Annotated in this window: 48 protein-coding genes (2 of these 48 cut by a window edge); 14 read left to right on the forward strand and 34 right to left on the reverse strand. The window is 62.6% G+C overall.

The genetic code is table 11. The features are described 5' to 3' along the window. The 5 genes from VJZ71_12525 to VJZ71_12545 all read left to right on the forward strand — a co-directional run. Window positions 1-184: the final stretch of a prepilin-type N-terminal cleavage/methylation domain-containing protein gene (locus tag VJZ71_12525; protein ID HKQ48887.1), read on the forward strand. It extends 521 nt beyond the left edge of the window; only the last 184 of its 705 coding nucleotides appear in the window; its start codon lies beyond the left edge, outside the window; it ends in the stop codon at window positions 182-184. A gap of 77 nt (window positions 185-261) precedes the next feature. Beyond that, complete coding sequence (locus tag VJZ71_12530) at window positions 262-861, forward strand: hypothetical protein (GenBank protein HKQ48888.1); 600 nt, start codon at window positions 262-264, stop codon at window positions 859-861. 3 nt (window positions 862-864) lie between these two features. Further along, window positions 865-1,590 carry a hypothetical protein gene (locus tag VJZ71_12535; protein HKQ48889.1) on the forward strand — a complete coding sequence of 242 codons (726 nt, stop codon included), beginning with the start codon at window positions 865-867 and terminating at the stop codon, window positions 1,588-1,590. Window positions 1,591-1,627: 37 nt separating this feature from the next. Continuing rightward, window positions 1,628-2,494 (forward strand): hypothetical protein, encoded by an 867-nt coding sequence (locus VJZ71_12540; protein HKQ48890.1) that lies wholly within the window; start codon window positions 1,628-1,630, stop codon window positions 2,492-2,494. Between the two features lie 136 nt (window positions 2,495-2,630). After that, complete coding sequence (locus VJZ71_12545; GenBank protein ID HKQ48891.1) at window positions 2,631-5,174, forward strand: alpha-amylase family glycosyl hydrolase; 2,544 nt, start codon at window positions 2,631-2,633, stop codon at window positions 5,172-5,174. Between the two features lie 44 nt (window positions 5,175-5,218). On the opposite strand, the gene VJZ71_12550 is transcribed toward VJZ71_12545, so the two are convergent. The 18 genes from VJZ71_12550 to VJZ71_12635 form a co-directional block, all read right to left on the reverse strand. After that, window positions 5,219-5,638: a secondary thiamine-phosphate synthase enzyme YjbQ gene (locus VJZ71_12550; protein HKQ48892.1), complete on the reverse strand. Its 420-nt coding sequence runs from the start codon at window positions 5,636-5,638 to the stop codon at window positions 5,219-5,221. A gap of 175 nt (window positions 5,639-5,813) precedes the next feature. Further along, window positions 5,814-7,478, reverse strand: coding sequence for a S8 family serine peptidase (locus VJZ71_12555; GenBank protein ID HKQ48893.1), 1,665 nt, complete (start codon window positions 7,476-7,478; stop codon window positions 5,814-5,816). Window positions 7,479-7,589: 111 nt separating this feature from the next. After that, window positions 7,590-9,539: a tetratricopeptide repeat protein gene (locus tag VJZ71_12560; GenBank protein HKQ48894.1), complete on the reverse strand. Its 1,950-nt coding sequence runs from the start codon at window positions 9,537-9,539 to the stop codon at window positions 7,590-7,592. A gap of 73 nt (window positions 9,540-9,612) precedes the next feature. Then, window positions 9,613-10,263, reverse strand: a complete 651-nt coding sequence (locus tag VJZ71_12565; protein HKQ48895.1) for an O-methyltransferase — start codon at window positions 10,261-10,263, stop codon at window positions 9,613-9,615. Window positions 10,264-10,296: 33 nt separating this feature from the next. Beyond that, the gene (locus VJZ71_12570) at window positions 10,297-10,830 is read right to left on the reverse strand and encodes an NADH-quinone oxidoreductase subunit C (GenBank protein ID HKQ48896.1); all 534 of its coding nucleotides are present in this window, start codon (window positions 10,828-10,830) and stop codon (window positions 10,297-10,299) included. 2 nt (window positions 10,831-10,832) lie between these two features. After that, on the reverse strand, window positions 10,833-11,432 hold the full coding sequence (nuoB, locus tag VJZ71_12575; protein ID HKQ48897.1) for an NADH-quinone oxidoreductase subunit NuoB: 600 nt from the start codon (window positions 11,430-11,432) through the stop codon (window positions 10,833-10,835). A gap of 36 nt (window positions 11,433-11,468) precedes the next feature. Then, complete coding sequence (locus tag VJZ71_12580) at window positions 11,469-11,864, reverse strand: NADH-quinone oxidoreductase subunit A (protein HKQ48898.1); 396 nt, start codon at window positions 11,862-11,864, stop codon at window positions 11,469-11,471. Window positions 11,865-11,905: 41 nt separating this feature from the next. Further along, entirely contained in the window at window positions 11,906-12,226 is a 321-nt protein-coding gene (locus VJZ71_12585) for a hypothetical protein (GenBank protein HKQ48899.1), read from the reverse strand. An 82-nt stretch (window positions 12,227-12,308) separates the two neighbouring features. Further along, a complete protein-coding gene (infC, locus tag VJZ71_12590; GenBank protein ID HKQ48900.1) occupies window positions 12,309-12,953 on the reverse strand; it encodes a translation initiation factor IF-3 in 645 nt (214 codons plus the stop codon). 96 nt (window positions 12,954-13,049) lie between these two features. After that, window positions 13,050-15,239: a threonine--tRNA ligase gene (gene thrS, locus VJZ71_12595; protein ID HKQ48901.1), complete on the reverse strand. Its 2,190-nt coding sequence runs from the start codon at window positions 15,237-15,239 to the stop codon at window positions 13,050-13,052. A 376-nt stretch (window positions 15,240-15,615) separates the two neighbouring features. Beyond that, a complete protein-coding gene (locus tag VJZ71_12600; GenBank protein HKQ48902.1) occupies window positions 15,616-16,683 on the reverse strand; it encodes a prepilin-type N-terminal cleavage/methylation domain-containing protein in 1,068 nt (355 codons plus the stop codon). Window positions 16,684-16,694: 11 nt separating this feature from the next. Beyond that, a complete protein-coding gene (locus tag VJZ71_12605; protein ID HKQ48903.1) occupies window positions 16,695-17,138 on the reverse strand; it encodes a hypothetical protein in 444 nt (147 codons plus the stop codon). Between the two features lie 256 nt (window positions 17,139-17,394). Beyond that, window positions 17,395-18,165: a peptidoglycan recognition family protein gene (locus VJZ71_12610; protein HKQ48904.1), complete on the reverse strand. Its 771-nt coding sequence runs from the start codon at window positions 18,163-18,165 to the stop codon at window positions 17,395-17,397. A 194-nt stretch (window positions 18,166-18,359) separates the two neighbouring features. Continuing rightward, a complete protein-coding gene (locus tag VJZ71_12615; GenBank protein HKQ48905.1) occupies window positions 18,360-18,695 on the reverse strand; it encodes an STAS domain-containing protein in 336 nt (111 codons plus the stop codon). 13 nt (window positions 18,696-18,708) lie between these two features. After that, window positions 18,709-19,560: a transglutaminase family protein gene (locus VJZ71_12620; protein HKQ48906.1), complete on the reverse strand. Its 852-nt coding sequence runs from the start codon at window positions 19,558-19,560 to the stop codon at window positions 18,709-18,711. Between the two features lie 8 nt (window positions 19,561-19,568). Beyond that, window positions 19,569-20,549, reverse strand: a complete 981-nt coding sequence (locus VJZ71_12625) for an alpha-E domain-containing protein (GenBank protein ID HKQ48907.1) — start codon at window positions 20,547-20,549, stop codon at window positions 19,569-19,571. 60 nt (window positions 20,550-20,609) lie between these two features. Continuing rightward, complete coding sequence (locus tag VJZ71_12630; GenBank protein ID HKQ48908.1) at window positions 20,610-22,064, reverse strand: circularly permuted type 2 ATP-grasp protein; 1,455 nt, start codon at window positions 22,062-22,064, stop codon at window positions 20,610-20,612. 103 nt (window positions 22,065-22,167) lie between these two features. After that, entirely contained in the window at window positions 22,168-23,001 is an 834-nt protein-coding gene (locus tag VJZ71_12635) for a HAMP domain-containing sensor histidine kinase (GenBank protein ID HKQ48909.1), read from the reverse strand. A gap of 320 nt (window positions 23,002-23,321) precedes the next feature. Here VJZ71_12635 and VJZ71_12640 point away from each other — a divergent pair, with 320 nt between their 5' ends. The 4 genes from VJZ71_12640 to VJZ71_12655 all read left to right on the forward strand — a co-directional run bounded on the left by VJZ71_12640 (window position 23,322) and on the right by VJZ71_12655 (window position 27,591). Further along, a complete protein-coding gene (locus VJZ71_12640; protein HKQ48910.1) occupies window positions 23,322-24,389 on the forward strand; it encodes a right-handed parallel beta-helix repeat-containing protein in 1,068 nt (355 codons plus the stop codon). A gap of 33 nt (window positions 24,390-24,422) precedes the next feature. Further along, the gene (locus VJZ71_12645) at window positions 24,423-25,634 is read left to right on the forward strand and encodes a right-handed parallel beta-helix repeat-containing protein (protein HKQ48911.1); all 1,212 of its coding nucleotides are present in this window, start codon (window positions 24,423-24,425) and stop codon (window positions 25,632-25,634) included. A 58-nt stretch (window positions 25,635-25,692) separates the two neighbouring features. Next, window positions 25,693-26,784 (forward strand): right-handed parallel beta-helix repeat-containing protein, encoded by a 1,092-nt coding sequence (locus VJZ71_12650; protein ID HKQ48912.1) that lies wholly within the window; start codon window positions 25,693-25,695, stop codon window positions 26,782-26,784. Window positions 26,785-26,874: 90 nt separating this feature from the next. Next, complete coding sequence (locus tag VJZ71_12655; GenBank protein ID HKQ48913.1) at window positions 26,875-27,591, forward strand: hypothetical protein; 717 nt, start codon at window positions 26,875-26,877, stop codon at window positions 27,589-27,591. Window positions 27,592-27,631: 40 nt separating this feature from the next. Here VJZ71_12655 and VJZ71_12660 read toward each other — a convergent pair whose 3' ends face one another. From VJZ71_12660 to VJZ71_12710, 11 genes are all read right to left on the reverse strand, one after another. Next, complete coding sequence (locus VJZ71_12660; protein HKQ48914.1) at window positions 27,632-28,375, reverse strand: alpha/beta hydrolase; 744 nt, start codon at window positions 28,373-28,375, stop codon at window positions 27,632-27,634. A gap of 144 nt (window positions 28,376-28,519) precedes the next feature. Beyond that, window positions 28,520-29,119 carry a hypothetical protein gene (locus tag VJZ71_12665; protein ID HKQ48915.1) on the reverse strand — a complete coding sequence of 200 codons (600 nt, stop codon included), beginning with the start codon at window positions 29,117-29,119 and terminating at the stop codon, window positions 28,520-28,522. Between the two features lie 27 nt (window positions 29,120-29,146). Continuing rightward, window positions 29,147-29,860 (reverse strand): ion channel, encoded by a 714-nt coding sequence (locus VJZ71_12670; protein ID HKQ48916.1) that lies wholly within the window; start codon window positions 29,858-29,860, stop codon window positions 29,147-29,149. A gap of 98 nt (window positions 29,861-29,958) precedes the next feature. Further along, complete coding sequence (locus VJZ71_12675) at window positions 29,959-32,253, reverse strand: hypothetical protein (GenBank protein HKQ48917.1); 2,295 nt, start codon at window positions 32,251-32,253, stop codon at window positions 29,959-29,961. A 63-nt stretch (window positions 32,254-32,316) separates the two neighbouring features. Next, the gene (locus VJZ71_12680; GenBank protein HKQ48918.1) at window positions 32,317-33,111 is read right to left on the reverse strand and encodes an LssY C-terminal domain-containing protein; all 795 of its coding nucleotides are present in this window, start codon (window positions 33,109-33,111) and stop codon (window positions 32,317-32,319) included. Window positions 33,112-33,132: 21 nt separating this feature from the next. Continuing rightward, window positions 33,133-34,146 carry a HupE/UreJ family protein gene (locus tag VJZ71_12685; GenBank protein HKQ48919.1) on the reverse strand — a complete coding sequence of 338 codons (1,014 nt, stop codon included), beginning with the start codon at window positions 34,144-34,146 and terminating at the stop codon, window positions 33,133-33,135. Then, window positions 34,143-35,066 carry a peptidylprolyl isomerase gene (locus VJZ71_12690; protein ID HKQ48920.1) on the reverse strand — a complete coding sequence of 308 codons (924 nt, stop codon included), beginning with the start codon at window positions 35,064-35,066 and terminating at the stop codon, window positions 34,143-34,145. Before VJZ71_12690 ends, VJZ71_12685 begins: the two co-directional genes overlap by 4 nt. Before the next feature lie 109 nt (window positions 35,067-35,175). Beyond that, on the reverse strand, window positions 35,176-37,488 hold the full coding sequence (locus tag VJZ71_12695; protein HKQ48921.1) for a DUF3604 domain-containing protein: 2,313 nt from the start codon (window positions 37,486-37,488) through the stop codon (window positions 35,176-35,178). A 94-nt stretch (window positions 37,489-37,582) separates the two neighbouring features. Further along, window positions 37,583-40,093 carry an arylsulfatase gene (locus VJZ71_12700; GenBank protein ID HKQ48922.1) on the reverse strand — a complete coding sequence of 837 codons (2,511 nt, stop codon included), beginning with the start codon at window positions 40,091-40,093 and terminating at the stop codon, window positions 37,583-37,585. A 164-nt stretch (window positions 40,094-40,257) separates the two neighbouring features. Then, window positions 40,258-40,596 (reverse strand): STAS domain-containing protein, encoded by a 339-nt coding sequence (locus VJZ71_12705; protein HKQ48923.1) that lies wholly within the window; start codon window positions 40,594-40,596, stop codon window positions 40,258-40,260. Window positions 40,597-40,606: 10 nt separating this feature from the next. Further along, window positions 40,607-41,017, reverse strand: a complete 411-nt coding sequence (locus VJZ71_12710; GenBank protein HKQ48924.1) for a helix-hairpin-helix domain-containing protein — start codon at window positions 41,015-41,017, stop codon at window positions 40,607-40,609. Between the two features lie 483 nt (window positions 41,018-41,500). Between VJZ71_12710 and VJZ71_12715 the strand changes: the two genes are divergently transcribed. Further along, complete coding sequence (locus VJZ71_12715) at window positions 41,501-43,024, forward strand: glycosyltransferase (GenBank protein HKQ48925.1); 1,524 nt, start codon at window positions 41,501-41,503, stop codon at window positions 43,022-43,024. 89 nt (window positions 43,025-43,113) lie between these two features. Here VJZ71_12715 and glmM read toward each other — a convergent pair whose 3' ends face one another. Together glmM and VJZ71_12725 are read right to left on the reverse strand one after the other, a co-directional pair. Continuing rightward, the gene (gene glmM / locus VJZ71_12720; GenBank protein ID HKQ48926.1) at window positions 43,114-44,451 is read right to left on the reverse strand and encodes a phosphoglucosamine mutase; all 1,338 of its coding nucleotides are present in this window, start codon (window positions 44,449-44,451) and stop codon (window positions 43,114-43,116) included. Between the two features lie 106 nt (window positions 44,452-44,557). Further along, window positions 44,558-44,830, reverse strand: a complete 273-nt coding sequence (locus VJZ71_12725) for a hypothetical protein (GenBank protein HKQ48927.1) — start codon at window positions 44,828-44,830, stop codon at window positions 44,558-44,560. Between the two features lie 206 nt (window positions 44,831-45,036). On the opposite strand from VJZ71_12725, the gene VJZ71_12730 reads away from it, so the two are divergent. After that, the gene (locus tag VJZ71_12730; protein ID HKQ48928.1) at window positions 45,037-46,803 is read left to right on the forward strand and encodes a tetratricopeptide repeat protein; all 1,767 of its coding nucleotides are present in this window, start codon (window positions 45,037-45,039) and stop codon (window positions 46,801-46,803) included. A gap of 65 nt (window positions 46,804-46,868) precedes the next feature. Here VJZ71_12730 and VJZ71_12735 read toward each other — a convergent pair whose 3' ends face one another. Both VJZ71_12735 and VJZ71_12740 read right to left on the reverse strand, forming a co-directional pair. Further along, complete coding sequence (locus VJZ71_12735; protein ID HKQ48929.1) at window positions 46,869-47,849, reverse strand: bifunctional methionine sulfoxide reductase B/A protein; 981 nt, start codon at window positions 47,847-47,849, stop codon at window positions 46,869-46,871. 339 nt (window positions 47,850-48,188) lie between these two features. Beyond that, on the reverse strand, window positions 48,189-52,079 hold the full coding sequence (locus VJZ71_12740) for a putative metal-binding motif-containing protein (protein ID HKQ48930.1): 3,891 nt from the start codon (window positions 52,077-52,079) through the stop codon (window positions 48,189-48,191). Between the two features lie 262 nt (window positions 52,080-52,341). Between VJZ71_12740 and VJZ71_12745 the strand changes: the two genes are divergently transcribed. Then, complete coding sequence (locus VJZ71_12745) at window positions 52,342-52,917, forward strand: sigma-70 family RNA polymerase sigma factor (protein ID HKQ48931.1); 576 nt, start codon at window positions 52,342-52,344, stop codon at window positions 52,915-52,917. 4 nt (window positions 52,918-52,921) lie between these two features. Continuing rightward, the gene (locus tag VJZ71_12750; GenBank protein ID HKQ48932.1) at window positions 52,922-55,504 is read left to right on the forward strand and encodes a protein kinase; all 2,583 of its coding nucleotides are present in this window, start codon (window positions 52,922-52,924) and stop codon (window positions 55,502-55,504) included. Window positions 55,505-55,533: 29 nt separating this feature from the next. On the opposite strand, the gene pepD is transcribed toward VJZ71_12750, so the two are convergent. Then, entirely contained in the window at window positions 55,534-57,033 is a 1,500-nt protein-coding gene (gene pepD / locus VJZ71_12755; protein HKQ48933.1) for a beta-Ala-His dipeptidase, read from the reverse strand. Between the two features lie 182 nt (window positions 57,034-57,215). On the opposite strand from pepD, the gene VJZ71_12760 reads away from it, so the two are divergent. Further along, window positions 57,216-57,671: the start of a SagB/ThcOx family dehydrogenase gene (locus tag VJZ71_12760; GenBank protein ID HKQ48934.1), read on the forward strand. Its footprint extends 1,146 nt past the window's final position; 456 of the gene's 1,602 nt are visible here — the first part of the coding sequence; its start codon is at window positions 57,216-57,218; the stop codon falls past the right edge of the window.

Below are 57,671 nucleotides of genomic sequence, written 5' to 3' on the forward strand. Positions count from 1 at the left end.
ACGGACGTTTGCGGCGCGGGAGGTTGATCTCGAGCGCCATCTGAAACGGGCCAACTACGGATTCCTGGATGGGCACGCGGAGCCGCAGCGATTCGAGGACACCTATACGCTCAACGTCCAGGCGAGTCAGTTTCCGAATCTCGTTTGGACGCACAACAAGTATGACCCCGCCGTGGGATGGTAAAGGGGCATTCGATACTACTGAGATGAGGTTTACGAAAGTGTTTTGAACTCAAGCGAAACCGAAACGGAGGGTTTCTGATGCGAAGCTTCTTTTGTAGGGGAATCACGCCAATCATTCTCGCTGCTTTGTTTACTCTGCCGGCACAGGCCGGCGTCAAAGGCGGCGACGTCAACATCGGCATCGATCCGGACAGCGGCCAACTCGTGGCGCTGTGGGGCGGAGAACTTGTACAATTGCCGGAGATCAACGGCCCCCTGTTCGGGTTTGGTATCGACGAGCCCGGATTCTTTACGATTACGGATTCGGTGGTGGGCCTCGTTCCACCGGAGGCGGGCGCCAATCTGGTCCTGGATGTCATTACGTTTGATGACGCTTTGAAAGGTTGGCGACCCGGATTCGCCGGTTTCTTTGACGATCCCGGCGAGACGTGGGACATCGGTTCCGTGCCTTTCGACGATCATCCGTTCTGGCACATCGACTCCAATGACCCCGGCTTCGTTCCGCCGCCCGGTCAGACCGCGTGGAACGCCACGTTTCGAATCCTCGACACCGGCTCCACGGGTTACCTGCCCTCGGAGGCGCTGACCGTGACGTTTACGCCGGAGCCGACGAGTTTGGCGATTTTGCTGGTCATTTCCGCGTTATCGCGGCGCGTCTCGCCGCGGAAGGGACGGTGAGAAATGCGAGCCCGAAATCCCGTTTATACGACGGTTGCCGCCATCCTCGTCGCCTTGTGCCCTGCTGCCGCGCGGGCTCAGCACAGCGGCGACGTCTTCGTCGGTCGCACCGCCGCCGGGCAACTCAAGCTCGGCGGCTTCATTCCCGACCTCAACGTCATCGTCTTGCCGCCGGTCAACGAGCTTTTCAACGGTTGGAGCGATAACAACCCCGGCTTTGATCGCGTCATCACCGACGATGTGCCTAATGATCTGCTGACTTTACAATCCGGGGTACAGGTGCGAATCGAGGTCATTCAGGTCGATCCGGCCTTTCAGGCCATCAGCCCGAGCTTCGTCGTCATCGATGACCCCGGAGAACGAATTCTCCTGGGTAATAACAATCTCCACATCCATCTTACGTGGCTCATTAATTCGGATGAGCCGGACTTCGACCCGCTCAAGGTCCTGTGGCGCGCGACGTTCAAGCTGGTCGACACCGGCTCGACCGGCTACACGGCGTCGGTCCCGTTCACGTTCTACTTCGCGAACGTCGATTGCACGCGCGGCGATTGCGACGGCAGCGGGATCATCGACGGGGGCGACGTCCAGAAATTCGTCGATACCGTCCTCAACCCGGCGGGAGCCGCCGAACTGGATCGCTGCCGTGCGGATACAAACAGGGACGGTCTGGCCACGCCCGATGACGCCACGTCTTTCGTCGAATTGCTGCTCGCGCAACCGTCATAATAGTCGCATCATGACCGCGATTTGCAGGAAAGGCAGGATGGCCGCGGGGTGGCGCGGCGCCCTTTCGCTGGTCGAATTGATCATCACCATCGCGATCATCGCACTGCTGATCGCCGTTCTGCTGCCCGCCATGAGCCAGGCGCGTGAGCATGGCCGCCTGACGCTTTGTCTCTCGAACCTGCGCGGTCAGGGCATGGCGCTGCAGGCCTATACCGCGGATTACCAAGGGTCGATGCCGCCGCGCCTGGTGTGGAGTTACTTCAACTCCACGGGGCTCCTGATCAACGAAATCCTGGCGAACGACAACAACGAACCGTTTTCCCCGGCGACGGACGACACCGGCTGGCGGCATCCGGTCGGGATTTGGCGGTGTCCGGAGGTCGGCGACGACTGGGCCCGCCGGGCTCATTCGGGGTTTCTGCACTACGCGCCGAATCGATGGCTGTTCAACACCCTTACGGCCTACGATGAAGAGACCGGCTATTGGACGGCCTCGGACGCGCCGCAGGGCTGGGACGAATACGGCGGCGATGCGTGGCGAAAGCTGGAGCACATCCGCCGGGCCAGCGAGATCGTCGCCCTCGCGGACAACGTGAATTACTACCACCCACCGCACAATCAGCGCGAAGGCCGAGAGAGCATGGGCTACTCGTGGGAAATCGTCAGCGACGAGGCCGTGGACGACACGGGCACGTCGCTGCGCGCCAGCCATCGCCGGCTGGTCAAGCGGCCGTGCGTCTTCGTCGATGGACACGCGGAGCCGCTGCCCGCAAGCCGATCGTATTGGCAGGACGCGCTGCACACCTATACGCCCAAGCGGTATCCGGGCTTTTCGGTGGATCTCTACCAGCGCGAAGTGGAGCGTTTCATGTGGTTTGTCAGGCTCGAGGATAGCGGGTCGTAAATGCCTGACTCACCGGGCCTGTTTCTGTTATAATCCAATGGGTTGATCGCTGCCTTGAGCCGCATTGGGGGACGAGCGGCACGTACTATCACAAAGAACAGCGACTCGCACGCCTGTTTTAGCCAAGGGAAAAAAAGTGACCCAGAAGATAAACGTTTTACTAATCAGTGCGGTGATCTCCGGATCGCTTTTCGCCCCCGCCGTTGCCGGCCCACCGTCGCCGCGGCCCTTCGAAGACGAGATCATCTACCAGTTCATGCCCATCGCCTGGCGCGACTCCAACAACGACGCCCAGCGCTTCGGCGACTTCGACGGCATGACCGCGTCGCTCGATTATCTGGAATCGCTCGGCGTGACGATGGTGTGGATGACGCCGATCTTTCCCTCGCCCGCGTACCACGGCTACCAGCATGGTCCGGCCGACCAGCTCAACCCCTGGTTTGGCACGGAGGCGCAGTTCCTCAACTTCGTCAACCAGGCCCACGCCCGCGGGATCAAGGTCTTCATCGACAATGTTGTTTACGGCATCAGCCAGACCTCGACGTGGTATCAGAGCGCCTACAACAACCCGGCGAGCCCCTACGACGCGTGGCTGGCTTTCACCAACGCCGCCAACACGTCCTATCTGGGCAGCGTCTATACGACATGGAACGGTTCGTCCGTCGGGTTTATCCACTGGGACCACAACAACGCGAATCCCACGGCGCTCGTGACGGGCTGGGCCCAGCACTGGCTCGATCCCAACAACGACGGCGATCCCTCCGACGGCATCGACGGTTATCGTCTCGATCACGTCTGGTACGAATACGGCAGCGGCCCGAACGGCTGGGGCTACAACATCGACGATTTCTGGGTGCCCTGGAAGACGGCTTTGCAGACGGTCAACCCGAACGTTCTAACCTTCGCCGAGCAGGCCGATTGGGGCATCACCGGCTCGACGCTGATGGCCGCCTTCGACGCCACCATGACCAAGCCGTGGGAGTTCGCCGTTCGCGACGCGCTGACGAGCGAGACGACGGGCAGCTTGTATAGCCAGACCGCCGCGACGCTTTCGCAGCTTCCCGCGGGCAAGACTTTTCTCGGCATCATCGGCGATCACGACGTCGACCGGTTGACGTCCATCCTCGGCGGCAGCCTCACCAAGGCGAAGGCCGCGGCGGCGATCCTGCTGACCAGTCCCTTCCCGCCGATGATCTACTTCGGCGATGAGATCGGCATGCGCGGCACCAAGGGCAACTGGGGCACGGACGCCAACGATATCCCCATGCGCGAGCCGTTCAAGTGGAACGCGGTCGCGGGGCCGCCGATGAGTAATTATTTCGTGCTCAACGCGTCGGCGTACAACGCCCGCGTCTCGCAGAACAACGACGGCCGCTCGGTCGAGGAGCAGGACGGCGTCGCCGGTTCGCTGCTCGAGGCGTATAAGCAGCTTATCGTCCTGCGCAAAACGCACCCGGCCCTCCGCTACGGCCAGTACGTCCCCATCACCAACAGCAGCACCCGGCACTGGGGATTCCTGCGCTACGCCGAGGGCGAAGAGACGCTCTTCGTCGTCATCCGCGTGCGCACTGGCAGCGGCAGTTCGACCTTTAACCTGTCCAACACGACAATCCCCGGCGGTTCAACGACGCCGGTCGATCAGATCACCGGAGCGCCGCTCGCCCCCATCACCGATGCGAACAAGTCGGCCTACAACATCTCCATGCTCGCTTACGATTACAAGATACTCCAAGTCAACCTTGCGCCCGTCGCCCCGCCGCCCAACGAGATTGACGGCGTCGATGTGCCCGAGAGCCTCGGCGGCGTCAGCCTGCAGGCGACGCAAAACAACGCGACGGCGCTCGGTGACAACCTCTCCGAACTCAATCAGCTTTTTGTGCGACCCACGTCAACGGGCCTGCGCGTCGGGATCACCGGCAATCTCACGACCGACGGAACCGGTCTGTGCCTGTTCATCGACTGTAAGCCCGGCGGTCAGAACGTGCTCAACTTCTCCGGTTACGCGCCGCCGCCGGGCGGCCCGCACCTGCTGACCGGCACGCAACTCGACGCGGGTTTCGAGCCCGACGAGATGATTTTCACGAATACGGCGGGCGGAACGATCTACGTCGATCAATTCACGCTTTTGCCCGGTGGGATCACCAAACTTTACAAGGGCAACGGCACGCTGGGCGACGGCGACGGTCTCTTGAACGGCGGGTCCAACGCCAACGGCATGCAGGCGGCGATGAACAATTCGAATACGGGCGGCGTGACGGGCAGCAGCGTCGCGAACGCCGCAACGGCAATGCACGGGTTTGATTTCCTGATTCCCTACGCCGACATCGGCGTGGCGGGGCTGAACGGCGGGAATGTGAGGATCGCCGCGTTCATCCTTCGCACCAACGGCGACGTGACGAACCAGTGGCTGCCGGGACTGGGCGGCGGGTACGGCAACCTCGGCGTCTCGCCGGATTTATCGACGATCCCGCAAAGCCAATTCGTGTCGGTCGCGCTGACCCTCCCCGGCGACATCGACGCCGACGAGGACGTCGACCTTCTCGATGCCGAGGCGCTCGTCAACGTGCTCCTCGATCAACCCTCCGATCCCGCGCACCCGACTCGCTCAGACCTGAACCGCGACAATTCCGTCGACGCCCTCGACATTGCCGGGATGACGGAAGCGATGATGTTGAATTAAGTGCGGGCGAATGTGACGCAGGTAGACAAGGTTCTTGCCCAGCTTTATTCCCCAATAATCTTTACCAACACCCGCTTCTTCCGCCGGCCGTCGAACTCGCCGTAGAAGATCTGCTCCCACGGGCCGAAGTCCAGCTTCCCGCCGGTCACCGCCACCACAACCTCGCGGCCCATGATCGTTCGCTTCAAGTGCGCGTCGGCGTTGTCCTCGCCGGTGTCGTTGTGGCGGTACTGGCTGACGGGCTCATGCGGGGCGAGGCCCTCCAGCCAGCGCTCGAAGTCGGCGTGCAGACCGCGCTCGTCGTCGTTAATGAAGACGCTGGCCGAGATGTGCATGGCGTTGACGAGGCACAGCCCTTCGCGGATGCCGCTCTCCTTGAGGGCCGCTTCGACCTGCGGCGTGACGTTGACGTAGGCCCGACGGGTCGTGATCTCGAGCCAGAGTTCTTTGCGGAAATGTTTCATGGATATTGCGGATTGTCCGTGACTTCACATGACTCCGCAAATCCTCGGCCTCGGGATGAATCAGAACCAGGCACGCGAGTGCCTGCAAGGGGGTGCTTGAACCCAGAGCAATCACTGACTCGCGCGGCGGCGTGTGCTTACCCGGCCTTGCGGCCGGGGTGCTGATGGGCATTCGCTACAGCCCCAGCAGATCGTTCACAAAGATCGGCACATCCGCCGCGTCGGGCAGGCCGTCGGCATTGATGTCCGAGCGGCGAAGCTCGTCCAGATCCTGATTGATACCCATCAGGCTGTCCACGAAGTGCTGGACGTCGTTGCCGTCCGCCAGGCCGTCGCCGTCGATGTCGCTATGGATAAACTGAATCGCCGCGTCCACGTCGATGATCCCGTACCCTTGGACATATTCAAAATCGAAATAAAATGTGGCCAGGAATATGTCGGAAGTGTGAAACAGCGCGCGGCGGACCTTGTCGGCGGTCCAATCCGGGTGGGCCTGGAGAATCAGGGCGACGCCACCGGCGACCAAGGGCGTGGAGAGGGACGTGCCATTCACGCCGACGATGCTGGTATTGTTGGAGGACGTGACCGTCATCGTCGACACGCCGCGAGCCACGACCTCCGGCTTGACACGGCCGTCAGCGCTGGGGCCATCCGACGTGAACCATGCCGATGTGCCGGCGGAATCGACGGCGCCGCAGGTGATCACTTCATACGCGTCGGACGGCGCAATCAGGTGCGACGTGCCCTGGTCGGCATCGTGACCCTCGTTTCCCGCCGCGGTGCAGCAGACCATACCGTTGGCGGTGGCGATATTTACAGCGACCGTCGTCACGGCGGTCTGGCCATCCAGATCCGCCTGCGTATACCAGTCGATGTAGCCAAGGGAACTGGTGGCCATGTCCGCGCCGTTGAGTTCGAGCCATTCCAGCCCAGCGACGTAGTTATCCTCCTCCGCGGGGACCTCCTGGCTGATGTCTTCCGTCTTGGCCAGCAAGAACTCGGCGTCGTACGCCGCGCCGACGAGCACGTTGGGATGAAATGCGCCCAACACGCCGAGGATGTACGTGCCATGGTCAGACTGGCCTCCCGGATCGCCGCCTTCCTGCGCCGTGTTGCCGTCGCTATCAACGAAATCATACTCCGCGATGATCTGCACGGGGTGCGCGCCGCCGGTCGATTGATTGAAGGCCGTGTGCGTGCGATTGAAGCCGGTGTCGAGGATGCCGACGACGACGCCCGCGCCGGTATAGCCCGCGTCGTGCGCGCCGACGACGTTAATTTGCGCGAGCTGATTGTACGAGTTGTTGTACCACGAAGGATCGCCGCGCGGGGCGGTCTCCGACACGGGTGTCTCGGGCATCGGCCGCCGACGAGCGGCGCGGGCGACCGGTTGAATCCGCCGGACGAACGACAACCTTTCCAACTGAGCGATTTGCCCGGGCGTAGCATCGGCGCTGACACCGTTCAGCCAGCGGCTTTCGTGGCGAATCTTCGCTCCCGTCGCGCGAACCGCGTCCACGTATGAGCGGACAGGGGCAAGATCGCGCGCATCCACCAGGCCGGCGGCCGTCCGCCGCAGTTGGCGCCGGTGTTGGGTCCGCGCCGGCAGTTCGACGGCCCTCTGGGCAAGCCTCTCCTGCCGGTCGGTCTCGTTGCGGACATTCTTGTCCGTGAAGAAAACCCAGACGCGTAGCAACTCTTCCGGCCGCTCGACGAGACGGATTTGAAGCACGGGAGATACGACCGGCGCCAGCCTGGGCTGATAGTCAATCGGCCGTGGGGCCTCGGAAAAGCCAAACGATAGGGAAACGCCAAGAACGGCAAAGGTCGTCGCAATCATCGATCTAGGTTCCTCTCCCCCGCGGCCGGCTGGCCATGGCCTGCGGAAACTGGCGGGCTCTCCTAATTATACCCCGACCCCCTGCGTTGTTGGAAGCCCCTGTGACAGTTTCTAAAAAGGACGCGTCGAGGGTTGAGAGGCCGCATCCAGCTTCTTAAGAACGATGTCCAGCCGCCGCCGTGCATCCTTGTGATCCGGGCGGAGTTTCAGGGCTTCCAGATACTGGCCCGCGGCCTCGGCCGGTCGCCCGCGATTTTCCAGGAGGGTGGCGAGGTTGTAGCGGGCGTTGAAGTAGTTCGGATTCAGTCGCAGCGCGGCATTGAACTCTTTGACCGCCTCGTCGAACTGGCCGATTTGCGTCAGTGCGGCGGCGAGGTTGTTGTGCCATCCGGCCTCATTCGGCCTCAAATTCAACGCGCGGCGATAATGCTCGACGGATTCCCCGAGGCGCCCGACAGCGTTCAGCGCCAGGGCCAGGTTGTAGCGCGCCTCGGCATAATCAGAGTCGATCCGCAGCGCGGCCTGAAAATGCTCCATCGCCTCTTCATAATCGCGCCGCCCGGCGATGAGCTGGCCGAGATTGTTATGCGCCTTTGCAAAATCAGGAAACAGCAGTAGCGCTTCGCGATATTGGGCGATGGCCTCATCCGTCCGCGAGACCGCCGCCAGGGCGACACCGTAGGAGAAGTGGATCGTTGCATTGGGCCCGCCGATTTGAAGCGCAGTTTCAAAAACCGGTATTGCATCGCGAGGTTTCCCGTCGGCCACGAGTGCATTGCCCATATTGTTGTAGGCGCGGACGTTTAGCGGTCTTTGGAAAACCACGTCGGTCCACATCTTGAAAGAACTGGCGTATAGCTTGTTGCGGTGGTGTGTAACACTGGCAAGAACAATCGCGATGGCGACAAGTAGGGCGGTTGTCGCGCCCTCATATCGAAGGAACCGATGCGCCACAGCGACCATGAACAGTAGAACAATCGCAGCGAGCGGCAAATACATGCGATGTTCAAAGGCCGCGTCCTGGATGGGCACGAAGCTCGATGTCGGCGCGAGGATCAGAAAGAACGCCGCGCCAAGGAAGCCCAGCGCCGGCCGCCGAATCCACGCCCAGATTGTCGCGGCGAGGAGGAGGACGATCCCCGCAAGCGGCAGCGCGGCGTCCCCGAATTTCTTCGTAATCGGCCAAGCGTAGTCGAGGCATAGCGGGTGCGGCCAGATTGCCAGCCGCAGATAGTGCAAGATTACCCCCGCCTGGGTCAGCGCATATTCGACGGGCGTCGATCGCGTCACACCGAACCCGACGGTCACATGCGCTTCCGGCGACGTCTCAACTATGCCGCGCAGTACCCCGGTCACTGCGAGAATTGACCATGTCGCTGCCAGCGCCAGGTGCACCCCCCAGCGGCGGCGAAAGACGTCGCGCCAATTGCCGGCGAAAAACGCGCGATCGTAAAGCAACACGACGACCGGCGCGGAGACCATGACGGCCTTGCTGCACATCCCGAGCGCGCAGGCAATGACACTCAAGGCGAACCATCTCCGCCAATTCGTTTCCGCACCGCGCGCAAACCAGTAAAGCGTGAGCAGGTAAAACAGCCCCATCATGGATTCGCTGCGCTGAATGACGTAAGTGACAGCCTGCGTGTGCAGGGGATGGACCGCCCATACGAGGGCAGCGGCGAAAGCGAGGGGGAGGGCTCCGGCACTCAGCCGGTGTGCGTCAATTCGGCCCAGCGTCCGCCGCACCACGCCGAATAGCATCAGCGCCGCGAGTACGTGGATGACGAGGTTGAGCGCGTGGTAACTCCATGGCTTCACGCCGCTGATCGCGTAATTGACCGCCAGCGACAGATCGACGATCGGTCGCGGGCCGGAAAGGATTGGTCCGATCGGCCACAGTTGATGAATCCGCCGGTTCTCGACGATCGCCCGCGTGTCATCGAGGAGGAAGACGCCCCAGAAGCTATTGGCATATGCCGCCAGAACGACAACGACCAGCGCGACGATGCACGCGGAAATTCGCGGCTTGGTTTGGACGGACAATTTCTTCGTCTGGGGCATCTCGCCGCGCATTATCACGGCCCGCGGCACCGGTGGCGAACCAATATGCACATCGACGGAGGAAGGTGCCGGCTTACCGCTTTACGCCTACCCAAAGCCCGTCGCCCAGCGGCACGATCACGCTCACCAAACGGTTTTCCCGGGCCATCACCTCGTTGAACGCGCGGACCGCCGGCGCCTCGCGGTCGGTCGGATGTTCATCAAACAGTTGACCGAACGCAAAGGCGTTATCCGCCATGATGAGCCCGCCGGGGCGGACAATGCGCAGACACTCCCGCAAGTAATCGCCGTAGCTGGCCTTGTCGGCATCGAGAAACGCCGCATCCGCCGAATCGGTCGCAAAGCGCGGGAGCACCTCCATCCCCGCGCCGCGGTGAAGTTCGATGCGCTCGGCGACATCCGACCGCTTGAACCACGCATCGGCAAAGTCCGCGTGCTTTGGATCGAGTTCGATCGTCCGAACGCGGCCCTCCGTCGGAAGCGCCCTGGCCATGCTGATCGCCGAGTAACCGGCGAGCGTGCCCACTTCGAAGACCTCTCTCGCCTTGTTGAGCCGCAGCAGGATCTGCATGAACGCGGCCTGCTCCGGACAGATCGAAATCTCCGGAATCCCCGCCGCCGCGGCTTCACGCTTCAGGCTCGTAAGAAGATCATCCTCTTGAATTGTTCGCTCAGCGATGTAGCGGAAGTGGTCAGCGGTGACGAGCGTGGAGGTCGTGGACATAACACGTAGGGCGGGTTCCACCCGCCAATCACACTATGCGCTGTCCCGGTGCAGGACCGGATAATTCTCGCGCTCGCCCTTTCCGCGAAGGGGATAGTCCTTGCGGAGTGGAAACGCCTCGAACGCGTCCCAAGTGAGAATTCGGCGCAGGTCCGGATGGCCCTCGAACACGACGCCGTACATGTCGAAGACCTCGCGCTCCATCCACTCCGCCCCCGGCCAGATCGACGTGACCGTCGGGACCGCCGGCCTGGGGTCGTTCGCGAAACACTTCACCCACAGCCGATGATTGTGCGTGAGCGACAGCAGCGAATAAATCACGCCGTAGCGATCAGTCGCCTCAGGGAAGTTCAGGTAATCGACGCATGTCAGGTCGCAGAGTTGCTCAAACCGCGTCCGCGCTTCCTCGCGGAGCAGCCGCATCACCTCGATCAACCGCTCTGGCTCGACGCGTACGTACATCTGATCGCCCGGCTGATCGCCGCGCATCACCAGTGGTTGCGCCGCGTAGACCTGTCCGCCGAATTGCGAATTGAGAATCGCCGCAATTTCCTGAGGGCTCGCCATGGCTACTTCGCACCCGCCTCCACGACTTCCGGCACGCGCACCTGAATCATCGGCTCGGCGACCAGCTTGAGCCCACGGCCGCGCTCGGAGCTCGTTTTGATCCCGTCCCGTTCCACAATGCGCTGGATCGCCATGATCCCCTCGATCAGCGTCTCCGGTCGCGGCGGGCAGCCGGGCACATACACATCGACCGGCAGGAATTGGTCGATCCCCTGCACGACCGCGTACGTATCGAAAACGCCGCCGGTCGAGGCGCAGGCCCCCATCGAGATCACCCACTTCGGCTCGGTCATCTGGAGATAGATGCGTTGCAGGACGGGCATCATTTTGATCGCGACGCGACCGGCGCAGATGAGGAGGTCGCACTGGCGCGGGCTGAAGCGCATGACCTCGGCCCCGAAGCGGGCGATGTCGTAGCGGCTGGCCCCCGTGGCCATCAGCTCGATGCCGCAGCAGGCCGTGGCAAACGGCATCGGCCAGAGCGAGTTCTTGCGCGCCCAGTTGACGCCCTTTTCGCGGAAGAAGTTGACGAGGGCGTCCAAACGAGTGGTGAGGACATCCTCGCCGGTCATGGTGTGCGGATCGTATTCGTGTTTGGCCATTCTCGGTGGATTGTAGCAAATAGAACGGGCCTGGTGCTAATCGTACCGAAACACGCCCTTGCCCCACGCATATACGTATCCCACGAGCAGGATCGCGAAGAAGATGACCATTTCGTAGAAGAGGAAGGTCAGTTCGGCCGGGGCGGCGGCGGTCCTGGCTTTGGAGAAGAGTATCGCCCACGGGTACATGAAGACCAGCTCCACGTCGAAGAGCAGGAACAGCATCGCCACCATGTAAAAACGGACGTTGAATCGCCGCCGGGCGTCGCCGACGACTTCCATGCCCGATTCGTACGTTGCGTCCTTGCGCGGACCGCTCCGTTTGGCCTTCGGCAGTAATTGTGTGATGAGGATGATCGACGTGGCGATGACCATGACGAGCAGGATAAGCACGCCGATGGGACCGTAACCGGGAGCCGTCGCCAGTAGCATGAAAGTGGTCAGTGGCTAGTGGACAGTGGTCAGTGCCGGACCTACTTGCCGGCTTTCACTTCGACGAACCGCGCGACGCTGCCGAGGTCGCGGATCACGTCGCTCGTCGCCAGGATGCTGCACGCGTCGCCCGCCTTGGGCTGCACGAGCCGCGGGGCCTTCGAGCGGACCTCCCACGGCCGGCCGCCGCGGCGTCGCGGATCGACCGCGTCCGCCAGAAGCTTCTTCCTCCGCACGCGGGCGCGCTTGTTGATCGGGTCCTTGGCGAAGATCCGCGAGAGCGTCTTGGCCGCCGCCTCGTTCGAGGGGCTTTTTGTCACTTTGATGCTCACCTTGCTGCCGGGCTTGATGTCAACGGGCATGGGTAATCACTCCTGTCAACTGATTTCGAGCAGAGCAGCATACCGCCACCGCCGCCAAATGCAAGATAAGCAAGGCAATCCATCACGCCGGCTGCGGCGGCGTCAGCGGCGTGGCCGTGGGCGTTTCAGCCGGCGTGCCCGGCCCCGAAATATCCTTCTTGACGGGCGCCGCGCCTCCCTTCTTCGCCGGCGCAGCGGCGGGCTTCGGCTTGGGCTTGCCGGCGGACGGCAATTTCGTCGGCACCAGGATCATGGTCATGCGCTTGCCCAGCATCTTCGCCGGTCGCTCGACCTTGGCGATGTCCGCCAGGGCCGTGATGATCTCGTTGAAGCTCTCGTTGCCCAGGTCCTGGTGAAAGCGCTCGCGGCCGCGGAAGATCATCGTGAACTGGACGCGATCCCCGTGCGCCAGGAACTGCCGCGCGTGTTCCATCTTGATCTGTCGATCGTGCGGATCCGTCTTGGGGCGGATGCGCACTTCCTTCATCTTCTGTTCGTGGTGCTTCTGCTTGAGCTTCTTGGACTGCAGGTATTTGTGCTTCCCGTAGTCCATGATCTTGCACACGGGAGGCCGCTCGTTGGGCGAGACCTCGACCAGGTCCAACCCGACCTCGCGGGCCATCCTGAGCGCCTCGTCCGTCGGCACCACGCCGCGCTGTCCGCCGGTGTCGTCGATCAGACGGATCGGGGACAAGCGAATCTGTTCATTGCATCGTAAGTTCGTAATGGGTAATCACCTTCCTTTCGAATCAAGAATGGCGAATAGCGAATAGCGAATTCCAGAGCAACGCTGCCCCGGCTCCTTTTCGCTATTCGCCATTCGCTATTCACTATTTTCCCGATGGGCCGGGATGTTCTCCTTCAACAACTTCTCGATAAATCGCTCCAGCGGCATCGTTTCCGATGCGCCGCCGTCGCGCGGGTTCACATTGACACTGTTCGACGCGGCCTCCTGCTCGCCAACGACCGCGATGTACGGAGGCTTCATCTGCCGCGCTTTGTGCTTCTTCGGACCGATCTTTTCCGCCGAGTCATCCAGCTCCGCCCGCAGTCCCGCCGCCTTGAGCGTCTCGCAGACCTTCTTCCCAAACTCGGCGCTCTTCTCGCTGATCGTCGCCACTACCACCTGCACCGGCGCGAGCCACGTTGGAAACGCCCCCTCGAAATGCTCGATGAGGATGCCCACGAACCGCTCCATGCTCCCGAACGGCGCGCGGTGCACCATGATCGGCTGGTGCGGGCGATTGTCCCGGCCGATGTACTCCAGCCCGAAACGCTTCGGCATGTTGTAATCTGCCTGCACCGTCCCCAGTTGCCACTCCCGCCCGATGCAGTCCTGCACGATGAAGTCGATCTTCGGCCCGTAGAACGCCGCCTCGCCGACCTCCTCGGTCGCGGTCATGCCGCTGGACTTCGCCGCCGCGCGGACCGCCGCCTCGGCCTCGGCCCAGGCCTGTGGGTTCTTGATGAATTTCGGGTCCGCCGGGTCGTGCAACCCGATCCGCACGCGATAGTCCTTCAGCGTCAGCGTGTCCAGCACGTAGCGCGTCAACCTCAGGCAGCTCGACAATTCTTCCTGGAGCTGCTCCGGCGTGCAGAAGATGTGCGCATCGTCCTGCGTGAACCCGCGGACCCGCGTCATTCCCGACACCTCGCCCGACTGCTCGAAGCGATAGACCGTGCCGAACTCCGCCAGCCGCACTGGCAGGTCGCGATAGCTCCGCTGCTCGCTCGCGTAGATGCGGATGTGCATCGGGCAGTTCATCGGTTTGAGCAGGAAGCCGTCCGATTCGTGCAGCAATTCGCGAACGAGTTGCAGGTTGTCCTCCGTGTGGGCGGCATCGGGCACGAACCGCTTCGCATCGCCGCTGGCGTCGGCCCCCGTCAGGCGCTTCCACAGGGCGGCGTCGATGGTCTTCAGTTCTTCAAGTCGCCTCGCGACCGCCGCCGGGTAGGGCTGGCCCGCCGGCGCCTCGTGGACCGCAATCCAAAGCTCGTTGAGGATTCGCGCAGAGTCCGATTCGTACAAAGGCGGAAACTGGGCGTCGCGGTAATACGGAAAGTGGCCGCTCGTGCGATACAGATCGAGCCGCCCGATGTGCGGCGTAAACACGGGCTGATATCCCGCCTCGACGAGCTTGCCGCGGAGGTGCTCTTCCAGCAACAGGCGGACTGTCGCGCCCTTCGGCTTCCATAGGACCATGCCGCTGCCGACCATCGGGTCAATCGTGAACAGGTTCAGCTCGTGCCCGAGCTTGCGATGATCGCGTTTCTTCGCCTCTTCCAGCCGCGTCAGATGCGCTTGCAGGTCCTTCTTATTGTGAAACGCCGTGCCGTACACACGCTGAAGTTGCTGCTTCGAGGCATCGCCATGCAGGAACGCCCCGGACACATTGAGCACCTTGAACGCCGCGATCCGCCCCGTCCGCGGCACGTGCGTCCCCATGCACAAATCTTCCCAATACTTGCCCGGCTCCGGACCGGTCACGTAGAAGCTCAGCTTGTCGCCCTTGGCTCGCTCGGCGTTCTCCACCTTGTACGGGTTGCCCTCGCGGCGGACCTTGGCCAGCCCCTCGTCGCGGCTCATCTCGTACCGCGTGAACGGCCGATCCTCCTGCACGATCTTGGCCATCTCCGCCTCGATCGCCGGGAAGTCTTCCGGCGTCAGGCGCTTGTCCAGGTCGATGTCGTAGTAATACCCGTCCTCGACCGGCGGGCCGTACACCAGCTTCGTCTGGGGAAAGAGCTTGCAGATCGCCTCCGCCATCACGTGCGCCGTGCTATGGCGCAGGATCGTAAGCGACGCCTCATCCTTGTCCGTCAATATGGACAGCCGGCAGTCGCCGGAAAGCGGCATCGCCAGATCGAGCGTAACCGCGCCAGCGCCGAAATCGGCCTTAGCCCCCAGCGCCGCCTTGGCCAGCCCCGGCCCGATCGCCGCGGCGACATCCGCCGCCGTGGAGCCCGGCGACATCTCGCGAACCGACCCATCTGGTAGAGTTACGCGAATCATTTGTAGCGGCCCCCGCCCCTGTGACTGATGAACGGCGTCCGCGACGAACCGTCGCGGCCGGCGCCCGTGCCGGCCGAGGAATACCCGGTGCGTCGGGCGCTCAATCCGTTATGCGTCCGGCACGGGGGCCGGACGCTACGCGGCGCGGAATCTCCGCGGCTGCCGGGCACCCGGTCATGCCAAGCTGGGGCCATCACGATGGTAGAGTTATGAACAAGAAGGCTCGTCTCGCAGGGGGCTCAGGCAAACGTCTATGAGACCCCCTTTACTCCCGAAATCATACCTTAGCCGGCCGCAATGGGTCAAGTCAGGGTAATTAACGACTCCGCCAGCCTGACTGCTGGGATACCCGTAATGCCGCCTCTGAGAATCGGCGTTACGACCCGATCCGAAACGTATCGGTGATGTTCCAATGGGCACGCACGTCTGGAAATAGCGCTGCGGGGCCGAGCATCGTCCCTTGTGGCAGCCACAAGTGCGGATTGGCCGCCTGCAAGTCGCCCAGCGTCTCCGCGTGACCATCGTGGAAGACAAAGTTCCCTTTGTAGGCGTCGGCCTTGGCCCCCACCGCGACACTCGCAGAGGTTGAATGACGAAAGCCGAAGGATCGGCCATCGATTTTGCCGGGGTAACCGTTCATGGGAGCCCGTGCCCGGTCCCACGATCGTGTGAAAGTGCTATAGGGGCCCACGTCGGAGAAGGCCCCACCCCAACTCGCGTTCGGGCTCAGGTCGTAGTCCGGCAGCGTTATCCCTTCCGAGGAGTTTGCAGTCGAATAGCGCGAACCGTCTCCGCAGAAGATCTTGTTGGCCGGAACGCCGATCCGACTCACGACTGGCTTCCAGTCGCTCGGCAATCTTTCCTCGTGTGTGTTGTTGTACCAGGATGTGCCCGGCGCTTGATCACCGGGAAAGCCTGCCTCCGCTCCGTCGCCGGCTCTTATGAACAGCTGATATCTCGCCGTATTATAACTAACCATGCGATTCGTCCCCGCGTTGGGGCCGGAGAAATGATTTGAAAGGAAGTTGTTGGACCGACAAAGAAATGCCGGGTTTGTGCGGATGTCGTTGAATCGCTGCGCCATCGCGAGTGACGACCCATCCGATTCGGCCAGCGAAATCCCCAGCATCGAGGCCATCGGTCCCATGAAATCCCAACGCTGGACCGCCGGCCCCCCCCCTGTTGTCGCTAATTGGGCACCCGAGCCGCCCGGCGCACCAATGATCCAGTCTTCATTGTCCACCCCGTACGCCGCGCTTGCCTGGGCCAGCGGCTTCGTCGCCGCGAGGCACGCCACGCGCTGACCGCTCCGCCGCGCGCCCGACAGCGCGGGCAGCAACAGCGAGATGAGCAGGGAGATAATGGAGATGACGACGAGCAGTTCGATCAGCGTGAACGCCGCCCGCCCGCCAGTCCTACGATTTCGAATTCGTCGCGCGTGCATAGGGGTCATCCTCACTTGCCCGCCTCGTTTCTCGCCGCCTCCATCAACTCTTCCGGGGGCGGCGGGTTATGGCCGACCACTTCGCGGCCGCAGTCCGGACAAAACGTCTTCTCGTCCGACTCCGGATCCACCCGCTTCTTGAGCAAGACGAACGTCGGCTCCAGCTTGGCTTTCCATTCGTCGTTGGGTCCCTTCGTCCAATAGCACGTCTCCGCCGGGTACGCCGCCTTCTTCCCGCACTTGTCGCACTCCAGCGGCGTGTACTCGCCGATCTGGAGCGTGTGCTCGAAGACCGCACCGCACTCCCCACAGATGAACGCCCGATCGGCGGCGATGTCCTCCACCGTCTCGCCGCCCATCGTGATCCACGCGACCGCACCGGCCGCGATAAACACCACCACCGCCACGATCAGCTTGATCTGCTGGCGCCGAACATCGGGATCACTCGATAGCACGCACTCGCTCCGACGGGTCCCGTGGGGCGCCCGGTTGACGATCAAGGACGGACCGACCACTGTCGGCCTCACGCTGCCCCGCCATTGCGCCTGTATCCATCAACCAATAGTTTCCCCCAGCGAGCCGCCCCGTTCAAGTCCAAAGTACGGTTAATTCTAGGCTAAGACCCGGCCAGGCAGCGTACCCCCCCAGGGACATGGCCGGAGGTCGTGCCATCGGAGACGATTTTGACGATTGGGGCGGCAGACCCGGGGCCTATTCCGCCAGCTCCATCTCCTCCTGGGCCTCGGCGGCATCGGCCGAACGGATCGACATCTGCCGAAGGACCGGGCCAAGGGAGAAGTTGCGGCCGGGGCAGGCGGTTTTGTGAGTTATGCCGCCGTGGGTGAGGATTTTCGACTGTGGAATCCCGCATTGCTGGGTGAGGAATGAGGCGAGCCGGGCCAACGCGGCGACCTGTTTGCGGCTGGGGCCGTGGGCATCGAGGTCCCCGATCAGGCATATTCCGATTCCGTGTTCGTTGTAATGATTGCCCGGCGTCTTGCAGTGCGCCCCATGCATCTGGCGGACCCAGCGATTTCCGACAAAGACCTGACCGTCCGGGTAGCCCCCGCCGTTTCCGATCACGAAATGGTAGCCCAGCTCATCCCAGCCCCGCCCGCGCATGTGCCACTCGCGCATCCCTTGCGGCGTTGACCGGTCGCTGCCTGAGTGGTGGACGACGACGCAATCCCAGCGATTGGTGATCCCGCCGCGCGGCATCCACGCGGCGTCGCCGGTGGACGCGGCCTGGCGCTTTGCCACCGGGCGCGGCGGGGGAGGCTGCAAGGGTCGTAGCGGATCAGGCCGCCCGCCGACATAGGGCTCAAAGTCGGCGACGCGGACCTCTTTCTGAGGCGCACAACCCACTGACAAGAATACGAGCGTCAGGCTGCCGGCGACGATACCCCGCGCACCCCGGCAGTGCGCGGCGCCCACCGAGCGGCCATGGTCAAACCGATTGATCGTGCGGGACCGGCGATTCACGTTCTTGCCTACTCCATTAAGCAGGGTCGGGGGACCGCGCGGCGGTCCGCTGCGAGTTCGCGCACCTCAACAGCATAATATCGGAACGGTCCGGCGGCCATGTGAGTTCAAAGTTGAATCGCCCCTGCCCCGTCGGATGGAGAGAAGGGCCCCAGGTATATGGTTCTTGGACCGTAAGACACCGGGAGTCGCGATCAGTGAAGGGCTTCGGCGACGGAGGGGACGATGGTAAAGACGCCGTCAAGGCGGGCGAGGCGGAAGACGTCGGCGATGGTGGGCTGAGGGGCGGCAATGCGCAGGGGGCATTTCTGGGCGCGGAGCTTGACGTCAAGCTTAAGCAGGGCGCCGATGCCGGCGCTGGACATCATGGAGACGTCGCTCATATCGAGAACCAGGACCGAGGGCTTGGCGGAGGCGGCCTTGAACGCCTGCTCTTCGAACTCGCCGACTTCGGCGTAGGTGATGTGACCGGAAACTTTGAGGATTGCAGCGGGGCCTTCTTTCACGATCTGGCAGGTGAAGTCGTTCACGCTTCGAATCTCCTTATGCGCGGGCAACGTCGACGTGGACGTCGAGCGATTGATTGGCGATGCCCTTGAAGACACCCCGATTGGGGGGCACGTCCTTGTAGTCGCGGCCGATGGCGACGCGGATATGGCGTTCGCCTACCGCGCAGTTGTTCGAAGGATCGAAGCCCATCCAGCCGACGCCGGGAATGAAGGCCTCGGCCCAGGCGTGGGTAGCCGCGCCGGCGGCGGGCTCAGCATCGCCTTCGCGATGGAAAAGGTAGCCACTGACATAGCGGGCGGGGATGCCCAGTCCGCGGGCCAATGCGATGAAGACGTGGGCAAAGTCCTGACAGACGCCGCTCTTTTTTTCCAGACATTCGTCAATGGGTGAATCGACGCGGGTCGCGCCGCGGTCGTAGCGGATGGCGGCGTGGAGGGCTTCTCGCGTCTTGTTAAGCACGGTGAGCGGGTCGGATTCACGGCGGAGGCCGGCGCGTTCGGCGAAGGCGCTGAGCGGGTCAGACGGTTTGGCGAAGTAGCTGGGGTGCAGCCAGTCCCAATGCTCGGCGCTGCCGGCGAGGGCGTCGAGTTGGTTCCATGCGCTCGCCTCCCCGGCCGGAGGGGATGCGCCGTTGGCGTACGTCTCCACCAGGGCGACGGCCGTGACTTCGAGATGGTCATGGACCGAGGGGATGTCGAAGTGCTGGACGACGTTGCCGAGATAGTCGGTGTAGGAATGGGTGCGGGCGGCGGGCGACGTCTTCAAGTTGAATTCGTGACAGCGCTGGGAGGCCTCCGAGCGCGGCTTCATCCGCACTTCCATCACGCTCTCGCGGATGGGCTGGTCGTAACGGAAGGCGGTGGTGTGGTGGATTTTGTAAAGCATAGTGATGTTCAGGCTTCTACGAGTTCTCCCTGCAAGACCGAGTCAACGGTATAGCTGATGTACTGGTTGTAGACGGCGTCGTGGACGGAGGCGCCGGTTTTTACAACCGTGTTCAAATACGTTCCGAGGTCGCCCGCCAAAACTTCATCGATAGTGCCGTAGGCAAGGTCGGCGTTCAGGCGGCCGGCGAGACGGCAGGCAGGGGCAATATGCGCCGTGCCCGTCCAACCGGCGATGCCGGTAATGGCCTTGTCAATCTGGCGGGCGCAAAAGCGGACCGCGTGGGGAAACTCGACGTTGAGCAGGAGGAAGTCGAGGATGCGCCGCGGCTGCAATTCGACGGTGTGCACGCGGCAGTAGGCTTCGTAAGCCGAACACATGCGGAGGAGGCCAGCCCAGGCGACGAAATCGGAGGGCGTGGCCTCGCGATCGTCACCAGCGCCGCGCATGCCGAAATGTGAGTCGAGCAGCCAGGCGAGCACGATGGCGCGCTCCAGGTAGCGGCCGAGGCGGATGAACTGCCAGCCTTCGCCATGGTTGAGCGCCGAATCCGAGAGACCGGCGACGAGCTGCGCGCCGCGTTGCACGCCGCGGAAGAAGGCGTGGGGACCGGCGGCCCAGAGGCGATCGGTGTTCATGTCGCGCATCGACAGGTATAGGTTGTTCAGCTCTTCCCACATCTCGGTGGGAATCTGTTCGCGGATCTGGCGGGCGTTCTCGCGGGCCTGCGAAATGCAGGAGACGATGGAGCAGGGGCTGTTAGGGTCGAAGGCGAGGGCGTTGGTGACGGCGCGGGCGTCGGCGCTGATCTCGGCGGGCATTTCGAAGCGGAGGCTGTTGAGCAGGCAGATCCAGCCGAGCGAGGCGGTGTGCGGGGCGACGTCGAGGGCGATGTGAAGCTGCACGTCGAGGACGCGGGCCATGTGCTCGGCGCGCTCGAGGTAGCGGGACATCCAGTAGAGCGAATCAGCTACGCGCGAAAGCATCATCAGCAATGGCTCCGCTTAATTGAAAAAGGCGGGCAGGGACGCCCGCCCCACTTATTGTTGTTAATCATGGAGCACCCACGTGTCTTTGCTTCCCCCGCCTTGGGAGGAGTTTACGACGAGCGATCCTTTGCGGAGCGCGACTCTGGTGAGACCGCCGGGAATGATGCGCGCCCGCTCGCCGAAGAGGATGTAGATGCGCAGGTCTATATGCCGCGGCTCGATATTGCCCTCGAGGAAGCAGGGCGCGACCGAGAGCGAGAGCGTTGGCTGGGCGATGTAGTTGCGCGGATTGGCCATAATCTTTTCGCGGAACTCTTCCTGCTGGGCCTTGGTCGAGTGCGGGCCGATCAACATTCCGTAGCCGCCGGACTCGCCGACAGCCTTGACCACGAGCTTGTCCAGATTCTTCAGCGTGTGGTCGCGCTCGGCGGGGCGCGTCATCAAATACGTCTCGACGTTGTCTACGATGGGGTCCTGTTTCAGGTAATAGCGAATGATCTCCGGGACGTAGGCGTACATGGCCTTGTCGTCGGCGACGCCGGTGCCGGGGGCGTTGGCCAACGTGATGTTGCCGGCGCGATAGGCGTTCATCAGACCTGGCACGCCGAGCATGGAGTCTTCGCGAAAGGCGATGGGGTCGATGAAGTCGTCGTCAATGCGGCGATAGATGACATGCACGCGGCGGAGACCGGCGGTGGTGCGCTCGTAAACGACATTGTCGTGGACGACGAGATCCTGGCCTTGCACGAGGGGGATGCCCATCTGCCGGGCGAGGAAGGCGTGCTCGAAGTAGGCGGAGTTGTAGATGCCCGGCGTCAGCAGGACGATCCGAGCGCCGGCCTGCGAGACGGGGGCGACTTCGCGGAGGCAGGCGAGCAACTCCTGGCCGTAATGATCGATGGGGCGGACGTCGTAGTCGCGGAAAATGTTGGGGAAGACGCGCTTCATCACCTGGCGGTTGGAGAGCATGTAAGACACGCCGCTGGGCACGCGGAGGTTGTCTTCCAACACGGCGAAACGACCGTCGGGCGTCCGAACAAGGTCGGTGCCGACGACGGTCAGGTACGCTCTGCGTGGCGGGTCGATGCCGCGCATCTCGCGGCGGTAGTGCTTGCAGCTATAGACGAGTTCGGCGGGGATGATGCCGTCGGCGACGATCTTCGCGTCGTGGTAGAGGTCGTGAAGGAAGAGATTCAGCGCCGTAATCCGCTGGGCCATGCCGCGCTCAAGAACATCCCACTCGGCGGCGGTCACGATCCGCGGCAGGACGTCGTAGGGGAAGATGCGCTCGGTGCCGCTGGTTTCGCCGTAAACGGTGAAGGTGATGCCCTGCTGGAGGAAGGAGAGGTCGGCGGCCTGCTGGCGGCGCTGGATTTCCTCGGCGCCGAGTTCTGTTAAGCGGTCCTGAAGGATGCGGTAGTGCGACCGCGCGGTCGTGCCGGATTCATACGCCTCGTTATAGGGAGCGGCGAGGGAATGCGCAGTTGCAGTGTTTTCGACAGCCTGTGGCGTCATGGCGAGGCTCGAACCTAGGTTGCTTCTTTCAGCTTGGACTGGCGGAATCAGTATAAGGGAAAGCGCCAAATCCCCAAACCAGAAACGGCGGGCTGAGCCCGCCCTACGAGACGGGAAGGGTCAGGGTGAAGGTCGCGCCCTGGCCGGGCCGGGAGGCGACGCTAATGGTGCCGCCGAGGTCAGTCATGAGCTGCTTGCAGACGAAGAGGCCGAGTCCGACGCCGCCGCGGTCGAGTTCGGCCTCGTGGCGCTTGGTGGAGAAGAAGGGCTCGAAGATTTTGTCGAGATCGGCGGGCTTGATGCCTGGGCCGGTGTCGGCAACGGTGAGTTCAACGGTGTCGCCGGCGCGTTGTGCGGAGATCGAAAGGCGACCGGGGCGGCCGAGCATGGCCTGGCGGGCGTTGAGGAGGAGGTTGAAGAGGACCTGGCGGAGCGTCGGCGCGTGGAAGCAGGCTTGCGTTTCGGGCGGAACATTGACGGTCAGGGTGATGTCGTCCTTGGCGAGGTCGCGGGCGAGGCAGGAAACGGCGTCGTTGATGACGGGGATTAAGGGGTTATACGGGGAAGGGATTAAGGGATTAAGGGATTGAGGGATCAAGGGAGACGAGGCGGCGTCGGTCGCCATGCTGAGGATCTTGGGGCAGAGTTCGGCGAGGCGCTGCGCGGCGGCCAATGTTTTTTCGAGGGCCGTGCGCGCGAGTTGCGGGTCGTCGCGCTGGAGTGCGTATTGAGAGTAGCTGACGACTGGGGCGAGCATATTGTTGAACTCGTGCGCGAGGATGGCCGAGAGCGTGCCGAGAGACGCGAGGCGCTGGAGCTGCGTCACTTGTTCGCGAAGGTCGGCGAACTGGCGCTCCAGGCCGGCGAGTTGTTGCTGGACGTCGAGGTCGGCGTTGACAATTTCAGCGGGTGGAACTGCACGATCGTCTTGAGTCATGGCTTCGTCGGAGATATCGGCAGAAACGTTGAATGGGCGAAACGAAGAGGCGAATCCGCAGATGGCGCAGAATGCGCAGACGTGGAGAAGAAAGGCGCAAACGCACGGCGGCACGAAGGATTGAAGGATTGCTGGTAGTGGTGTGTGGCTGAGTAGGATCGGCAGAAGATGCGCGGAGGCCTTCAGATACTCTATAGAAGCTCCAAAGGGCGGTCAAAAGCGTTGATTTTGCGGGCGGAAATAGTGTAGGATGGTGGAGTTGAGGGGAGCGGCGTTCGCCGCATCCCTGGGCGGTCCTTTCGCATTGTGAGGAGCGAGAAATGAAGCGTTTCCCAATGGCGGCCGTTTGTGTTTTGACCATCGCGACGGGGTTGTGGATTGCCCATGCAGGCGATCTCAATCCGCCCGTTGGGCCGGTCGCGCCGACGATGAAGACGTTGGCGGAAGTCGAGCCGCGGATCGCGATCAATGCGACCAACACGCCCGGCGATGCCGACAGCCTCTTCAATATTTCCCAGCGCGGCTCGTATTACCTCACCGGCAACATCACCGGCGTCGCCGGCAAGCACGGCATCGAGATCGCCGCCGGCGGCGTCACTCTCGACCTCAACGGCTTTGACCTCGTGGGCGTCGCCGGGATGGGGCCCTTCGACGGAGTGAGCGTTACCGTGGTCGGCCTGACAAACGTCGCGGTGGTCAACGGCTCAGTTCGCAATTGGGGTCATACTGGCATCGATATCTTTCTGGCGAGCAACTCCCGCGTGGCCGACGTGCTCGCCAGCGGCAACGCCGGCAATGGCATCAGCGCCGGCAGCGTCTGCACGGTCACCAACTGCTCGGCGTACCTCAACACCGGCCATGGCTTTATCACCGGTAACGGCTGCACGGTTTCGAACTGCTCGGCATACACCAACACCGGCAACGGCATCAGCACCAACGGCGGCTGTACGGTGTCGAACTGCTCGGTGTTCCTCAATACCGCCAGCGGCATTACCACCTCCTCCGGCTGCACGGTCGCCGACTGTATCGCCCGGGCAAATACTCTCGACGGCATCGTGTGCGGATCCGCTTGCGTGATCCGCGGCAACACCTGCTCATCCAACGGCAGTGGCGGCGACGGCGCGGGCATCCACGCCTTCGGCACCGACGGCGACAACCGCATCGAAGGCAACAACTGCACCGATGCCGACCGCGGTATCGACGTGGACTTCGCCGGCAACCTCATCATCAAGAACACCTGTTCGGGGAACACAACGAATTGGGACGTCGCCATCGGGAACGCCGTCGCGCCCATTGTGGCGGCCACGACCAACGGGGCCGCCATTGGCGGCAACACTTACGCAGGCAGTCTTGGGTCGACCGACCCTAACGCGAATTTTACGTATTGAGGACAGCAGATCAGTGGGAGGAAGGAAGTATCCATGCAGCGAAAGTCAGGGATGTTCAAGCTGGTTCTACTCATCGGACTCGCCGCAGGGGGCGTTATTGCCGTCGCTGGCAACCTCAACCCGCCGGCCGGGCTGGTCGCGCCGACGCATAAGACGCTGACGGACGTCGAACCGCGGGTCGCGATCAATGCGACGAATACTCCGGGCGATGCCGACAGCGTGTTCAGGATCACGCAGGCCGGCTCGTACTACCTGACGGGGAATATTGCTGGCGTGGCGGCGAAGTCGTGCATTGAAGTGGAAGTCGTCGCGCCCGGTGCGGTCTCGATCGACTTGGCAGGGTTTCAGATCATTGGAACCGGCGCGTCGCTGCCCGGGGTATTCGTCGCGGAAGGCGGCGGAAACGTCACGCCAATCACGATTCGCAACGGCCGCATCCACGGCGGCAATTACGCCATCCGCGCCCTGGCCGCGACATCGAGCGTCGTCGAGAACGTACATGTGACCGGCAGCACGATCGGCATCCTGTGCGGCGCGAACGCGCTGGTGCGGGGGTGCACGGTGCGGGGCGTCGGCTCCACCGCGGGCATCATGGTCGGGGGCAATTCCATCGTGGAGCACTGCATCTCTGAAAGCAACAGCGGTGATGGCATTCGCACCGACCGCTCGTGCATCGTGCGCGACTGCGTCTCCAACAACAACACGGGCAACGGGATTACGCCGTTTTTCGCCGATCGGCTCACGGTCGAGCGGTGCGTATGCACGGGCAACGGGGGCAACGGCGTCCAGGTGGATGACTACGGCGCGGTGCGGCAATGCACCGCCGCCGGCAACACCCTCGACGGCATCGAGGCGCAGGACGGCGGCACTATTACCGATTGCAGCGCAACTCAAAACGGACAGGATGGCATCGAGGTTTCGGACCGTTGCCACGTCGTGGGCAACACCTGCGACGGCAATGGCGCGAGCAGCGTCGCCGCGGGCATTCAGGCCACCGGCTCGGACAGCCGGATCGAAGGGAACTTCTGCAGCAACGCGGACAAGGGCATCGACGTGGATGGCGCCGGCAACATCATCGTGCGGAATACCTGCACGGGAAACACGACGAACAATTGGGAGTTTGTCGCCAACAACGTCTTCGGTCCGATCGTCGATCGGACGGCGCCGGCCAGCCCGGCGGTGGCGGGGAATACCGCGGTGGACAGCACGGCGACCACCCATCCGAACGCGAACTTTACGTATTGAAGCATGCATCAACAGGAAAGGGAGAGGGGAAGTATTTATGGAGCGGAAAACACAAATCTTGGCTGCACTCATTGTGGCGGCTATCAGCGGCGGCGCCCTCGCGGGCGACCTGAACCCGCCGGCCGGCGCGGTCGCGCCGACGCACAAAACGTTGACGGAGGTCGAGCCGCGGATTGCCGTCAATGCGACAAACACGCCGGCCGACACCAACAGCATCTACCGGATCACGCAACCGGGGTCGTATTACCTGACCGGTAACATCACCGGGGTGAGTGCGAAGAACGGCATAAAGTTCGCGGCAAGCGGCGTGACGCTGGACCTCATGGGTTTTGAGATCGTGGGAGTGGCCGGTTCGTTGGATGGTATTCTGGTTTCCGGCAATCGGACCAACATCTCGGTGGCCAATGGCACCGTCAGAGGTTGGGGCGGAGACGGGATCGACGCCGCGACGGCGACGGTCGCCGGGCTGGAGCGCTTGAAGTCGTATCAAAACGGGGGTATCGGAATTAAACTCGGCGGGAACGGGATGATTGTGGAATGCACCGGTCACCTGAATACCGGCGCGGGAATCTCCACAACCGCGGGAACGCTGCTGGATCGGTGCGTGGCAACGTCCAATACCGGTTCAGGAATCATCGCCTCGGAGGGGAGCGTGGTGGCGAAGTGCGTGGCGCGAGGGAATTCTGCGCATGGGATCGACGTCACCAATCACACGCTGGTGGAGGGGTGCATCGTCACGCTAAACGGGACCGGTGGGACCAACGCGGGCATCCATGTGAACGGCAGCGGCAATCGCATCGACGGGAATCATGTGTCGAACAGCGACAGCCGAGGAATTCGCGTGGCCGCGGCGGGCAATGTGATCGTGCGCAACAGCGTGAGAAGCAGCACGGTGCAGGCGTATGACATTGCGGCAGGCAACGATTATGCACAGATCCTGACCTTACCGGGAGCCGGATTCACGAGCAGCGTGGCGTGGGCGAATTTTTCCGATCAAGCGCCGACTTGCGTGGATGGGATTCAAAATGGCAGCGAGACGGGCGTGGATTGCGGAGGCGGAACGTGTCCGCCGTGCGGGGCGGGCCAGGGATGTCTGGCCGGCAGCGATTGCGTGAGCGGAATATGTTCCGGCGGGATTTGCCAACCCTAGCCAACGGCACCACGAGGGTCGGGTTCGAATGAATTGTTTGAGACGGGAAGATGCAGAATTACGCGTATTCTCTTAAGGGAGGGTCCGATCATGAATCGCACAGTACAATTGAGCGTGGCGGTCCTCGGCTTGGCCGGCGGGCTGGCGCTCGCGCAGTCAAACATCGACAACTCTGTCCCCGATAAGTACGGCTGGGGCGAGAACATCGGCTGGACGAACTGGCGCGACGCAAATGGATCGCTCCAGGGCGTCAACGTTGGCGGCCTCATCCTCTCCGGCTTCACCTGGGGCGAGAACATTGGCTGGATCAACGTCGGCGACGGGACGCCGACCACGCCGCCTTTCTATGCCAATGTCGACGGGACCGACTTCGGCGTGAACATTGATCCGGACGGCGACCTGCACGGGTACGCGTGGGGCGAGAACGTCGGGTGGATCAATTTCGACGGCGGCGCGCTGGCGACGCCGGCACAACCGGCGCGGATCATCTGCGCCAGCCCGCCGGGGATGCCGCTGGCGAGGCTGACCGGGTACGTGTGGGGCGAGAACGTCGGATGGCTCAACCTCGATGTCGTCGACGCGGGCAAGTTCGTGGCGGTCGAACTGACATCTACGCCGCTGGCGTGCGATCTGAACCACGACGGCCTTCCCAACGGCGGCGACGTGCAGGCCTTTACCAGTCTGGTGCTATTGGGCGGCGCGGATTGGACGGATGTCTGCTCGGGCGACCAGGAGATCGTGCCGGATGGAATGCTCGATTTCGATGACGTTGATCCGTTTGTAACCTGCCTGCTGACGCAGCCGTAGGGCCGGCGGGACACTTCCCAATCCGCGGGACCGTTGCCCATTAACTGCTCCGTCGCCAATTCGGATGCACGTTCTGCGGGCCTTCCTGGAGCACGATGGGCGCGATGTGATCGCGGACGAAGCGCGGCTGTGTGGTGTCGGTGTGACCGCCCCAATCGCCTTCCGCTTCAAAGGAGGCTCGCCAAGCGATATTGGTGATCTTTGAGTAAAGGCGGCGCGTCGACTGCGAGGCGCCCGGCGGGACGACGAAGCCGTGCAGACCGGCCGAGGGAATTTCACCGGCTTCGCGGTCGGCGGTCCCGGCCATGGGGACGGCGAAGTTCAGGACGGCATCGTTGTCCGAGGTGAAGACGTACAGTCGGCCGGACACATGCTGCAGTGCATTGGTCAGGTCATAGTCGTCACCGATGGATGCCCCCAGAAGTACGACGTTGTCCACGCGGCAGTCGGCGGGGAGGGCCTCCAACGTATAGACGGCGACGGCGGTCCCGGCGGAAAGACCCATGAGCGTAATCGGAGCGTCGGGATAGGATCGGCGGGCTTCGCGGATCATGACGGCGACTTCACCGGCCTTTTGCCGCTTGTATTCGTTGCTGGCGACCTGATCGGCGAAGACGCCCATGCCGGTCTCCCATTTCGGCTCGACAAACTGGCCGTCGAACTTTGCCATCTCCAGGCCGGCCTTCACGCCGCGACCCCAGTTGCTGATGACGCCGCCGCCGCCGGCGCCGTCGAGGTAGTAGACGTCGCCGTGAGTGGATGCCACCGTTTGTGACGGGGACATCTCGCTGCAGCCGGCCCCCGATATCGCAGTGAGGAGCAACGCCGAGAGATTGAGAATACATCGATTTTTGATGCTGTACATCGGTCGACCTTTCATATTCCTGATCACTTGCTATTGAAGCGGAATCACGTGGGGGAAAAAGTCTTACTGCTCCGCCTTGCCGCCGACCTCGGCGAACTTGACCTTGTCGCAAAGGCCACCGGTGTCGTAGTGGACGACGCAGTAGTGGGGGCTCGGAAGCTCCTTGATCAGCCGGGCGTCGTAGAGCTGAACGAGCTGTCCCGTCGATTGGCTGCGCAGTCCCATGAGGGGATCGCCCATCTTGAGGTCGGCTTCACATTCGGCGGCAGATTTTCCTTTGAGTTTTTCGTGATAGATCAGGGCCAAGGCGATATCGACCTTGCCGGAGTCCATCTTGACTTTTTCGATGAGGACGATGCGGTCGTCGGCGACTTCGACAACATAACGCTGGCTATTCAGGACATCCATGGGGACGGGATAAGCGCGCCACTGTCGGGAGCTGTTCACATCCGCGAAGACGTCAATCGGCTGGCCGAGGACCTCGTCGGCCTTTGCCGCGTTCCTGCCCAGGAGTTGTTCGCCGAGCTTGTCGGCTTCTGCGTCGTCGACCACCTTACCGACTACGTGGATGCCGATTTTGACGGCGGAAGTGACCGGGTTGCAGCCCGAGGCAAGCATCGCTGCCAGCAGCAGAGGTGTGGATGCAAAGTACTTTAACATCATAAGACCCTCACATTGAAAAAGGACCAATCACGCGCCCGGTTTGGGACCCGGCTTTTCGGTAGTGTACAGTCCAACCAAGCGTGCGATCAACAAAGTAACATACAACATTCCCGTAGTCGATTCGATCATGACCAGCCACTGGGCCACCCTGGACCCCGGGACGATATCGCCGCATCCGCCGGTGAGCGTCGCAAAACTGAAGTAGACTGCTTCGAAGTGCGCCATCACGCGGTTGGAACCGTTTCCGGCGGTGAACACGAAGGAGCCGGGCACCCATCGAGCGACCAGGGAGTACGCCGACGACCAGACAAGGGCGATGAGCAGGAAAGTGGCGATGCCTGCGCAGAGCACTTGAGAATCGACCCTGGGGGCGCGGAGGATATAGCGCAGTAGTTGAAAGCAAACGAATGCAAGGCAGACCAATCCGGAAATAAGCGTGAATCCATGGGGTTGCGGCTCCGGATCGAAATGGTCGTACCACCGAGCCAACAAGGCCGGAAGAACAAGGGCGGACGCGAGAATAAGCGTTCGTCGTCGGCCTCCGATCGCCGCCACGGCGGACAGCAAGACCAGGGTGATCAACGCCGTTTCGATGAGTTGGCCGTACGGCAGCGAATCAATAAATAGGTACGAAATGATAAGCACCGACAGCGCCACTAGGAAGTGGGAGACTGAGTAGCGGCGCAGTCCTTCCTGGACGAGCTTGGTTGCGTGCGATGGACGAAGCGAGGACTCACGCATCAATGAGCACGACTCCCTCCAAGAAGCGATTTCGCGTTTGCCGCTGGTTCGACCTGAACTCCCTATTTGCATTTGGCGCAAACGCGAGGGAAGAGCGCCTACCTGCGGAAACCGTGGAACCCGCCGCCACCGCCGCGAAATCCGCCGAATCCGCCTCTGTTAAATCCACCGCCTCCAAAGCCTCCGCCGCCAAATCCGCCTCCGCCATGAAACCCGCTAAAACGACTTGAGAGGCTGTCGCCATAATTGCGCGATGACCAGTCGTTGTGCATCTGCTGCTGATAGCCGTGATTCTGCCAGCCTTGGGACCGTTCGGCGTTTTGCCAGCCGCCGCCCCCGCCCCCGCCGTAGTGCTGCCAGTCGCCCGTACCCTCACGCTTGTACACATTTCCGTCCTTACCCGCATAGACGTTGTTCTGCGGCCCTTTCACGACGGCGCCGCCCTGGTTGCCCTGGACGCCCCACATCGACTTGCCGCCCGAAGTCTCGGCCCAGCCGGCGCGACCGGCTTCTCCGGAGACGTGGCCGCCCGCGGCCCATTGATCCCCCTTGGTCGCGACGCTGTGGCCCCACGACTGGTAGCCGTTGGTCGCGCTGGCGTGGGCGCGCGAGACGCCAGTGTAGGGGTTGTAGGCCTGGTGGACCTCGCCCGCGCCGTACGGTCCGTAGTGGTAAGCGCCGCGGGAGAAGGCGCCGGTGACGGAGTTGTAACCCGCGTAGTGCGCGGCGCCGCCGTAGGGACCGTAGTAGCCGCAACTGCGATAGTAGCCGCCGTAGCCGTAGTGATACGCGGCGGCGCATCCGTAGGAATAGTACGCGGGCGTACACGCGTAGTATGAGTTGCTTGAGCCGGCCAAGAGCGCGCCGGTCAACATGCCCGCGCCGAACATCAGCGTCCCCGTGGCCGCGACGTACTCTCCCGAATAGCCGCTGGTGTAGCCGACTTGCACCGTGTCCGGCGTCGAGTCGTATACCTTGACGTAGGTGACGTTGTAAACCGGACTCGAAGACGGAATGGTGTAGATCTGCGGCGGCACGGACGCGCAGACGGTCCATGGACCGGTCGCCGACGGCGCCATAAACCAGACGCCCTGACTGCAGCAATAGTATTTTTGATCAAGGCCTATGACTTCGTACGGCGAATTGACGGCATAGGACATCGACGTGCCGTCAATGGGTTTGAACTTGGGCGGGCCGTCGTATTCGACCTTCACCTTCGCTTCGCTGCGCTTGATCGTGGCCAAGTGTGGGACGGAGGCCAGTAGCGTCGCGTCGCGGGCTTGAGAGGTGCCGGGAACGTTTGCGAGGACATCCGCAACGGGGCTGTCTAGCGGGATTTTTGCGAAATCCGGCGGCAGGCTGGTCGTGGCGGCCGACCACGGGCCCATCAGGGAGTCGGCGCTGAACCAGCGCCCCGCGACCATGAAGTAGGTCTTGTCGCTGTTGGTTTCGAGAAACAGCGGCATGGTCGGGTTGCTCACGTACATCAGAGCAGTGCCGGCGATGGGCGTGTAGGCCGGCTCGCCCTGGGTCACGATGAGTTCCGCGGGTTCGATACTGGCGAATACGCGCGGGGATGGCGATTGCTTGCCGGGGATGTTCTTGCGGACGCTGTCCCATACGGGATCGGTGGGCAGGTTATTGAATTCCGAGGGCAGGCCCTGCGCGGCGGCCCAGGGACCCTTGGCGGCATCAGGGGCGGTCAGCCACGAATCACTGTTCTGGAGGTAGTATTGGGAGTCCTTTTCGTTAAGGAACACCGGCCAATTGGTATTCACGGCGGCCATGAGCCGCGTACCCTTGATAGGGCGGAACTGGGGCGCCCCCATGAAGATCACGAGTATGGCGGGCTGATCGCTGTAGAGAATCTTGGGCGGATCGAGGTTGACGTTGACGGCGGGCGGTTTGTTTGGCGCGTCGTGCAAGCAGGCAAGGACGCGGTCCAGCGACACTTCGAGGTAGTCTTTTTTCGGCAGCACCTCATGGGCGATCTTCTTGAGGGATTCGGTCTGTGAGGCGGAGGCCGGCGGAAAGCGGACATTGGTTTGCAGATTCGTGATCATGACGACGTTGCGGTCGTGATCGACGAAGGTGTCGCCCTTGACTTCCAGAACTCCGTAGACAGGCTCCTTTTTGTGATGCTCAACCGCCATGGCCATGCGGAAGCAGATCTTCGCGTAGTTGTCCCATTGGTCGATCTGGGGCTGATAGAGAATGACCTTGTCGCGGTGCTTTTCGAAGACGCGCGGCCAAGTCGGCTCGGAGCGGTCCGGGGCGTCCGCCGCCGGCGCGCCGGTGTCACCGGTCTGAGCCGAGGCGGTCGAGACGGCGACGAGCATTATCGTGTTGAGTGAGAAGAAAACGAGAAACGTCAATCGGGGTGTGGTACACATCGCACTCACTCCTTTCATTTTGATGCGGCAATTCAACAGCAACGCGATGAGGAGGCCGGGGCCTCACGGGACAGGGGAGGGCGAGTGCTCCTTTACCAGTAAAGTAATGTAACCGATCGCCAGGCGCCCGTCACTCTGCCAGGGGTCGCCTTCGCCATTTCGACCCTCTTTTTGCCTTTGAAACGATTCGATCCAACTCACGGTAGTAAGGACGCCCGCCCTCCGGAGGTCGTCCATCAAAAGGTCTCGATCGGCATCGACGTTGGGCGAAATGTGGTGGGTAATCTGCCCGGTCAGATGGCTGAACCCGACGTGGGTATCAAAAGTGGCGGCCCCCCACCACAGCGGCCGCCCCTGGTCGTCGAGTTTGTCAGACCGCCAGAACCGCACGTGGTGCCGCTCGCGCGGGTTGTCGCCGACAGGCTTTTCGAAGGCGAGGTCCTGCTTTCGGCCGAAGAGAAACAGCGGGCTGACCGGGGCCTCGTCGAAGGGCCGTTTGAAAACCACGCCTACGGCGATGCGCAGTGAACTTTCGATAGTGATGGGATCGGCGGGATACCAGCCGGCCGCGAGCATTCCCCGATGCAGTTGTTCGTCCGATCCAACGAGGGCGACGTTCAACGGATCGCCGGGGAGGCCGCTTTTGGTATGGGTCACGGTCGCGGCGTCGGCCAGCGCGGGATGGCGCTCTTCGTGGCGGCGCCAGACGAGGGGCAGAATCAGGAAGGCGACGGCGACATAGATGATCACGAGACCGACGAGCAGACGGATCGCCCGATGAAGCCCGACGCGGCGTCTGAGGGGGGCAGAGATATCGGCTTGCAGCACGGTCTCAACATTTCTGTCACGGCTTCCCATTCGAACCATACCTGGCGGAGGTTAGAACTGCGCAATCCGCTCAAGACACCAGAAGGCGCCCAGCGCGCCAATGCAAGTTGCAGTTAGTGAAGTCATGCGTTGGGTCACTACGGAGGGGAATTCGAATCTGCTGGCGACAGCGATTAGGGCTACCGTCGCCGCGATGAACGCAATTTGCCCTAATTCCACACCAATGTTGAAGCACAGCAGGGCGAGGGGGATCGCATTTTCCGGCAGACCGGCCTCGCTGAGCGCGCCGGCGAAGCCGAACCCGTGCAGCAGCCCAAACGCGAACGCAATCACCCATGGCCGGCGCGCCGTCAATCCCGGTTTGCCCTGCCTTCCGTGTACGATTTCCGCCGCCACAAACACGATGCTCAGCGCGATGACGGCCTCCACAGGCTTCTGTGGCACGTCGACGAATCCGAGCGTGGCCGCCGCGAGCGTGAGGCTGTGGGCCACGGTGAACGCGGTCACCGTCGCCACGACGCGCCGCCAGCCCCGCACCAGCAAGAGCAACGCCAGCACGAACAACAGGTGATCAATGCCGCCCCAGATGTGTTCGATTCCCAGCCACAAATAGGTTCCCGCCACGCTCCATCGGGTTGGCGTCGCGGCCATCTCCATCCACGGCTGTGAGGGGCGCACGAGGGCCGCCCCTTTGGTGCCGTCCAGCATCTCGAAGCGCACCAGCACGTCGGTGATCGTCAGTTGAAGTCCCGGAAACTCAATGCGCTTGCCGGCGAGGCCCCGCGGTCCGGCCTCAATCCAGCGCCGTTCGAGCCGCGAATCGGTCAACTCCTGCACGACGGGATCTCTCAGACTCCGGACGTCGTCGGGTAGCTTCAAGACGACGGGCAGGCGCATGCCGGCCAAGACCGGAGTGCGCCAGAGCACGCTGAACCGGCTGGGCGCGGTTTCCTTGAGTTCGAGATATGCGGGACGAGTTTCGTGCGCCTGAGCCGATGAGAACGCGCACAGCACTGCCAGCACAATGCCGGTTATGGTCTGCCGAGCGCGTTGCTGACGCATCATTGTGCGCCCCCGCTCAAGGGGCCAGAGGCGGCAGCGGTAGCGTCCGCGGACGGCGCCGCAGCCGTACTTGCGCTCTCCGGCGGCTCGGGCACCAGCACGGTGTATTTGGCCCGGAGCTCCTGATACGCCTTCTGCCAGGCCAGCGCCTTCTGCTCACCGAGCCATGCCGTCTTCACGTCCGGCTCCACTTCCTCGAAGTCTGGCACGCGACCGGGAATCGCGGTGTCCACGAACACCAAATGCCAACCGAAGCCGGACTCGATCGGCCCCTGCCACGAACCGATCGGGAGATTCGCAACCGCCTGGGCGAACTGCGGCCCGAATTCCTTGCCAAGATAATCCGGCGCGCGGTCGCGGTAATACTCCTGGGACATGAACGAGTCGGCGAATGAGTCGGGGAGCTGCACATCCTCCGACTGGCCGCCGAGCTGCGCCATCGCCTTGGCCGCGTCGTCACGAGCGCGTTCCCCGCGACGGTCGGGGGAGAAGTAGAGATGCCGAAAGCTGATGCGCCTGGGCATGGCAAACTTGTCGGAGTACTTCGCGTACCATGTTCTGAGCTCGGCGTTGGTCGGCTCGCGCGCTGCGGCGGTGTCCTCGGCCAGGAATTGCATCTTTTGCGCCATGCGTCGCTTTACGATGGTGTCTTCTCTGTCGAGGCCCATTTCCAGCCCTTCACGATACAGAACTTCTTCCTGCACCTTGTTTTCAACCAGACGCGCGAATTCCTCGGCTGTCGGCTGGCGTTTCCATTGCGCCTGGAAGACCAGCACGAGCTGGCCGAGGTCGTCGAGGGACAGTCGAATCTCCTTGGACGACGGCGCCGGTTCGCGCGCCGGTTGTACATAGCGGAACACGGCAAACAGTGCCGCTCCGATCAGGGTAAAGTGCAACAGTGGTTCATGTAACAGGCGTTTCATGAGATGCATAACTTGCAGCGCGACCCGAGACTACTGCGTCGGGGCCTGCGCTTTCGAGTCTGTTAAGCGCGCAAACATTGCATTCGTTGCTACTACGGCCTAGCTCGACTTATTCCTGCGTACCGGGGTGCGGGTCAATATCGGTGTGCAGGAAGGCGTCCTGACTTCGCTTGTCGTACTCGCCCTTGTTTAGCTTCACGAGGTTGGACGGACCTTTGGCAAGGATCTCGTAGTTGGCATAGCCGAATTCGTTGTTGCGCGCCGCAAAATACTGGTCGGCGAGCTTGTACACCGCCAGCGCGAATGGCGTACCGCCAACATTGATCACGAGCTTGCCGTTATTAATTGAATACGGCGTGGGCAAGGTCTGGTAATCGTCCCTTGGCAGATTTCCAGTCCCGCTGGGCAACGTCGCACGCCCGCCGATGTGCAGCGTGAGGGCGTTCCCTTCGGTATCGAAACGAACTTTGAACGGTTCGCCCGTTACGTTGTTGCGCAGCCAGATGGATTTGCCGACGAGAAGGGCCTTCAACTGCTCGTCGTCGAGCGCCGTCGCTTTTTTGGCTTTAAGTTCGGAAACGGTCAGGCCAGGTTTGGCTTCCTTGCGCGCTTCGGCGCTGGGCGTGTACCAGATGGGTGAGCTCCAGGCGCGTTCCTGAACGGTGGCCGGCACGACATCGGGCGGCGCGATTCCAACTTCACGCGCTTGGATGGTTGTCCAGCGCGGCGTGGGAATCTCCAAAACGCGTGCGTAGTAGAAGGCGTGCAGACTTGGGTCAAAGTTTGGATCGGTCCACACCGCATTGAGTTGCACTGCGCCAACCGTGTTTTCGTATGTGGCATTCTTGATGTCCACCGTGCTTTGAATTGGCGGCACTGAATCCGTCGTGGGGTCCATTTTGCGGTCGCCGGCCCAGACTACGTCGTAGATGTTCTCGAAACTCTGGCCGCTCTTCGTCCAGCCCTTGATGATTTGAACGCGATCCAGGTTGCCCGAGGTCGGGTCCTTCACCCCCCAGACGATGAAGGTCGGGGCCTTCGCCTTGAGGGGCGGCAGGTCGCCACCCATGGGTACGCCACCGGCATAGGCTGGTTTGACCCAATCGTTCTGCTTCAACATGGCCGCGTCGTAATCCCAACCGCCGAAGAAGCGAATCTTGATGCGCGGGCCGCTCGTGCCAAAAGTCTCCTTGCGGTACATCGCGTCCCAGATCGAAGCGCGGGTGTTTTCTTCGGCCCACACACCGGACAGGCCGGCGGGACTTTCGAGGCGCACGTCCAACCCGGTGAAGATGTGACCGGCCATGCGGGTTTCAATGGCGCCGTCATTGATGCCATGGCCGCCATAGAAGTTGTTTTGGCGATATGGACTTCCGGAATTGTGCGAATCGGATCCGCATACGAAGCCGAATTTGTAAGGGTTGTAGCCGTTCGCGTCCTGTAGCGCCAGGCCGTCCTTCAACGCCTGCCGCGCGTAGCTGCCGACAATCTTTGGGATCCGGCCGGACTCTTCAGGAAGACCGATCAGAAAACTCGTAATCTCGTAATTGGCGAATTCATCGTTCGGGGAAAGCAAGGGGTGGGTCTCGGATTGCCCTTTGATCTGCTTGATCTCGATCAAGCGCTCGTTGCGCATGCGTGCGTCCGCCCAGGCGGCGTCGATGGGCCGGCCAAGACTGTCAACGTCGGTCGGATACATCCAGCCGTCGCTCAAATTGGCGTTGTGAGAGATGGCCAGCAGCTCGTTGCCGGCCTTGCGCTGCGCGTCCATCCACCTCCACAAGTCCTCCGGATGCCAGGAGTCCAGCATGCTGAACGGCATGTCGCAGACATGGGCGGAATCGCGGAAGTAAATGTTGCGATGCAGATTGCGATTATTGTACTGCGAGGTGTACTCGTAGGAGCAGAACGCAGTGAACTTGCCCGGATGGTTATTCTCGTCGGCGAGTTTGCAGTTCTCTTTCCAGATCGTGCCGGCCACCTCCGGACTCATGAACGCTTTGATGGGCGGTTTGCTGACGAGCGAGACGAGATAAGTGAATACCTTGAGAACTTCCTGGGGATTGTCCGGATCCTTGAGGATCAGTCCCTGGGCCTCCGGCATCTTGCTGACAGCCGAGCCTGGGGTATTGGCTTGCTTGGTGACCCCAACGTACTCGGAGTGGTCGGTCACACCCATCCAGTCCAGCGGCGTGTCAATCCTGATGTCATAGCCCTGCGGATGCTTGAGCGTCTGGCCTTGCGCATACTTGTAGGCTTCGTTCGGCCCCGTGAGGTGATTGCCGAACAACCAGGCGTCTACCGACCAACTGGTGTGGATGTGTTGTTCGCCGAAATAGGCGTCGCGTTCCGGATTCGGTGCGGCGATTGACGGCGCCACCGCGGCCAAGCTCAGGGTTATAGCGGTAATCAGTTTTTTCATCTTGACCTCACATTCCTGCGTGAATCTGGTGGTCGCGCGGCAACGCCGGATGACGCGGGCACCGCGCGGCTCCCAACCGGTAGAGCGCCGACCCTTACTCGCGGCCGGCGGCGGCTTGCTTCATGCCCTCTTCGAGCTTTTTGATTTCCTCGGGGCTCAGTTTCGGTCGGTCAACCTTGATCGTGAGTTTGTTGAGCTTCCCGGTAAAGGTGAACGGAGGGCGGTAGTCCGCATCGTTCACGCCGGTCAGCGTGTCGGAGCCGACGTCGAAGGCCTCGTCCCACTGCAGAATCATGGGCAGCGTATGCGGCATGGATTCAGTGGCCACGGTTTTTCCATCCACTTTGAGTGTTCCGGTGCCGGGGCGGCCAAGACCGCTCATGTTGTTGAAGGCGAGCGTCCCGACGCCGAGACCGTCATACTTGAAGTCGAATTCGACAATGTGCCGGCCGGGCGAAAGCGCTTCCGGTCCTTCCCACTTGATGCGCTTCAGATCAATGAGGTTCCACAGGAACACCGGCCTGCCCTTGAGCAGGTAAAACCCATAGCCGGCGAAGCGACCGCCGGAGGTGAGGATCATGCCCTCCGCGCCACCTTGCGGCACTTCAATGTCCGCGGTGATCGTATAGGAGCTGTTGAGAATGGCGGGAGAGTCGCCCTGCGGCAGGCCGGTCATGGGTCGCGTATAGACGAACTCGGTGCGACCGGCGGTGATGTTCGGGCGCGGGGCCACGATGCGGGCGGCCACGGAGGCGTCCATCGGGAAGACCTGATATTTCTTCGCCTCCGCGATGAACATCTCCTTCAGTTGCTTCACTTTTTCCGGATGCTGGTCCGCGAGGTTCCGGGACTGGCTGAAGTCCTTGCTCAGGTCGTAGAGTTCGAGCACCTGGTTGTTGAGCGGGTCGGGATTGGCGGGGCCGAAGGCCTCCCACGGCGCGCGGTTGACCTTGGTGGCAAGGAGCCAGCCATCGTGATACAGGGCCCACTGGCCGAACATCTCGAAATACTGGGTTTTGTGTCGTGAGGGTTCTTTGGCATTCTTCTCGTCGAAGGTATAGACCAGGCTCGTGCCTTCGATCGGCGCCTGTCGGATGCCGTCCGCATATTCGGGAGCGGTGATCCCGCAGGCCTCGAGAATGGTGGGCACGATGTCAATGATGTGGCAGAACTGTTCGCGCAGGCCGCCCTGATCCTTGATCCGCGCCGGCCAGGAAATGGCCATGCATTGACGGATACCGCCGAGTCTGGAAGCGTTCTGTTTGAACCAGGTGAAAGGCGTATCGAAGGCCCACGACCAGCCTGCCGACATGTGGTTGTAGGTCTCTTCCGTGCCCCAGACGTCGTACCACTTCATTTGTTCCTCGACCGGCATCTGGTTGATGCCGTTGAAGAACGCGACTTCGTTGGGCGTGCCCAGCGGGCCGCCCTCGGCGCTGGTGCCGTTGTCTCCGTTGATGTAGATGATGAGCGTGTTGTCGAGCTTGCCCATGTCCTCGACGGCCTGGATGACCCGGCCGATTTCGTGGTCGTTGTACGCTTCATAGGCCGCGAAGATTTCCACCTGCTTGATATAGAGCTTTTTCTCTTCGGGCGTACAGTCGTCCCAGTTCTTGATGACCTGCGTGGGCCAGGGCTCAAGCTGGGTGTCCTTGGGGATCACGCCGAGGCGCTTCTGGTTCTCGAAGATTCGCTCGCGCACCTTGTTCCAACCGTCGTCGAACAAGTGCAAGGCACTGATCTTCTCCACCCACTCCCGGGTCGGATGATGCGGCGCGTGCGTCGCGCCAGGGGCATACTTGACGAAGAAAGGCTTGCCCGGATCAATCTGATGGATGCGATTCAAGTAATCAATAGCGTCGTCGGCCATTCCGGTGACCAGGTTCCAGCCCGGCTTGCCCTCAAAGGGATAGATTTGCGTTGTGTTGCGGAAAAGGTTCGGCTGCCATTGATTGGCGTCGCCGCCGACGAAGCCGAAGAAGTAGTCGAAGCCCTGCCCGATGGGCCAATTCTCAAAAGGCCCGACCTGGCTCGCCGCGAAGGCGGGGACGTTGTGGTCTTTGCCGAACCAGGAGGTGGCGTAGCCGTTCTCCTTGAGGATGCGACCGATGGTGGCCTTGTCCTTCGCAATGATGCTGTTGTAGCCGGGGAAGCCGGTGGATTGCTCGGAGATCACGCCGAAGCCGGCCGAGTGATGATTGCGCCCGGTGATGAGCGCTGCGCGGGTCGGCGAGCAGAGCGCGGTGGAATGAATGTTGTTGTAGCGCAGGCCGTTCTTCGCGATGCGGTCCATGGTCGGTGTCGGGATAACGCCGCCGAACGTGCTGGGGACGCCGAAACCCGAGTCGTCGGTAATGATGAGCAGCACGTTGGGCGCTCCCTTGGGAGGCACAACGCGCGGCGCCCACCAGGCCTTGGAGCGCAGTGCATCATCCTTAATCACTCCATCGAACTTCGGATCAGGTGGCGGGAGTTGTTTTCCATCGATGGTGGTCGTCGCGCCGGGCGAACCGACTGTTCCCGTCGTCTCTTGCGAGTTCGCTCGGTTCGCGACGATGAATACCGCCAACGCCACAGCGCAGGCAACGCGCAAATTGGCACGCATCATGTTGATCTCCCTTTATTGGCTGTTAATGACTGACGCGGATTCAACCTGCTGCCGCGCGCCCGCCTGAGTTCCCGCTCCGGCGAGGTCGGTCAGTGTACGAGGGTAGCCCAAAAAACGCCATAGCGAGTCATGATGGCAACCGGTTCCCCCTGAAAGAGGGCCTACGCGCCAAGTTGAACGCTGGCCAGACCGCTGGGCACGTCATCGCAGAAGTCGAAGATCTTGTCGAGACCGGTCACGAGGAAGACGCCCCAGGCGCTGGTGCTGATACCGCAGAGACGGAGCTTTCCGCCACCGGTCGCGTGCATCAGCTTCCTGAGCTTGAGGAGCTTGGCGATGTTGGAGGAGTTGAGGAAGTTAACGGAGGAGAAATCGAGAACGGCGTGGGCGCCGTGGCGGCGCTCAAGGGTTTCGTGCAGCGCGTTCAGGTCGTCGGAAAACAGCGGGTCGTCCTGAAGCTCGGCCAGCACGATGTTGTCGGACCAGTCTTTGAGAGACATCGAGGCCAACTTATCGGCTGGAAGTGACAGTGTCAAATTGGGCGGAACGCGTCGGGAAGCGGAGGAAAGGGCGGAGCCGGGCCAGCGTTCGCGGGCCGATGCCCGGTATGGGTGAGAGGCTACCGGCAGATTGAAAAAAGGGACGTTCGGAATTGGGGTCGGCGGCGCGCTGCGAATCCCGATAGGCGACAATTTTTCGGGCCAGCGATTCACCAATACCGGGGAGTTGCGCCAACTCAAACCACTGGGCGGTATTCGGATCAACCCCCATGTTAAGCGCCATGCTGTCAATGCTGGGCCGTCCGAGATTTGCACCGGCAGGGCGGAGGATTCCGCCAAATGCAAGGGTGGACAGAAGCAGCGCGCCGACCAAAGCCAGGGCGGGCAGTGCGGACGGTAATCGGGCGTCCTTAAGGGGCATGGACGCCGCAGGGTGATTTCCGAAGGCCACTTGCACAGGTCGCATGTTATACCCGAAGTAGGTAGTGCGGCCCGGTCGAGGATCGCTTACGAAGCTGTTATGCCGCAGCGCGGGCCGGAACGGGGGGTAAAAGGTGGTGGGTGGGATAGAAGGCACGGGCCGGCCCTGTCAGACGGGGGCTGCCAGGCCATGCAGATACTACGCAACCCCGCATGCACCCTGGAGTTGGATTCGCCTCCCAACGTGGCGGATTCGGCGTACGGAACGGTCGGTTCGAGCCGGCTTTGAGGTTATCCGGACGCTTCTAACCAATGGGGGAATCAGGGGTCTAAACAGAGCAACCTGCCATCGCCGTGCTTCCCAATGCCTGAAGCCGACCGGCGGGAGATATGGTCCCGGTGGGAGATTGTGCGCCGGGGAGACCACGCGTATAGTGCGCGGTTCGATCAAACCTCCAGGATAAAGCTCCACGGAATAACCATTATGCCAGCCACAGAGTGTTTGGACCGGATGGGAGTCCGGTCTGACGAACGATTTGTCACCACGGAGGACGAAACACTGTCGAACGCGAATGTGCTCAGCGCGATCCAGCTTGGGCCCATCGATGACCGGACGCCGTCCCAGCGACGGGCCGAGAAGCTATTCCAGTATTTTGTCATCGTCGCAGGACTCATCGGACTGACTGTCGCTTTCGCCAGTGGACGGGTCTTTGAGCGGTTCTCCCTGTGGCAGACGGCATGGGGCAGCTCGTTCTGGATCATGTCGCTGGCGTACGGTGGGTTGATGTACGCCGTATTGGTGTGGCGCGTGATCCTCTGGCGGCGGTATCGGCCGATGGAAGCCGTGCCGGACGAACAACTGCCGTTTGTGTCCGTCATTATCCCGGCGTTCAACGAAGGAGCCCTGGTCAAGCAGTCCATCCTCTCGGTCGCGGCGTCGAATTATCCGACGGACCGGCTAGAAATCATCGCGATCGACGACGGCAGCGCGGATGACACGTGGCTGCACATCCTGACGGCGGCGCGGCAGGGAGAAAAGCGCGTAAAGATCCATACGCTGAGGCAGCCCACCAATAAAGGCAAGCGCGAGGCGCTGGTGCTCGGTTTTGACAAAGGGCGGGGCGACGTCTTCGTGACGATCGACTCGGACAGCATGATCCACGCGGACGCGCTGCGCAACGGCGTGACGCCGCTGGTGCGCGATCCGCGGATCGGATGCGTGGCGGGCTGCGTTGAGGTGATGAACCCCCGGCAGAGCATCTTCACGCGCTTCCTGAAATGTACCTTCAGCCTGTCGTTCAAGTTCGTGCGGGCGTATCAGAGCGAGTTTCGCGGTGTGTTCTGCACGCCGGGGGCGCTGTCGATCTACCGGGCGGATTTCGTGCGCAAGGTCGCGGACGAGTGGGCAAGCCAGCAGTTCCTGGGGCAGAGGTGCACGACCGGCGAAGATCGGGCGATGACGAACCTGTTCCTGCGCGAGGGGTGGCTGACCGCCTACCAGGGCAACGCGGTCGTGTGGAGTAAGATGCCGCACACGTACATGGGCTTGGTCATGATGCTGCTGCGCTGGGCGCGGAGCAACATCCGCGAGACGATCGTGCTGTTCCGGTTCATGTTTACGCGGTTCCGCGGGGCGTATTTGAACACATTCCGATTCAACATGATCGTGACGGCCCTGACGCTGTTCATGCCCGTGCTGCTGATCGGAAACAGCATTGTGCTGTTGGCGACAGCGGAGGGTTATGCCCTGCACCAACTCGGAATGGTCATGACGTACGCCATGATCATGTCGGTTATTTACTACAAGAGCGAGCGCGACCTGGATTGGGTGTGGCTCTTCCTGTACGAGTTCTTCTGGGTGGCGTGCCTGTCGTGGGTCATGCCGTACGCGGCGCTGACGCTTCGGAATACGGGCTGGCTGACACGCGGCGTCTCAAGAGCCTCATCGCCTCCCCAATTGCCGGAACCCAGTTCGCAGCCCGTGCCGGCGCTCGCGGTCGCGGGTTAGGAACGAGTACTCAGTAACAAGAAGTAGCCCCGGGGGAATTCCCGGGGCTTTTTTTTGCGCGCCCAGGTGAGCGATTCGCTTCGGGACATCTACTTCAGTTCTGTGATTCGTTGGGCGAGGGATTGGGCCGTCGCTTCGTCGGCGGCCTCGGCGATGACGCGGGCGATGGGTTCAGTGTTCGAAGGGCGGATATGGACCCAGCCCTCGGGCCAGTCGATGCGGAGACCGTCGGCGTCGTTGATGCGACCGCCCTCGGCGGAGAGTCGGACGCGCTGCAGCCATTCGTTCATCCGGGGGCGGTCGATGTCGAACTTTTGCTTGACCATCACGTAACGGGGCAATTCGTCGACGATGTTGTTGAACGGCCGCCAGTCCTCAGCGAGTAAGCTGAGGACCAGTCCCATGGCGCCGAGGCTGTCGCGAACGGGGACGACGCGAGGGTCGATGACGCCGCCATTGCCCTCGCCGCCGATGACGCAATTATTTTCGAGGACGGCGCGGGCGACGTTGGCCTCGCCAACGGAGGTGCGATAGACGATACATTTGTCGCCGGCGCGGGCAGCGAGATCGTCGATCATCCGCGAGGTCGAAAGATTGGCGGCGGCGGGACCGGGCGTCTTGCTGAAAACGTATTTGGCGGAGAGGGCGAGCGTGCATTCCTCGCCGATGTAGCGGCCCTTGTTGTCGATGATGGCGAGGCGGTCGGCGTCGGGGTCCTGGGCGAAGCCGATGTCGGCGCCGGCGCGAAGAACGGTATCGCAAAGGTCGGCGAGGTTTTCGGCAGTGGGTTCGGGCGTGTGAGCGAAGCGGCCGGTCGGTTCGCCGTTCACGTGGATCACCTTGCACCCGAGCCGTTCGAGAAGCATCTTGCCGGACGCGCCGCCGGCGCCGTTGACGCTGTCGAGGACGACGTTGAGTTGCCGGCGACGGATGGCGGCGACGTCGAGGTTGCGCACGACGCGGGCGACATGGCGATCGTTGGTGGACAGATCGCGCTGGCAACGACCGACGTCCTGGACCTCGACGTAGTCAAATCGCCGCTCGCGGTAGCGCTCGAAGATCTTCTCGGCAATTTCGGGCGGCGGCGCGAAGCCCTCGGCCGTAAGGAACTTGATGCCGTTCCAGCGGATGGGGTTGTGGCTGGCGGTGACGATGATGCCGCCGCGGGCGGACCGCTCCAGGACGGTCAGGGCGGTGCCGGGGGTGGTGACGATGCCGAGTTCGGTGACGCTACAGCCGACGGCGAGAAGGCCGCTCTTGATCGCGGATTCGAGGAGCTCGCCGCTGGGCCGGGAATCGCGGCCGAGGATGACGTGACCGCCGCCCAGGTGCGAGCCGAACGCGGCGCCGAGCTGGACGGCCAGTTCAGGGGTCATCGTCTCTCCGACGATGCCGCGGACGCCGGAGACAGACATCATAAGGGTCATAGTGGGTTCTCAGTCCCGTCCATCATTGTATATAGCATGAATGGCGAATGGCGAATAGCAAAGGGCGAAAGATGCGCGCGTACCGACCCTCACCCCGACCCTCTCCCTAGGAGGGAGAGGGTGATTGGCGGAGGCGGTCGAGATCTTCGCGAACATCGGGGCGGATATACCGGGCATCGAGGTCGGACAGCGGAGCGAGGGCCGCAAGGGTGCGCTCGTATCGCGTTTCGAGATCGGCGGAGGTGTCGAGAAAAAGGACGCGCTGACCCTTGAGGACGCAGAGACCCCCGCCATTGCCGCCGAGGGATTCGCGGCGGATGGCGAGGCCGATCTGTTCGGCGAGAGCGAGAAGTTCGTCAAGTCTGGATTGGAGGTCCATAAGAAGCATAGATTAAGGCATTTTGAGAAAAGCCCATACTGGTGCTGTGCCGTATGCTCGCAGTTGGGCGGACGCTGCTATCAGAACTCCGGCCGCGAGGCCGGGCCGGGGAGCGCTGTTAAGCGAGACAACGGCTGATCCTAATGCAGGGTCCACTGGCACGCACTGGCGTGCGTGGTTCTGATCGGCCGGTACGATGGGCGATCGTGAGTGAGACGATTAGCCAAATCCCGCAAGAAGCCGAACGATGCAAGGCGCGCGGGTCGCGATGGGCGGCGTTGCTGCTTGTGCTGGCCGTGGCGGCGGCGTATGCAAACAGCTTCGACGGCGTCATGCTGCTGGACGATCGATATATCGAAAAGACGCCGGCGTTGGGGGAGCCGGGATTGTGGACGGAGATTCGGCGATCCTCGCGGCCGCTGGTTGATCTCTCGTTTGCGATCAATAAGGCCATCGGTGGGTTGGAGCCGTTTGGGTATCACGTATTCAATTTGCTCGTGCATTTGGCGGCGACGCTGGCGTTGTTTGGGGTCGTGCGGCGGAGTTTGGTCGCGCCGGAGGTTTCGGGCGAAGGGATTCCCGCGGAGGGTGGGTGCGAGAGAGGATTCTCGCACCAGCAAACAGCCATCGCGTTTGCGATCGCTGTACTGTGGGCGATGCATCCGCTACAAACTCAAAGCGTGACGTATATCAGCCAGCGGGCTGAATCGATGATGGGGCTTTTTTATTTGCTCACCCTGTATGGCGTTGCGCGAGCCGCGGGAGGACAGGCGGCGCACGCATGGTCGATCGCGGCGGTCGTGGCGTGCGCGATGGGAATGCTATCCAAGCCGGTCATGGTAACGGCACCGGTCATGGCGGTTCTCTACGACCGGGCATTTTGGGCGGAGTCGTGGAGACAGGTTTTTCGCCGGCGATGGCGGCTCCACGTGGGACTTGCGGCGACGTGGATGGTACTCGTCCTGACAGGAGTCGTGCGCGGTTTGGCGAGCACGAATGGTGGAGAGGTGGGGTTCGGCGTGGCGACGGCGACGCCGCTGCAGTACCTGTTCACGCAGTTCGAGGTGATCCGTCACTACCTGCGATTGGCGATGTGGCCCAGCGGGCTTTGTCTCGATCATCAGTGGCCGGTAGCGCAAACGTTCGCGGAAGTCGCCGGGGCGTCGATGTTTGTAATGGCGCTGGTGGTGTTGACCGTCATTGCCTGTATTCGGCGACCGGCGGATGGGTTCGTGGGGGTGCTTTTCTTCGGCGTGTTATTGCCGACGTCGAGTTTCGTGCCGATCAAGGATGTGATCTTCGAGCATCGGATGTACTTGTCGCTGGCCTCGGTGGCGGCCGTGGCGGTGCTGGGTGGCGGGTGGCTCGTGCGCAGGATAGTCGGCGATGCGGCGCGATCGCGGCAAATTGGTGCGGCGATCGTCATCGTGGTCGCGCTGGCGTTGGGTGTTCGGACGCACTTGCGCAACCGGGATTATGCGAGCGCTGGGCGAATGTGGGCGGGGATAGTGGCGCGTTATCCGCAATCGGCGCGAGCGCTCAATAATCTCGGCGCGGCCTATTTGGATGACGGGAAATTGGAAGAGGCGGAAAGGCATTATCGTCGGGCGGTGGCGGCGGCACCGACGATGTATGAGGCGCGATACAATTTGGGGCATGTGCTCATGCTGTTGGGGCGGGGCGATGAGGCGATCGAGCATTTGTCCATCGCGGCGACCAACGCGGAAGTGTATCCCAATGCAATGCTCGATCTGGGGACGATTTTCGCAAGCAAAGGCCGGCTGGATTCAGCAATATCGTGTTTCCACGAAGCAATCCGGGCGCAGCCGGAGAATGCAGATGCGCATTTCAACATGGGTCTGGCGCTGAAAGCGCGGGGAGATCTGGCGGCAGCGCGGCGCGAATTTGAGGCAGTGCTGCGGATACGGCCGGGGGATGAGGAGGCAAGAAGGCAAATAGCGAATTCAGAATAGCGAATAGCGAAATTAAGGGCAACGCAGCCCCTATTTCGCTATTCGCTATTCGCCATTCGTCATTCCTACCACGGATTGGTCACGTGGCAGGCGCGGCCAGTCTTTTCGACATAGTCCTGGTGGTAGTCCTCGGCGGCGTAAAAGGTCTTGGCCGGTTCGAGCTGGGTGACGATCTTGCGGCCTTTGAACCGGTCGGATTCCTGCAACTCCTTGATGAACGCCTCGGCCTCGCGGCGCTGCTCGTCGTTGACGTACCAGATACCGGATCGGTATTGCGCGCCGTAGTCCGGGCCCTGCCGATTCATTTGCGTCGGGTCGTGCATCTTGAAGAAGGCCTCCAGCAGGCGGCGGAACGTGATGCGTGACGGATCGTACACAACCTTGACAGTCTCGGCGTGACCGGTCGTGTCGGTGCAGACCTGCTTGTAGTCCGGGTTGTCTACGCGGCCCTGCATGTAGCCGCTGGCGGCGTCGAGGACGCCGGGGCCTTTCTGGAAGTAGTGTTCGAGCCCCCAGAAGCAGCCGCCGGCGAAGTAGGCGGTCTCGGTCTTCGCGGTCATTTTATCTCCCGTGGATGAGGTGCGCTGAGCCGGCCTGCTCTCGGGCGGCAGCTCCGCGCCCTTCTTGTAGAACTTGAGCGAGGCGGAGTTGAGGCAATGACGCTCCCCCGTCGGCGGCGGACCATCCTCGAAAACGTGCCCGAGGTGCGCGGTGCAGCGGGCGCAGTTGATCTCGGTGCGGCTCATGCCGTGGCTGCGATCGGTCTTGCGGGCGACATGATCCTTGTCGAACTCCTTATAGAAACTGGGCCAGCCCGTGCCGGATTTGAACTTGTGGTCGCTGGCGAAGAGCGGAAGTCCGCAGACGACGCAGACGTACATGCCGTCCTCTTTGTTGTCGAGCAGCGTCCCGCAGAAGGGTCGCTCCGTGTCGGCGGATTGGGTAATGCGGAAGGCCTCGGGGTCAAGCTTCTTGGCGAGTGCGGCGACTTTGTCGCGCGGCAGCGGCGTGACGTCGTAACCGGAGGCGGAGGTTTTCGCGTTCATGGATGTTCTCATCTCCCCTGATTGTTTGCCCGCAGACGGAGTACTGTCCGCATCGACCGACGCGGGATCGCAGCCGACGATGAGGCCACAAATTGTTAATACGAGCGCGGCAGAACTCCCGGCGGCGCGGATTCTCATGGCATGGGCTCCTGGAATAAGGCACTGCTCGCCGGAAGCCATGAGCGATCATAGCCAAGTCCGGGGCCGCCGAAAACCCGGGGTTCCCCCCGGGCGTCGGGCGGCTTCACGCAGCGTGTGCCTGACAACGCCTTAGATCGTACCAGACGCGGGGAGGTTACATCGTGAAACTCGTCAACACACCGAAAGGCTGAGTTTTTATCATCGGCGGCGGAAGTATCTCATGGCGACCAACCCGCAAAAGGCGCCGAGGATGGCCATCGGGCAGCCGAGGCCGCAGAGGGACGACAGGAAAAACGACAGAATAGGGACGGAACAGAGATCAGAGGGCTGCGTTCCGCCGGCGGGGCCAAGGGCCGGAGCGCCAGGGTCCTGGATTGAACCATTGGCCGTCAGATCAGCATCGCCGCGCTGACCGTCGACGAAGTGCAGGGTGATCGTATGGCCGTTGATCTCCGCGCCGGTGGTGCCGTCGAAGAGGAACTCGTACCAGTGAGGCGCGGGCTGACCGGGCTCGGGGCCGAACTTCCAGTATGTGTTAATTTGTGCCTCGGGTGGGAGGTCGACGATGACCTGCACCTGCGCGGCGGCACCGGCGGAGAATCCGTTAATCACATAGCTTAGGAAACCGGCGGGGAACTCGACGCCGGCGGGGGTGTCGTCGGGCGAGGGGTTTGACCCCGCGGAGACGGAGGCCAATTGCGACCCGGCGGGGGCGACGATGGTGACGTAATTGCCGTCCGCATTGGGAAGGGACGTGACATTTTCCTGTTGACTGTCGGGCACGCCGTCGTTGTTCCCATCACCGTTGTTGGGCGCGCCGTTTTCCATCTCCTCACTAACGCCGTCCTGATCGGTCGTCGGCGGCTCGGGTGAGCCACAGCCCGCCGTGCCGGGAGCGGTCTTGTTAGGGTCGTCCGGGCAACCGTCGGAGCTGTTGGGCGTCCCGTCGCCGTCTCGATCGGCGTCGACGCAATCGGCCGTGTCGTCGTTATCGAGATCAGGGAAGCCTTCGTCCGCGCCGCCGGCGCAGTTGTTGTCCAGGCCGTCACAAACTTCCGCGACGCCGGGATGAATGGCCGGGTTGGAATCGTCGCAATCGGTATTGACAGAGGCCTCCCCGACGTCCGTACAGTCGAGGTCGCCGGAATTCACCGTCGTGGTCGCGCCGAAGCCATCATCGTCCCCATCATTGAAACATGTTTCGCCGCCGCTGCAATCCTGGTCAATCTCGTCTCCGGCGATCTCCGCCGCGCCGGGATGTACGCTCGCCGCGGAGTCGTCGCAGTCATCGTCGTTGGCCGACTCGCCGGCATCCAGGCAATCGTCGTCCGCCGACACGACCGTCCCGGCCGAGCCAAACGTATCGCCGTCGCCGTCCACGAAGCACGAGATCGAATCGGAGCCGTTGCAGTCCTGATCGATCCCGTCGCCGACGATCTCCGTCGCGCCGGGGTGGATGGTGTCGTCGCCATCGTCGCAATCGTCGTCATTGGCCGACTCGCCCGTGTCAGTGCAATCGTTGTCTACCGAGGCCACGGTCGTCACACTACCGAATCCGTCCGTATCGCTGTCACCAAAGCACGTCTCGCCGCCACTGCAGTCCTGGTCGACGCCGTCACCCACTGTCTCCACAGCGCCGGGGTGGATTGTGGGCTCGGCGTCGTTGCAGTCCGCGTTGTTCGCTACATGGTTGGCAGGGGCCGCGCAGGCGTTCACCGCCGAGGCGGCTGCATCGCCGAAGGTGTCCCCGTCGATGTCGGGATAAAAGGCCGTCGTCACTCCGTCATCGATCTGGGTGTCGCAATCGTCGTCGATCTCGTTGCAGGTTTCGGCCGCACCGGGGTAAATATTGGGGTTGGCGTCATTGCAATCGTCATCATTGTCCGACTCGCCCGCGTCGGTGCAGTCACCATCCGCCGATACGATGGTCGTTGTCGAACCGAACGTATCGCCGTCCCCATCCATGAAGCAGGACTGCGTGTCCACGCCGTTGCAGTCCTGATCGATTCCGTCGCCGACAATCTCCGTCGCGCCGGGGTGAATCGTGTCGTCGCCGTCGTTGCAATCGTCGCTGGTGGAGGACTCACCGACATCCGCGCAATCATCGTCCGCCGAGGCGGCCGTCGTCGGAGTGCCGAAGCCGTCGCCGTCGCCGTCCACATAACATATTTCGGCGCCGGAGCAATCATCGTCGACGTCATTGCCGACGATCTCCATGGCCCCGGGATAGACCGAAGCGGCGGCATCGTTGCAGTCGGTGTCCACGGAGGACTCGCCGGCATCCGCGCAGTCGAGATCGGCGGAATTGACGGTCGAGGTCGTGCCGAAGCCGTCGCCGTCGGCATCGTGGTAGCACCGATCACCGCCGCTGCAGTCCTGGTCGATCCCGTCGTCGATGATTTCCGTTGCACCGGGGTGGATCGCAATGTCTGCGTCGTTGCAATCGGTGTTCACGGAGGACTCGTCGGCATCCGCGCAATCGAGGTCGCCGGAATTGACGGTTGATGTCGTGCCAAATCCGTCGCCGTCGGTGTCGTTGAAACACTGTTCGGCGCCGTTGCAATCCTGGTCGATCCCGTCGCCGACGACTTCCGTTGCGCCGGGGTAGACCGCGGCGGCGGCATCGTTGCAATCGGTGTTCACGGAGGACTCGCTGGCATCCGCGCAGTCGAGGTCGGCGGAATTGACGGTCGATGTCGTGCCGAAGCCGTCGCCGTCGCCGTCGTTGTAGCACCGGTCGCCGCCGCTGCAGTCCTGGTCGATTCCGTCGCCCACAATTTCCGTCGCGCCGGGGTAGATATTCGGGTCATTGTCATTGCAGTCCGCAGGCGGCGATATGCCGTCCATATCGTCGTCGGGCGGGGCAAGTTCGTAGGCGCCCATGTCGTCGACGGGGCCCTGCGGGCGGGCGACGCCGCGCTGGTCGGTCGCGGGGGCAAACGATGCGCTGGCCGACTCCAACGCGGGGCTGGTCGCGCCCAGGGCATGCGTCGCGGTCGTCCCGGGGGCGTTGACCATCAGCGGCCCGAGAAGAGGGTTGACGTTGTTCTTGTCGGTCGGTTGGGTGAAGGTGGTTCCCGACGTGTCGCTGATGAGATTGAAGCCGCCGGAAGTCGGCGGGCGGGCGAAGTCGGCGTCCAGGGGATTGTTGAAGATGTTTCGGACCGTGCTGTTGGCGATGATGGTGTTGCGGACGGTGACGATGGGATCGCCGATGAAGTCGTTCTGTCCGATGTAGCCATAGCGATTGGAGGCGATGGTGACGTTGGTCAGGGTGCCGCCCGTCGCACCGCCGCCATAGTCGATGCCGCCGGTGAAGCCGCCTCCCGTGCCGTTACCGCTGAGGGTGCTGTTCGTGATGTTGCACGTGCCGGCGTTGACATCGACTCCGGTACCGGTGTGTCCGCTGACGGCGCTGCCGGTGATTGTGGCCGTGCGATAGTTCGTTCCGTCGGCCCCGTGAGTGATGCCGCTGCCGGTGTTGCCGGAGATAGTGGAGTTGGTGATGTTAAGGGTGCACTGGCTATAGAGGCCCGCGCCGGAACCGGACGTACTTCCGGAGAGGACGACGTTATTCAAGTTGAGGGTGAGAAAGCGCGAACTGGCTTCGATGCCGCCACCGCGATTCGACGCGCCAAAAGTAGAGGTGTTTCCGCCCGTGATCGTGACGTTGTTGATCGTTACGGTGGCGTCGGGAATGAGAATATCGACGGGCATGTGAAACACGCGGTGACCCAGACCCGCGGCGGAGATCGTCGTGGTGGAAGCGCCCGCGCCGTTGATGGTGAGTCCGCCGGTGGCGATATCCAAGTCTCCGATCGTCGCGTCAGTATCGCTCGTGCCGGAGGCGATGGTCAGCGCGTAGGCGCCGGATGGAAGGGTAATGATGTCCGCCCCGGCGGCGGCGTTGGCAGCGAGGATCGCCTCGCGGAGGGAACAATCGCCCATGTCGCACGTCCCTGGCACGGGGTCGTCGGTCCGGGTCACGTCGAAAGTCGCCGCGAAGGACCGCGCGGTCGCGACGGCGCTGAGAACGGCCACTAGGGGGAATGTGATTTTGGTTGGTCGGAAGGAAGCTCGATATCGCATGGCAATTCTCCCAAAGGTCCGCGACCGCGCGCTGCGCGGACTTCGATGGGGTGTACCCCTGGACAGGTGGGTTCTCACACTGAAAATGACACCGATTCAACGGATTTGGAGCGGTCGGCGCGAGGATCGGCCCGCATGGTGTGAGAACGCGCCTTCGGATGGGTATCCGAGGAGGAAATGAGCCCCGGCACGCCCGATGGGTCAAAAATGAACAGACCGGCACAGATTGGTAAGATGGACGTCGCGGGAGGACGGCGCGCGCGTGGACACGACCCATCCCAGTCTGTTGCTGCGTTTGAAAGATCATCGGGACGCGGCGGCGTGGCAGGTGTTCGACGACATCTACCGGCCGATGATGGAGCGGTTCGCGCTGGTCCGCGGGCTCGCCCCTGCGGATGCCGAGGATGTCGTCCAGCAGTGCATGGCGGCGCTCGCGGATCACATTCGATCGTTTGAATACGACCCCGCGAAGGGCCGCTTCAAGTCCTGGTTGCGGACGATGGTGAACAACAAGGTGCGCAACTTCGTGCGCGACCGGAGGGAAGTGGCGGGCGACAGCGGCCCGTTTCGGGACTTGGCTTCGCCGGAAGCGTCGGCGGAGGAAGTATTCGAAAAGCTGTGGAAGCAGGAGCACCTGTGGCATTGCCTGCGACGGATCGAGGCGCAAGTGGACGCGACGACCTTCACCGCCTTTCGGCTTTTTGTGCTGGAACAGCGGCCGGTCGAGGAGGTCAGCGCGGCATCGGGCCTGTCGGCGAACAACGTGTACACGATCAAGTGGCGACTGACGCAGAAAGTCGCGGAAATGATGGCCGAGTTGGTGGGCGACGACGGGTGAGTCAATGGCGGGCTGTCTGAACGAGACGGACCTGCTGCACTTTCACGCGCAGCAGCTGGAGAAGGCCGAGCGGGTCCGAATAGAGGAGCATCTCTCGTCGTGCGCGGCGTGCGCGGAGCGCGACGCGGCGATGGTGCGTCGGCACGAAAGCTGGCTGCAACAGCTTCGGGAAGCTGGTCCGCCGCTTCGAAGGACCGCGGAGGGGACGATTCCGCGGGCGATCGCACCGGGGGCGATCTCGGGATACGAGATCGTCGAAGAGATCAGCCGCGGGGGACAGGGGATTGTCTATCGCGCGATTCAGAAGTCCACCAAGCGCGAGGTCGCGTTGAAGGTCTTGCGCGAGGGTCCGTTCGCATCGCGGGAGGCGCGGAGGCGGTTTGAGCGGGAGGTGGAGCTGGTCGCGGGATTGCGGCACCCCAACATCGTGGCGGTCTTCGACTCGGGCGTGACAGCGGACGGCCGGCATTACTGCGTGATGGACTATGTGCGTGGCGCGCGGCTGGACCGGTATGTGCGGGAGGGCGGATTGGCATTGGACGATGTGTTCCGGTTGTTTGCCACCGTCTGCGATGCGGTGAATTTTGCCCATCAGCGCGGGGTGATCCATCGCGATTTGAAGCCGTCGAACATCCTCGTCGAAGTGGGCGGAGAGCCGAAAGTACTGGATTTCGGCCTGGCCAAGCAGACCGGCACAATCGATGACAAACTGGTGACGGAGACGCAGATGGTCGCGGGGACACTGCCCTATCTATCGCCGGAGCAGGCGCGGGGGCGCGTCGACGAGGTGGATATTCGCAGCGACGTGTATGCGCTGGGCGTGGTGTTGTACGAGTTGATCACGGGGCGGTTGCCGTATCGAGTCGAGGGGGATGTTCCGACGGCGCTCCGCACCATCGCGGAGACGCCGCCTTCGCCGCCGAGCACGATCAGCGACCGGGGCGATTCGATTTCGATCGGCCACATCGACGACGAGGTCGGGACGATACTGCTCAAGGCGCTCTCCAAGGAGCGCGAACGTCGCTATCAGAGCGCGGGGGACCTGGCGCGTGATCTTCGACATTACCTGGCGGGCGAACCGATCGAGGCCAAGCGGGACAGCCATTGGTACGTCCTGAAGAAGTCATTGCGGCGACATCGCGCGGCGGTCGCGGTCAGCGTGGCATTCGCCCTGCTCGTCATTTCGGCGACGATCAGCCTGGCGATCCTGTACGGCCGTCAATCGGGCCTGCTGGCGCAAGTGCAACAACAGAAGGGGCTGGCCGAGGACGCCGAGCACCGGGCCCGCCAGCGCTTTGAGGACCTGCGCGGCCTGGCCGGCACCGTCATCACAGAGTTGGACGATCGCGTGCGTTACCTGTCGGGATCGACGCCGGCGCGAGAGTTGCTCGTCAAGACAGGTCTGGAGTATCTGAACCGCCTGGCGTCGACGACGGCGGAGGACGATTGGCAAACGCGGGCGGAAATGGGGACGGCGTTTTTCAAGTTGGGAGATGTGCAGGGCGATCCCGACGTCCCCAACCTCGGCGATCCGGAAGGCGCGTTGGAGAGCTATCGACGCGGGTTGGCGCATGTGGAGGCCGCGGCGCGGGGATTGCCGAACGATGCCGCGCGGCACCGGGCGCTGGCGACGGCGTACAACCGGATCGGGCGGCTGCTGAGCGCCATGGGCCGCGAAGGAGAAGCGCGGGAGCATTACGATCGGGCGCAGGCGGTACTCGAACGACTGATTGCGACCCGCCCGGACGATGTCGATCTTCAGCGCGATCTGACATTCAACGTTCAACAGATAGCGTATCAACATCGGGTCGCGGGGCGGCTGGCCGAGGCCCTGGAGATTTACCGGAGGGTCCTCGCCCTGTTGGAGCAGGATGCGACGGATCCGCCGGAGTTGCACGGGGTGTCGGCGACTCGGGACCAGATCGGGCGCATCCTGAGCGAACAGGGGAAGCTGGGCGAGGCCTTTGAGGAGCATCGGCGGTGCGCGGATTTGTTGGAGCGGGCCGTCGCGCTGGCCCCCAACGCGGCGCCGTATCAGCGGGATTTGGCGGTGGCATACGATCGGATGGGACTCATCGAGCAACAACGGGGGCACGCACCCGCCGCGCTGGAACACTTGAAGAGATCACTGGAGATCAGTCGGCGCCTCGGCGAGACCGATGTGGCCGATCACAAGGCGCTGGCCAACGTGGCCGCGGCGCATTGTCGGATTGGGGAGATTGAACTGGCCGCCGGCGATCACCCGGCGGCGCGGCGAAGCTTCGATCATTATTACGAGGCGGCTAAAAAACTGGTGGCGATGACTGGCAACAGCGCCGCGGCAGAGCGCGATTTGGCAGTATCGCATTACAAGCTGGCGGAATGGCACACCGCCGAAGGCAAGAGAGCGGAAGCCACGTCCGCCGATCGGCTCGCGAGTTGGCGCGAAGCGCGGAAACAACTGGAGGCGTGTGAAGCCGTATTCAGACAGCTAAGCGAGCGCGGCAGGCTGGCGGCGGCGGATGCGAAGGTGCTTGACGAATTGGCGGCGGAGATCGCGGAGTGTGACGGAAAGACCGCGACGTTGGAGGCGGCGGACCGGAAATAAGCGCCGAGCCTTTGTTGGTTTCGCATCGTCTATTCGCCGGGGCCACGCTTGGCCAGGTCGGCCAGTACCGCGAGGAGATAGCGGTACATCCGCTCGACGCTGGCGACTTCAACCCGTTCCCCGGGGCTGTGCGCCCCCTGGATGTTGGGACCGAAGGAGACCATGTCCATGCTGCCGACGCGCTCGCCGATGATGCCGCATTCGAGACCGGCGTGGATGGAGGCGATGCGCGGCGCTTTCTGGAACACGCGCTCGTAAGCGGCGCGGCAAACGGCGAGCGTGGGCGACTGGAGATTGGGGGCCCAGCCGGGATACTCGTTGGCCCGCTCGGCCTGCGCGCCGGCGAGGCGCGCGATGGCGGCGATCTTCGAGAGGACCGTGCACATATCCGTGTTGCTGGAACTGCGCGTCAGGCAGCCAACTTCGACGCGGAGAGTTCCTTCGGCGGAGGTGCTCTTGATCGTCGTCGTGCCGTTGGAAGTCTGAACCAGGCCGGGGATTTCGGGAACGACGGCGAGGACGCCGTGCGGCAAGGCCGCGAGCGCCGTCAGGACGCGCCGCGTGTCGTCGACGGATGCGACGGCAGGGGCCGCCACTGACTGGACGGTGATCTTGCAACCGGCTTCGCCCAGGGCCACGGCGTGGGCCTGCATCGACTTGGCGGAATTGGTCAATTTTTCGGACAATCCGCGTGGGCCTGTGACGGTCGCCGCGGCTTCGCGGGGGATCGCGTTGCGCTTGCTGCCGCCGGAAATCGTGGCGAGTTGGATTTGCGGTTCGTCGATCGCCTGCAGCGTTTGCCAGAGGACCGCGATGGCGCTGACGCGATTAAGGTGAATGTCGCAGCCCGAGTGTCCGCCGGTCAAGCCGGTGATGACAAGTTGGCATGACTCGGCGCCAGGCGGAGGCGCGGCCATCGGAAGGGACCAGATGAGCGTCGTGTCGGTCCCTCCGGCGCAGCCGATGTAAATCGCGTCATCCTCCTCGGAGTCGAGATTGAGCATGCGGCGGCCCTTGAAGAAGTCGGGGGCGATGGCCTTCGCGCCGGACATGCCGTCTTCTTCGTCAATGGTGCAGAGGATTTCGAGCGGTCCGTGGACGGCAGCAGGCTCGGTCGCCGCAGCCAAAGCGAGGGAGACGCCAATGCCGTTGTCGGCGCCCAGGGTGGTCCCGTCGGCGCGGATAATCTGCTTGCCGTCGGCGCTCTTGTCCAACAGCAGACGGATGGGATCGGAGTCGAAATTGTGGGTCGTGCCCGAGTCCTTTTCGCAGACCATATCGAGATGGCCCTGCAGCACAATGGCGGGGGCGCTTTCACAGCCCTTCGTGGCAGGGACTTCGATGACAAGATTGCCGATGGAATCCTCGCGAACCTTGAATCTGTGCGACTCGGCAAGTTGTTTCACGTGAGCCCGGATTTTCTGCTCGCGCTTGGACGGTCGGGGCACCGCCGCGATTCCGGCAAAAAATCGCCAGACGGACTGCGGAGCGAGCGATTCAATTGCAGAACGATCAGCGTCGGTATTCATGGCTACCTCTCTTTCCTGATCCGCGCAGTTTACAACTGATCGGCCCCTGGGAACCAGTCCGGTATAATCCCAACGAAACTACGGCTATTTAAGGTGCCATTATCGCAGCGACCACCGAGCTTGAACGCGTCGTCATCTACCACGAGGCCACGAAGCATCATCCGCAGCGTTACGCGCGGAGCTTGGGCTATCTGGATTGGGCGACGCAGCCGAACCCCTTTCGACGATATGACGGTGCGCCGCTGACGCCGCTGCTCATCGGTCCGCGCCATCAGGAACCGGCGTATGACTCGCTGTTTACGACCGACGGCATCGCCCCTCAGCCGGTCACGCGGCGGACGCTGTCGGCGTTCTTCGAGTGCTCGCTGGCGTTGTCAGCGTGGAAGGCGTACGGCGAATCGACGTGGGCGCTGCGCTGCAATCCCTCCAGTGGCAATCTGCATCCGACGGAGGGTTATCTGCTTTGTGGCGGCGTAGAGGGTATCGGCGAGCAGCCGGCGGCTTACCACTATGCGGCGAAGGAGCACGCGCTGGAACGGCGGCATGTCATCGACGCGGCGGCGTGGGCCGATCTCGTGGCCGCACTGGGCAGCGAAGTCTTTTTTGTGGGGCTCAGCTCCATCCTCTGGCGGGAGGCG

The organism is Phycisphaerae bacterium (genome assembly GCA_035275405.1).
Classification (GTDB): domain Bacteria; phylum Planctomycetota; class Phycisphaerae; order UBA1845; family UTPLA1; genus DATEMU01.

Excerpts from the sequence above, each read along its gene's own strand:
- VJZ71_12600 (HKQ48902.1), bottom strand. The coding sequence starts at position 16,683 with ATGCACGCGCGACGAATTCGAAATCGTAGGACTGGCGGGCGGGCGGCG.
- VJZ71_12540 (HKQ48890.1), top strand. The coding sequence starts at position 1,628 with ATGGCCGCGGGGTGGCGCGGCGCCCTTTCGCTGGTCGAATTGATCATC.
- VJZ71_12705 (HKQ48923.1), bottom strand. The coding sequence starts at position 40,596 with ATGTCTCTCAAAGACTGGTCCGACAACATCGTGCTGGCCGAGCTTCAG.
- VJZ71_12550 (HKQ48892.1), bottom strand. The coding sequence starts at position 5,638 with ATGAAACATTTCCGCAAAGAACTCTGGCTCGAGATCACGACCCGTCGG.
- VJZ71_12750 (HKQ48932.1), top strand. The coding sequence starts at position 52,922 with ATGGCGGGCTGTCTGAACGAGACGGACCTGCTGCACTTTCACGCGCAG.
- VJZ71_12700 (HKQ48922.1), bottom strand. The coding sequence starts at position 40,093 with ATGCGTGCCAATTTGCGCGTTGCCTGCGCTGTGGCGTTGGCGGTATTC.
- glmM (HKQ48926.1), bottom strand. The coding sequence starts at position 44,451 with ATGACCCTTATGATGTCTGTCTCCGGCGTCCGCGGCATCGTCGGAGAG.
- VJZ71_12630 (HKQ48908.1), bottom strand. The coding sequence starts at position 22,064 with ATGACGCCACAGGCTGTCGAAAACACTGCAACTGCGCATTCCCTCGCC.
- VJZ71_12585 (HKQ48899.1), bottom strand. The coding sequence starts at position 12,226 with ATGCCCGTTGACATCAAGCCCGGCAGCAAGGTGAGCATCAAAGTGACA.
- VJZ71_12635 (HKQ48909.1), bottom strand. The coding sequence starts at position 23,001 with ATGACTCAAGACGATCGTGCAGTTCCACCCGCTGAAATTGTCAACGCC.
- VJZ71_12620 (HKQ48906.1), bottom strand. The coding sequence starts at position 19,560 with ATGCTTTACAAAATCCACCACACCACCGCCTTCCGTTACGACCAGCCC.
- VJZ71_12555 (HKQ48893.1), bottom strand. The coding sequence starts at position 7,478 with ATGATTGCGACGACCTTTGCCGTTCTTGGCGTTTCCCTATCGTTTGGC.
- VJZ71_12690 (HKQ48920.1), bottom strand. The coding sequence starts at position 35,066 with ATGAAACGCCTGTTACATGAACCACTGTTGCACTTTACCCTGATCGGA.
- thrS (HKQ48901.1), bottom strand. The coding sequence starts at position 15,239 with ATGATTCGCGTAACTCTACCAGATGGGTCGGTTCGCGAGATGTCGCCG.
- VJZ71_12660 (HKQ48914.1), bottom strand. The coding sequence starts at position 28,375 with ATGTCCCCGTCACAAACGGTGGCATCCACTCACGGCGACGTCTACTAC.
- VJZ71_12680 (HKQ48918.1), bottom strand. The coding sequence starts at position 33,111 with ATGGGAAGCCGTGACAGAAATGTTGAGACCGTGCTGCAAGCCGATATC.
- VJZ71_12625 (HKQ48907.1), bottom strand. The coding sequence starts at position 20,549 with ATGATGCTTTCGCGCGTAGCTGATTCGCTCTACTGGATGTCCCGCTAC.
- VJZ71_12670 (HKQ48916.1), bottom strand. The coding sequence starts at position 29,860 with ATGCGTGAGTCCTCGCTTCGTCCATCGCACGCAACCAAGCTCGTCCAG.
- VJZ71_12530 (HKQ48888.1), top strand. The coding sequence starts at position 262 with ATGCGAAGCTTCTTTTGTAGGGGAATCACGCCAATCATTCTCGCTGCT.
- VJZ71_12685 (HKQ48919.1), bottom strand. The coding sequence starts at position 34,146 with ATGATGCGTCAGCAACGCGCTCGGCAGACCATAACCGGCATTGTGCTG.
- VJZ71_12710 (HKQ48924.1), bottom strand. The coding sequence starts at position 41,017 with ATGCCCCTTAAGGACGCCCGATTACCGTCCGCACTGCCCGCCCTGGCT.
- VJZ71_12665 (HKQ48915.1), bottom strand. The coding sequence starts at position 29,119 with ATGATGTTAAAGTACTTTGCATCCACACCTCTGCTGCTGGCAGCGATG.
- VJZ71_12725 (HKQ48927.1), bottom strand. The coding sequence starts at position 44,830 with ATGGACCTCCAATCCAGACTTGACGAACTTCTCGCTCTCGCCGAACAG.
- VJZ71_12655 (HKQ48913.1), top strand. The coding sequence starts at position 26,875 with ATGAATCGCACAGTACAATTGAGCGTGGCGGTCCTCGGCTTGGCCGGC.
- VJZ71_12580 (HKQ48898.1), bottom strand. The coding sequence starts at position 11,864 with ATGCTACTGGCGACGGCTCCCGGTTACGGTCCCATCGGCGTGCTTATC.
- VJZ71_12695 (HKQ48921.1), bottom strand. The coding sequence starts at position 37,488 with ATGAAAAAACTGATTACCGCTATAACCCTGAGCTTGGCCGCGGTGGCG.
- VJZ71_12715 (HKQ48925.1), top strand. The coding sequence starts at position 41,501 with ATGCCAGCCACAGAGTGTTTGGACCGGATGGGAGTCCGGTCTGACGAA.
- VJZ71_12735 (HKQ48929.1), bottom strand. The coding sequence starts at position 47,849 with ATGAACGCGAAAACCTCCGCCTCCGGTTACGACGTCACGCCGCTGCCG.
- VJZ71_12675 (HKQ48917.1), bottom strand. The coding sequence starts at position 32,253 with ATGTGTACCACACCCCGATTGACGTTTCTCGTTTTCTTCTCACTCAAC.
- nuoB (HKQ48897.1), bottom strand. The coding sequence starts at position 11,432 with ATGGCCAAACACGAATACGATCCGCACACCATGACCGGCGAGGATGTC.
- VJZ71_12645 (HKQ48911.1), top strand. The coding sequence starts at position 24,423 with ATGCAGCGAAAGTCAGGGATGTTCAAGCTGGTTCTACTCATCGGACTC.
- VJZ71_12535 (HKQ48889.1), top strand. The coding sequence starts at position 865 with ATGCGAGCCCGAAATCCCGTTTATACGACGGTTGCCGCCATCCTCGTC.
- VJZ71_12640 (HKQ48910.1), top strand. The coding sequence starts at position 23,322 with ATGAAGCGTTTCCCAATGGCGGCCGTTTGTGTTTTGACCATCGCGACG.
- VJZ71_12740 (HKQ48930.1), bottom strand. The coding sequence starts at position 52,079 with ATGCGATATCGAGCTTCCTTCCGACCAACCAAAATCACATTCCCCCTA.
- VJZ71_12560 (HKQ48894.1), bottom strand. The coding sequence starts at position 9,539 with ATGCCCCAGACGAAGAAATTGTCCGTCCAAACCAAGCCGCGAATTTCC.
- VJZ71_12565 (HKQ48895.1), bottom strand. The coding sequence starts at position 10,263 with ATGTCCACGACCTCCACGCTCGTCACCGCTGACCACTTCCGCTACATC.
- VJZ71_12570 (HKQ48896.1), bottom strand. The coding sequence starts at position 10,830 with ATGGCGAGCCCTCAGGAAATTGCGGCGATTCTCAATTCGCAATTCGGC.
- pepD (HKQ48933.1), bottom strand. The coding sequence starts at position 57,033 with ATGAATACCGACGCTGATCGTTCTGCAATTGAATCGCTCGCTCCGCAG.